This is a genomic window from Streptomyces rimosus subsp. rimosus, from assembly GCF_000720725.1.
GTDB lineage: Bacteria > Actinomycetota > Actinomycetes > Streptomycetales > Streptomycetaceae > Streptomyces > Streptomyces rimosus_A.
Genome location: NZ_JOCQ01000033.1, coordinates 1 through 56051, shown reverse-complemented (window position 1 = coordinate 56051; position 56051 = coordinate 1). Strand labels below are relative to the sequence as shown.

Here is a 56051-nt window from a genome sequence, read left to right as displayed (position 1 = left end):
CCCCCTTCGGGTACGGCGAAACCGTCGGCCCCCGCCAGGAACGCGCCCCGCCCGGGGCCCGGTACTCCCCGCGCAGCCCGCGCGCCCCGCCCTTCGTACGGAGCAGCTGACGCCCCAGGCGCTCGGCCGCCCGCAGCACCGGCATGCCCCCGCGACGCCCCGCGCGCCGCGGCCGGCCGGTGCGCGCCGCCGGCCGGCGCTCCGCCTCCGTATCCCCGAAGGGGTAACCCATGCCGTCCCGCGCTCCGTCGCGGCGTCACTGGCGTGCGCTGATCGCGCTCGCCGCCGTCGCCGTGTCGCTGTTCCTCGCCCTGACCACACCCGCCCGCCTCGGCCTCGACCTGCGCGGCGGCACCCAGATCGTCCTGGAGACCAAGGACTCGCCCACCGCCCGCGCCGACTCCGCCGCCACCGACCGGGCCCTGGAGGTGCTGCGGCAGCGGGTCGACGCGCTCGGCGTCGCCGAACCGTCGCTGTCCCGCTCCGGTGAGAAGCGCATCGTCGCCGAACTGCCCGGCGTACGGGACCCGAAGGAGGCCGTCGCGGTCATCGGCCGTACCGCGCAGCTCACGTTCCATCCCGTGCTCGGGACGACGCAGGATCCGAAGGGCACGCCGGAGGCGAAGGCCAAGGGAGACCGCACCCGTACCCTGCCCGACCCCGACGCTCCGGGGCAGGCGCTGCGGCTCGGTGCGGCTGCCCTGACCGGCGAGGGCGTCAAGGACGCGGAGGCCGTCTTCGACGCGCAGGGCGGGCGCGGCTGGACCGTCGACCTGGCCTTCCGCGGCGCCGCCGCCGACTCCTGGGCTCGGGTCACCGGCCAGGCGGCGTGCGCGGCGCCCGGTGACCCGGCCCGGCGGGTCGCCATCGTCCTGGACGACCGGATCATCTCCGCGCCCGGGATGCAGCAGAGCGTGTCCTGCAAGACCGGCATCTCCGGCGGCAGCGCGCAGATCACCGGCGGATTCGGCGACGCCGAGGCGCGCGACCTGGCGGCCCTGGTCAAGGGCGGCGCCCTGCCGGTGCCCGTCGAGGTCGTCGAACAGCGCACCGTCGGCCCGACGCTGGGCGCCGACGCGATCGAGGCCAGCGCCACCGCCGCGGTCATCGGGCTGCTGTGCACCGGCGCGTTCGTGATCATCGTCTACCGGCTGCTGGGCGCGCTGGCCACGGTCGCGCTCGCCGCGTACGGACTGCTCTCGTACGCCGTGCTGGTCGCCCTGGGCGCCACCCTCACCCTCCCCGGGCTCGCCGGTTTCGTGCTGGCGATCGGCATGGCGGTGGACGCCAACGTGCTGGTGTTCGAACGGGCCCGGGAGGAGTACGCACGTCGCGCGGCCCGCTCCGGCGGGGATCTTCGGCGCCCGCTGCGTGAGGGCTTCGGCAAGGCGTGGAGCGCGATCCTCGACTCGAACGTGACCACGCTGCTCGCCGCCGGCCTGCTGTTCTTCTTCGCCACCGGCCCGGTCAAGGGCTTCGGTGTGACCCTGTCCATCGGCGTGCTGGCCTCGATGGTGTCCGCGCTGGTCATCACCCGGGTGCTGGCGGAATGGGCGGTGCGCCGACGCTCCGTGCAGCGGCGGCCCGCGCTCACCGGGATGGCGTCCGAGGGGCGGGTACGGCGCTGGCTGGCCCGCCGCGAGCCCCGGCTGATGCGGCACCGCCGCACCTGGCTGGGCATCGGCGCCGGTCTGCTGCTGTTCGCCGTCGCCGGGATCGGCATCCGCGGCCTGGAGTTCGGCGTGGAGTTCACCGGCGGGCGGCTCGTGGAGTACAGCACCAGCCGCACCGTGGACGCCGGGACGGCGCGCGCCGCGGTCTCCGACGCGGGCTTTCCGCGCGCGGTCGTCCAGGAGTCGGGGGACGGCGGCATCACCGTACGGACCGAGCGGCTGACCGACGCCGAGCAGGACCGTATCCGCACCTCGCTCCAGAAGCCCGGCGGCACGGTCGAGGTCGAGCGGGACGAGAAGATCGGGCCCAGCATGGGCAGCGAACTGCGCGGCAAGGCGCTGATCGCGCTGGGCATCGCGGTCGCCGCCCAGCTGGTCTATCTGAGCGTCCGGTTCCGCTGGACGTTCGCGACGGCGGCGGTGCTCGCCATGGTGCAGGACGTCGTGCTGGTGGTGGGTCTGTTCGCCTGGCTGGGCAAGCCGGTGGACAGCGTCTTCCTGGCGGCGGTGCTGACCGTCGTCGGCTACTCCGTCAACGACACGGTGGTGCTCTTCGACCGCGTACGGGAACTGCGGCGCGGCGCCAAGGGCGACCGGGCCGCGCGCGGTGCGGAAGGGCTCGCCCGGCTCGCCGACCGGGCGATCGTGCAGACCGTGCCGCGCACGGTGAACACCGGCATGGGCGCCCTGTTCGTCCTCGCCGCCCTCGCGGTGCTGGGCGGCGACTCGCTCGCCGACTTCTCCGTGGCGCTGCTCGCGGGCGTCCTGTTCGGCATCGCCTCGACCGTCTTCACCGCCACCCCGGCCGCCGTCCTCCTGGAGGGCCGTCACCCGGCCCCGGAGGCGCCGGTGTCCCGGCCGCGCGACAAGGCGCGGGCCGGGAACGGCGCGGTGGTCTGACACAGCACCGGGGGCGGGGCCGCGCGCGGCCCCGCCCCCGGTACGTACTGTCCCTAGAACCCCGCGGGCTCCGTGTACACGCCCCACTCGTCGCGCAGCACATTGCAGATCTCGCCGAGCGTCGCCTCGGCCCGTACGGCCTCCAGCATCGGCTCGATCATGTTGCGGCCGTCGCGCGCGGCGGCGAGCATCGCGTCCAGCGAGGAGCGCACCCGGGCATCGTCGCGGGCCGCCTTGCGGTCCCCGAGCACCCGTACCTGCTCACGCTCGACCTCGTGGCTGACGCGCAGGATCTCCAGGTCGCCGGTGACCGAGCCGTGGTGGCAGTTGACGCCGACGACCTTCTTCTCGCCCTTCTCCAGCGCCTGCTGGTACTGGAAGGCGGACTCGGCGATCTCGCCGGTGAACCAGCCGTCCTCGATGCCGCGCAGGATGCCGGAGGTGATGGGACCGATCGGGTGCCGGCCGTCCGGGACGGCGCGGGTGCCGCGCTCCCTGATCTGCTCGAAGATCTTCTCGGCGTCGGCCTCGATCCGGTCGGTCAGCGCCTCGACGAACCACGAACCGCCCAGCGGGTCCGCGACATTGGCGACGCCGGTCTCCTCCATCAGCACCTGCTGCGTGCGCAGCGCGATCTCCGCGGCCTGCTCGCTGGGCAGCGCGAGGGTCTCGTCCAGGGCGTTGGTGTGCAGGGAGTTGGTGCCGCCGAGGACCGCGGCGAGCGCCTCCACGGCCGTACGGACGACGTTGTTGTACGGCTGCTGGGCGGTCAGCGAGACGCCGGCGGTCTGCGTGTGGAAGCGCAGCCACTGCGCCTTCTCGCTGGTGGCGCCGTACACGTCGCGCATCCAGCGGGCCCAGATGCGGCGGGCCGCCCGGAACTTCGCGATCTCCTCGAAGAAGTCCACATGGGCGTCGAAGAAGAAGGACAGGCCGGGCGCGAAGGTGTTCACGTCCAGGCCGCGGGAGAGGCCCAGCTCCACGTAGCCGAAGCCGTCGGCGAGGGTGTACGCCAGCTCCTGCGCGGCCGTCGCGCCGGCCTCGCGGATGTGGTAGCCGGAGACCGACAGGGGCTTGTAGGCGGGGATGGAGCGCGCGCAGTGCTCCATCAGGTCGCCGATCAGGCGCAGGTGGGGCTCGGGCGGGAAGAGCCACTCCTTCTGCGCGATGTACTCCTTGAAGATGTCCGTCTGGAGCGTGCCGTTCAGGACGCCCGGGTCGACGCCCTGGCGCTCGGCGGCGACCAGGTACATGCAGAAGACCGGGACGGCCGGGCCGGAGATCGTCATCGAGGTCGTCACGTCGCCCAGCGGGATGTCCTTGAACAGGACCTCCATGTCGGCGGCGGAGTCGATGGCAACGCCGCAGTGGCCGACCTCGCCGAGCGAGCGCGGGTCGTCGGAGTCGCGGCCCATCAGGGTCGGCATGTCGAACGCGACCGAGAGGCCGCCGCCGCCGGCCTTGAGGATCATCTTGTAGCGCTCGTTGGTCTGCTCGGCGTTGCCGAAGCCCGCGAACTGGCGGATGGTCCACGTACGGCCGCGGTAGCCGGTCGGGTACAGCCCGCGGGTGAACGGGTACTCGCCGGGCCAGCCGATGCGCTCGAAGCCGTCGACGGTGTCGCCCGGGCGGGGGCCGTACGCCGGCTCGACGGGATCGCCGGAGAGCGTGGTGAAGTCCGCGTCCCGCTTGCGGGCGGAGTCGTACCGGGCCTGCCAGCGGCGGCGGCCCTCTTCGATGGCTTCAGCGTCCATACCGACAAATTTACTTGGACGTCCTAGTAATTGTCGATGGCAAGCCGGGGGCGTCCTGCCGGCGACGCCGTGAAGATTGGGGAAAGCGCAGGTCGCGCGGGCAGCTGTGAAAAACAACGGCCGGCCGGGAAGGCTCCCGGCCGGCGCGCTGCGATGCGAGAGGTCTCAGACCTTGGCGGGCTGCGGCGTACCGTCCGCGACCAGCGGCTCGATCTCACGGACGACCTTGCGCTCGACGAAGAAGGCGGCGGTCGGGATGGTGCCGGAGATCAGCACCCACAGCAGCTTGCCGAACTTCCACTTCGCCTTGGAGCCCAGGTCGAAGGCGAAGACCAGGTAGATGATGTACAGCACACCGTGGATCTGGGAGACCACGAGGGTGAGGTCCTTGCCGGTGTCGAAGCCGTACTTGGCCACCATGCAGGCGCACAGCACGAGGAGCATCACGGCAGTGACGTAGGCCATCACCCGGTAGCGGGTCAGCACGCTTCGTTTCATGGTCCGAGCGTAACCGCCCGTTCCGGGGCGATCTTCGCCGCCCCTACCATGGATCAGTCGTCCTTGAAATCCCCGGCCGCCACGCGCAGCGGACGCAGCAGCGCGAAGATCTCCGCGCACTCCTCGGCGTCGTAGGCGCCCAGGCCGAAGTCCATCGCCATCAGGTCGCGGGTGGCCGCGTCGCAGACCTCGCGCCCCTTGGGGGTGATGGAGGCCAGCGTGCCGCGCCCGTCGTTGGGGTTCGGCCGCTTGTCGACCAGCAGGGCCTTGACCAGCCGGTCCACGGTGTTGGTCACCGAGGTCGGGTGGACCATCAGCCGCTCGCCGATCTTCGACATGGGCAGCTCGCCCGCCTTGGAGAAGGTGAGCAGCACCAGCGCCTCGTACCGCGCGAACGTCAGGCCGTACGGCTTGAGCACCGCGTCCACCTCGGACAGCAGGATCTGGTGGGCGCGCATGACCGAGGTGATGGCGGCCATGGACGGCACGGCGCCCCATCGCTGCTGCCACAGTTCATCGGCGCGGGCGATGGGGTCGAAGGCAAGGCTGAGCGGCTTCGGCACGCCTCCGACCCTACCGTTCGGTCATATCGTGGTCAGCCCTGTCTCAGTTTTCGGTACCCGGCCGGTTCACTCCGTGGCCCCGGCGGCCCCGGCGGCCCCGGCCGTACCCGACACCCCGGCGGGCACGGGCCCGTCGGCACGCGTCCGCCGTACCTCTGCCACCACCAGCAGCACGCACACCACCCCCACCACCCCGCCGGCCGGCATCGCCACCCACAGGGGCGCGTACTCGGCGGCGACGCCCGCCGCGCCCATCCCCAGGCCCATGATCGTCATACGGCCCGCCTGCATCACCGTCATGGCCTGTCCCAGCAGTTCGTCGGGGACGGCGGCGACGAACCAGCGGTCCACGCCGAAGTTGTACGCGATGCCGGTGCCGGTCAGGACGAGCAGCGCCACCGCCCAGCCGAGCGACGGCCGCGCGGCGAAGCCGAGGGACGGCAGGACGCAGAAGACGCCCAGCGGGAACGTCAGCCGGGCGCGGGCCCGCGGGCCGAGGAACGTGCCGACCAGGGTCTCGGCGGTGATGGCGCCGACCGGCATGGCGCACATCAGCAGCCCGGCGCCCGCCGGGCCGACGCCCAGCAGGTCCGCGTACGGGATGAGCAGCGCCTCGGGGACGACGACGAACGTCGGCGGCAGCCAGGTCAGCAGGAGGAGCGCCCGGATGCGGCGGTCGGACAGCAGGCGGCGGGTGCCGGACAGCGAGGTGCCCAGCAGCGCGCCACGGGCCGTGCGGCGCGCGGGCCGTGCGCGGGTGCCCAGGCGCAGCAGGAGCGCCGAGCCGAGGAACGTACCGGCGGTGACGGCCAGCACCGTGCCGGGCGTCACCGTGGCCAGCAGCAGCCCGCCGGCCGCGAAGCCGACGAGCTGCGCGCTCTGGTTGACGATGCGGATCAGCGAGCGGCCCAGGACGAAGAGATCGCCCTCCCCCAGGACGTCGCCGAGCGTCGCGGCGCGCGTGCCGGAGAAGACGGGCGCGATGGCGGCGGTCGCGCAGCGCAGCGCCAGCAGTACGGCGACCGGTGTGCCCGGGACGACCATTGCGGCGGCGCAGCCCGCGCACAGCAGATCGCAGACGACGAGGACGCGGCGGGCCGGGCAGCGGTCGGCGATCGCGGAGAGCAGGGTGCCGCCGATGACGTACGGCAGCAGGCCGAGTGCGAACGTCAGGGCGCTCAGCAGGGGTGATCCGGTGAGGCGGTAGACCAGCACGGACAGCGCGATTTCGCAGACGACGACGCCGAGGGCGGACAGGAGGTGTGCGGCGAAGACGTAGCGGAATTCGGGGACGGCGAAGACGAGGCGGTATCCGGTGCGGGGCGGCTCGGGCTTCGGGGGCGCGGCCGGGTCCGGGGGCTCGGGGGGCGCGGCCGGGTCCGGGCACGGTTCGGTGGGGCCCGTGGCGGCGGGCCCGGAAGGCGTCGGCATGACGGCAGCGTGCCGGGCCGGTCCGTACGGCCCCAGTTTTTCGTCCGCAGCCGAATCCATGACACGACCGGCCGTATGGCGGGAAGAGTGGGGGTGTGAGGAAAGGGGGGCCGCGGCCATGCCGTTGGACATGCGCTTCGGCGCGGAGGATCTGCTGCGCATCCGCTTCGCCATCTCGCCGCTGTGCGAGACGCACGAGGCCGTACGGACGCTGTTACGCACCGACCGGCACGGCTACCACCTGCCCTGGCTGCGGCGGATGCGCGCCGCGCTGGCGGGCCTGGACCTGTCCGCGCTGTGGCTGCTGATGCCGTCCCCGCACCCCGGCTACACCCCGGACTTCCTGGGGCCGCCGCCGCAGTCGTCGCTCGCGCCCTTCGAGGAGGAGCTGGCGCGGGTGCGGGCCACGGACCCGGCCATCGCCCACGCGGAGCTGGCGAAGTCGCTGGCCTGTACGCCGGGCGCCGCCGAGTCCCCGCGCGGCCGGGCGATGCTGGCGGACCCGGCCGCCGCCGTACAGGAACTGGCCGACGCCACCGAGCGGGCCTGGCGCGCGCTGCTGGAGGCGGACTGGCCACGGCTGCGCGCGCTGCTGGAGGCGGAGGTCGCCTACCGGTCGCGGCAGCTGGCGAGCGACGGGCTGGAGAAGCTGTTCGCGGACCTCAGCCCACGGATCACCTGGTCGGACGGCACCCTCACGGTCCGCACCCGCGCCCGGTTCCTCCAGATCCAGGACCTGGACGGCCGGGGCGTGCTGCTGATGCCCAGCGTCTTCGTGTGGCCGGACGTGGTGAGCGCGTACGAGCCGCACTGGCAGCCCACCGTGATCTACCCGGCGCGCGGCATCGGCGGACTGTGGCACGAACCGCGCACCGGGCGGGCGCTGGCCCGGCTGCTCGGCGTGAACCGGGCGGCGGTGCTCACCGCGCTGGACGAGCCGGCGTCCACCACGGCGCTGGCGCACCGCCTGGGCCTGGCGCCGTCGTCGGTGTCCGCGCAGCTGTCGGTGCTGCGGGACGCCGGACTGCTGACCTCGCGCCGGCACGGGCACCAGGTGCTGTACGAACGCACGCCGCTGGGTATCGCGCTCAGCGCGGGCTGAGCGCGATACCGGCGGTCAGTTCTCGCGGCCCGCCGCGAGGTGGCGCTCGACGGTCTCGACCTTCGAGGTCAGGCCGTCGGTGACGCCGGGCCGGATGTCGGCCTTCAGCACCAGCGAGACCCGTCCGGCGCGCGCCTCGACGGCGGCCACGGCGCGCCGGACGACGTCCATGACCTCGTCCCACTCGCCCTCGATGGACGTGAACATGGCGTCCGTACGGTTGGGCAGCCCGGACTCGCGGACCACCCGTACGGCGTCGGCGACGTACTCCCCGACGTCCTCACCCACCCCCAGCGGGCTGACCGAGAATGCGACGATCATGCGTTGACCACGCCTTCCCGGCGGGCGCGGGCGGCGATGACGCTCGCCTCCGCCTCCCGCTTGAGCTTGCGCTCGGCGAAGAAGCCGCCGGTGGGCAGGACGGAGAGCACAAAGTAGAGCGCGGCGGTCTTGAACTGCCACTTGGTGCGGTTCCAGGCGTCCAGCCAGAACACCACGTACAGGATGAACAGGATGCCGTGCACCATGCCCATCACCATCACGCCGTCGAAGCTGGTGGTCCGCTTGAGGACCGAGCAGACGAGCAGCAGCAGGAAGGACACCGCCTCGGGGGCGGAGACCAGGCGGAGCCGGCGCAGGGCGGAAGCGGTCTTGATGTCCACGGGAACCTCGTTCGGGTGGCAGGTGGCGGCACGGTGCGCTTGTGCGACATTTCACAAGGGCGTCACCATTGTTGCAGGCCCGCAAAGGATCACTGTTCAGGGGTCGGCGCGCCGGTTACCTTCGATCCCGTGGCTCAGTTTCGGCTCCAGGGGAGCAAAGTGCTCGCCGTCGACATGACCGGCGATGCCGTCAAGGCGAAGAACGGCTCGATGGTCGCCTACGACGGCCAGATGACGTTCAAGAAGATGACCGGCGGCGGTGACGGGCTGCGCGGCATGGTCACCCGCCGGCTGACCGGCGAACAGATGGAAGTGATGGAGGTGAAGGGCCACGGCACCTGCTACTTCGCCGACCGCGCGAGCGAGATCAACCTCGTGCAGCTGCACGGCGAGAAGCTGTACGTGGAAGCCAGCAACCTGCTGTGCACGGACGCGGCGCTGCGCACCGGCACCACCTTCACCGGGCTGCGCGGCGCCTCGCAGGGCAACGGCCTGTTCACCACCACCGTCGAGGGCAGTGGCCAGGCCGCGATCGTCTCGGACGGCCCGGCGGTGGTGCTGCGCGTCACCAAGCAATACCCGCTGCAGGTCGACCCGGGCGCGTATGTCGCGCACACCGGCGACCTCAAGCAGCACTTCCAGTCCGGGGTGAACTTCCGCACCTTCATGGGCGAGGGCTCCGGCGAGTCCTTCCAGATCCGTTTCGAGGGCGAGGGCCTGGTGTACGTACAGCCCAGCGAGCGCAACACGGTCGGCGGTGAGCTCTGATGCCGTTCACGCTCGTCAACTCGCGCATGGTGCGCGCCCAGGTCGGCCCCGGCCAGCGGATGTTCAGCCAGCGCGGCGCGATGCTCGCCTACCAGGGGGACGTCAGTTTCACCCCGAACATCCAGGGCGGCCAGGGCGGCATCGGCTCGATGATCGGGCGGCGGATCGCCAACGAGGCGACCCCGCTGATGACCGTGGAAGGGAGTGGCACCGTCCTGTTTGGGCACGGCGGCCACCACGTCCACGTCGTCGACCTGACCGGCGAGACCCTCTACGTCGAGGCGGACCGGCTGCTCGCCTTCGACGGGACGCTCCAGCAGGGCACGATGTTCATGGGCTCGCAGGGCGGCGTCATGGGCATGGTGCGCGGCCAGGTCACCGGCCAGGGGCTGTTCACCACGACCCTCAAGGGGCAGGGCGCGGTGGCCGTGATGGCGCACGGCGGCGTCATCGAACTGCCCATCACCCCGCAGCGGCCCGTCCACGTCGACCCGCAGGCGTACGTGGCGCACCGCGGCGAGGTCCGCAACAAGCTCTCCACGGCGCTGGGCTGGCGCGACATGGTCGGCCGCGGCTCGGGAGAGGCGTTCCAGCTGGAGCTGTCCGGCCAGGGCACCGTCTACGTACAGGCGTCGGAGGAGAAACTGTGACCGGTCCCGTCGTTTTCGACCCCCACACCCTCCCCTCGGACGACAACGTCAACGACTACACCTTCAGCGTCGACCTGAACGGGCAGTGGTTCCTCCAGAAGGGGAAGATGATCGCCTACTACGGGCGGATCGACTTCCAGGGCATCGGGCACGGCGCGCTGGACCGCCTGATCGCCCACAGCTTCCATTCGCCATTGCACGCGGCGGACTGGGTCGTGGCCGAGGGCCAGGGCAAGATGCTCCTCGCCGACCGGGCGTTCGACGTGAACTCCTACGACCTGGAAGACGGCAACCTGACCATTCGCTCGGGCAACTTGCTTGCCTTTCAGCCATCTCTGTCGCTGAAGCAGTCGATCATCCCGGGCTTTCTCACCCTCATCGGCACCGGCAAGTTCGTGGCCGCCTCCAACGGCCCGGTGGTCTTCATGGAACCGCCGATCCGGGTGGACCCGCAGGCCCTGGTGGGCTGGGCCGACTGCCCCTCGCCGTGCCACCACTACGACCACCAGTACCTGCGCGGATTCCTCGGCGGCATCCGGGCGCACACCGGGCTGGGCGGGGTCTCCGGCGAGGAGCACCAGTTCGAGTTCGTCGGGGCGGGCACGGTGCTGCTGCAGTCCACCGAGCAGCTGATGCCCGAGCTGGCCACGGGCGAGGTCGTTTCCGCGGCGGGGGTGCCGGGCGGAAACGGCGGGCAAAGCGAGGCAACTCGCCAAAGTGGCTCACAACTGCCGCAGCTGCCGGGCGGGCTGGGGGGCCTCCAGCGCCGCTTCGGGCTGTGAGCGGTAGTCTGCGGACGGTGACCTCGAACGTCTGAGCAAGCGCCCGGCCGAGCGCCTGAGCCATGTCACAGCCATGACTTAATTCGATATTCAACTTCCACGGGTAGAATTCATTCATGACGACCGACAGCGACACTCCCTGGCTGACCGACCAGGAGCAGCGTGCCTGGCGCACCCATCTGGACGTCAGCAGGCTGCTGATGCACCAGCTGGAGCGGGACCTGCAGCCGTTCGGACTGACCAACAACGACTACGAGATCCTGGTCAACCTCTCCGAGGCCGAGGACCGGCGGCTGCGCATGAGCGACCTGGCCGCCGCCACCCTGCAGTCCAAGAGCCGTCTGTCCCACCAGATCACCCGTATGGAGAACGCCGGCCTGGTGCGCCGCGAGAGCTGCGAGTCCGACCGCCGCGGGCTGTACGCGGTGCTCACGGACGAGGGCTGGGACACCATGCGCCGGGTCGCGCCGCACCACGTCGCGTCCGTGCGGCGGCACTTCATCGACCTGTTCGCCTCGGAGGACCTGGAAGCGCTGCGGACGTCGCTGACGCCCGTGGCGGAGCATCTTCGGGGGCGGCGGGGGAAGGTCTGACGGCTGCGCCGTCGGGGGGCCGTGCGTGATCGGGGTTGCGCCGTCGGGGGCCCGTGCGTGATCGGGGTTGCGCCGTCGGGGGCCCGTGCGTGGTCGGGCTGAGCCGTACGTGATCGGATAGCCCCCCTTACGTGATCGGGCGGCGCGTGGCCGGTTGCGGTGCCCGGGAGGCGGTCCGGTACGCCGTACGGCCGGGCCGCTACGCCACCGGCAGGCGTAGTTCGAAGACCGAGTCCGTGCGGACGGCCAGCGTGCCGCCGTGCCGCTCGGCTACGTCGCGGGCGATGGCGAGGCCCAGTCCGGCACCGCCGTCGTCACGGCTGCGGGCGTCGTCGAGCCGGACGAACCGCTCGAAGATCCGCTCCCGCTCCTCCGGCGGCACCCCGGGCCCGTCGTCCTCGACCCGCAGCACGGCCCACTCCCCCTCGCGCGCCACACTCGCCCGTACGGTCTCCCGCGCATGCCGCTGCGCGTTGTCCAGCAGGTTCCCCAGTACCCGCGCGAGCTGACCGCGCGACCCGGCGACCTCCACGCCCGCCGGTCCGCCCGTCTCCACGGCGATCCGGTCGCCCACCCGCTGCGAGACCTCCTCGCGCACCAGCGCCGCCAGGTCGATCCGCGCGTCCGCGGGCCGCTCCCCCGCGTCCAGCCGCGCCAGCAGCAACAGGTCCGCCGCCAGGTTCTGCAGCCGTACGGCGTCCTCCACGGCGCCCGGCGCGTCCAGCAGCTCCGGGTGGGCGATGCCCACCTCCAGCTGCGTCCGCAGGCTCGCGATCGGGCTGCGCAGCTCGTGCGAGGCGTCCGCGACGAACCGCCGCTGCCGCTCCACCGACTCCTGGAGCGCGCCCAGCGTCTCGTTGGTCGTACGGGCCAGCCGGTCGATCTCGTCCCGCGAGCCGGGCTCCGGCACCCGCCGCGACAGGTCCGTACTGGCCATGATCGCCGCCATCTCCCGGCGGATGCCCTCCACCGGGCGCAACGCCCGCCGGGTGACCAGCCAGGTCACGCCGGCCACGACCAGCAGCAGACAGGGCAGTCCGATGAGCATCGCGGTGCGCACCGAGCCCACCGCCTCCCGCTCGGCCGCCAGGGGCGCCCCGGCCCGTACGACGGCCTTGCCGCCCTGGGTGTCCTTGGCCTCGACGGTCGCGAAGCGGTAGTCCGCCGTGCGGTGGCCGATCGTCGCCGTACCGCCGGTGTGCCGCGCCTTGTCCTCGACCTCGCCCGGTTTGATCCCGTGGTCGTCGTCATCGTCGTCGGAGTCGTGCGGCTGCTGCGCGGTGGGCGGGTTCTGTTCCGATACGGCCTTGCCGTCCACCGCCCGTACGTCCTCGCCCGCCGCCAGCACCCGGCCGTCCTCGGACAGCACCACCACCGGGCGGTCGTCGCCGTCCGGGAGATCCAGCTTCCGGTACGGCTTGCCGGTGGCGATCTGCGTGGCGATCTCGCGGGCGGTGTTCTCCGCCTGGAGGTCGGCCTGGCCCACGAGGTTGTTCCTGAGGACCAGCAGCAGCGCGGTGCCCGCGGCGACCAGGGCCAGGGCCACCACGAGGGAGGCGCCTGCCGCGGCCCGGACGCGTACCTTCCCGAAGACCCTACGCATCGGATGCCAGCCGGTATCCGGCGCCGCGTACCGTCTGGATCGCCGCGGCGCCCAGCTTGCGGCGCAGCGCGCTCACGTACACCTCGACGATGTTGTTGTCGCCCTCGTACGCGAAGTCCCACACGTGCTCCAGGATCTCCGCCTTGGACACCACCTCTCCCGCGCGCAGCGCCAGTTGCTCCAGTACGGCGAACTCCTTGGCGGTCAGCGTCACCTCCGCGCCGTCGCGCTCCACCCGGTGCGCGCCCTGGTCGATGCTCAGCTCCCCCACGCGCAGTACGGGCAGTGCCGACCGCCCGCGCCGGCGCAGCAGCGCCTTCACGCGGGCCATCAGCACGACGTACGAGAACGGCTTCGTCAGGTAGTCGTCCGCGCCGGTGTCCAGCCCTTCGGCCTCGTCGTACTCGCCGTCCTTGGCCGTCAGCATCAGCACCGGTACGTCGTTGCCCGCCGCGCGCAGGGCGCCGCACACGCGGTAGCCGTTCATCCCCGGCAGCATGATGTCCAGGATCACCAGGTCGTACGTGCCCTCGCCCGCCCGGTGCAGGCCTTCCAGGCCGTCGTGCACCACGTCGACCGCGTATCCCTCGGCCCGCAGTCCCCCCGCCAGGGACCGGGCCAGTCGCTTCTCGTCCTCCACGATCAACAGGCGCATGCGCCCACGATGTCATTGCTCACCTGAAGGGGGCTTCAGGTGGCTTCAGGTTGGCTTCAGGTCGGCTGCGCGACGGTGGATCACGTCATCGAGCACGACCTCACCTCATGGATCGGGGAGACACCGATATGAAGCGCAACATCGTCATTGCCACCGTTGCCGCGGCCGCGCTGATCGGCGGGGGGACCGCTACCGCCGTCGCCTTCAGCGGCGGCTCCGGGGCGTCGGGACCGTCGTCCGCGTCGTCCGCGCCGCGGTCCAGTGTCAGCGTGCCGGACGACGGCGTGAACGAGGATGCGCGAGAGGCCAAGGCCGCCTCCGTCTCCGCTCCGCAGGCCGCGGCGGCCGCGCTGAAGGCCACCCCCGGCACGGTCACCGGCATCGACCTCGACCAGGACCGGCCCGGACTGGTCTGGGAGGTGGACGTGCTCGGCAAGGACGGCAAGTGGCACGAGGTGACGCTCGACGCGGGCAACGCGAAGGTGCTGGATCAGCACCTGGAGCACGAGGGTGACGACGATGGTGGTGCCACCCGTGCGCGTGCCGAGCTGAAGGGGGCCTCCGTGGGTGCGGTGGCGGCCGCTGAGAAGGCCGCCGCTTCGTACGGGACGGTGACCTCCGTGGATCTGGACGATGACCACCGGGCCTCTGCCGTCTGGGAGGTGGAGACCGTCACCAAGGACGGCAAGGAGCACAAGCTGGACGTCGACCCGCGTACGGGGAAGGTGTCGGTGGCGCCGCGGGACGGTGACGCCGATGGCGCCGACGACTGAGGGTTCGCGGTTCTCGTGATGTCGCGGCTTGAGCCTCACGCAGCGTGAGGCTCTACCGTCCCGCGTCATGAAGATTGTTGTGCATGACACGGCGTCCGCCATGGCCGAGCTCCTCCGGCGTCCGCTGGAGGAGCGGCCGGATGCTCTACGGGAAATGCTCGGTCCGCTGCGGGACGCGATGTCCGTCGCGGGCGTGGATCTGATGCAGATGCACGAGATGGGCTGCGGCTTCCGGATCGACCGGGAGGATCCGCGCTACCTGGCCGCTCTGGAGCGGATGCAGGGCGCGCGGGTGTGGGAACGGGTGGAGGAACAGCTCGGTGCGGCGTGGGAGCGGCTGCGGCCCGTCGTCGCGTCGGGGCTCCGGGCCGCCGACACGGTGCATGTGGTGCTGGTGCTCGGTGATCCGGACGACGACCTGCTGATACGCAATGCCGGGTACACCGGGCTGGGCGGGTTCCCGGGAGCGATCCATCTGACGATGTGGCCCACCGAGGTCAGCCTGGCGAAGATCGGACATTCCGCGGCGCACGAGCTGCACCACAACGTCCGCTACGCGAATGTGGTCTGGGACCCGGTGGCGGTCACGGTCGGTGAGCAGGTCGTGGCGGAGGGGCTGGCGGAGGCGTTCGTGCGGGAGCTGGCGGGAGCGGAGGCGATGGGGCCCTGGGCCACGGGGGTTTCCGGTGCGGAGCTGGATGCCGCGTACGAGAAGGTCGCCGGCGCGATTGATGTGGCCGGGATGCCGAATTTGCCGCCGTATGTGTATGGGGACGCCACTGCGCGACGCATGGGGCTCACGCCGGTCGGGCTGCCGGACAACGCCGGGTATGCGGTGGGGCTGCGCATCGCGGGTGCGCATCTGGCTGCTTCGGGGATGAGTGCGGCGGAGAGTGTGGGCTTGTCGGCTCGGGAGGTCTTGAGGAGTGCGGGGGTGGTTTCTGGGGCGTGAGCCCCAGTGGGGGTGCGCGTTCTGCGCGGTCGGTCCGGTGGGTGGGGCTCGGGGCCACACAGGGGTCACTCTCCCCCAGCCTCCGGCCGGGGGGACCCCCACGTTGCCGGGGACGCGACCTTATGGTCATTCGCGACCGGGGCCTCGGTCGCCTGCGGGGAGACCCCTGTATGTCCCCGAGCCGCTCCGTGGGCGACTATCCCGCCGCCGTGGCTGGGGTCTTTACAGGCCCCAGCTGGCCTCTAGCCCGCCGTCTCCTCCCCCGTGAGCCCCGCAACCAATTCGTCCGCCGCCGCGTACGGGTCCAGTTCGCCCGCCACGATGCGCTCCGCCAGTACGGACAGGCGGCGGTCGCCCCGTAGGTCGCCGATGCGTTCCCGTAGTTGGGTTACGGCGATGGTCTCGACCTCGCGTGCTGCTCGGGTGCGGCGGCGTTCTGCGAGGACGCCGTGCTCCTCGGTCCAGGCGCGGTGCTTTTCCAGGGCTTCTACGAGTTCGTCGGTGCCCTGGGCGCGGGCCGCGACCGTTTTGACGATCGGGGGGCGCCAGTCGCCGGGGGCTCGGGCCTCGCCCAGGCCGAGCATGTGGTTGAGCTCGCGGGCCGTGGCGTCGGCGCCGTCGCGGTCGGCCTTGTTGACCACGTAGACGTCGCCGATCTCCAGGATTCCGGCCTTGGCGGCCTGGATGCCGTCGCCCATGCCGGGGGCGAGGAGGACCACGGTGGTGTCGGCCTGGGAGGCGATGTCCACCTCGGACTGGCCGACGCCGACCGTCTCCACCAGGATCACGTCGCAGCCTGCCGCGTCCAGGACGCGGATCGCCTGGGGGGCGGCCCACGCCAGGCCGCCCAGGTGGCCTCGGGTGGCCATGGAGCGGATGTACACGCCGGGGTCGGAGGCGTGTTCCGACATGCGGACGCGGTCGCCGAGGAGGGCTCCGCCGGAGAAGGGGGAGGACGGGTCGACGGCGAGGACGCCGACCCGTTTGCCCGCTCGGCGGTAGGCGGTGACCAGGGCGGAGGTGGAGGTTGATTTGCCTACACCGGGGGAGCCGGTCAGGCCCACCACGTACGCCTGGCCGGCCAGGGGGGCCAGGGCCGCCATCACTTCGCGCAGTTGCGGGGACGCCCCCTCCACCAGCGAGATCAGCCGGGCCACGGCCCTTGGCCGGCCCTGTCGTGCCTGTTCCACCAGTTCGGGGACGTCCACCACTGCCCAGTTCCTCCCGGTTCGGTTGGCTTACTTGCCCGGTACGCGGATGATCAGCGCGTCGCCCTGGCCACCGCCGCCGCACAGGGCCGCCGCGCCCACGCCGCCGCCGCGCCGGCGCAGCTCCAGGGCGAGGTGGAGGACGATGCGGGCGCCGGACATGCCGATCGGGTGACCGAGCGCGATGGCGCCGCCGTTGACGTTCACCTTTTCCGGCGACACCCCGAGGTCCTTCATTGACTGCACGGCCACCGCGGCGAACGCCTCGTTGATCTCGATCAGGTCAAGATCCTCGACCGAGAGGCCGGACTTGCCCAGAGCGTGCCGGATCGCGTTGCTCGGCTGGGACTGGAGGGAGTTGTCCGGGCCCGCCACGTTGCCGTGGGCGCCGATCTCGGCGATCCAGTCCAGGCCCAGTTCCTCGGCCTTGGCCTTGCTCATGACGACCACCGCGGCGGCGCCGTCGGAGATCTGCGAGGACGTGCCGGCGGTGATGGTGCCGTCCTTGGCGAAGGCGGGGCGCAGCTTGGCCAGGGTCTCGGTGGTGGTCTCGCCGCGGATGCCCTCGTCCTTGCTGAAGACGACCGGCTCGCCCTTGCGCTGCGGGATCTCCACGGGGGTGATCTCCGCCTCGAAGAGGCCGTTCTTCTGGGCGGCGGCGGCGCGCTGGTGGGAGCGGGCGGCGATCTCGTCCTGCTCGGCGCGGCCGATGCCCAGGCGGGTGTTGTGCTTCTCGGTGGACGCGCCCATCGCGATGTTCTCGTACGCGTCGGTGAGGCCGTCGTGGGCCATCGAGTCGAGCATCTCGACGGCGCCGTACTTGAAGCCCTCGCGGGACTTGGGCAGCAGGTGGGGCGCGTTGGTCATGGACTCCTGGCCGCCGGCGACGACCACGTCGAACTCGCCGGCGCGGATCAGCTGGTCGGCGAGCGCGATGGCGTCCAGGCCGGAGAGGCAGACCTTGTTCACGGTCAGGGCCGGGACGCTCATCGGGATGCCGGCCTTGACGGCGGCCTGGCGGGCGGGGATCTGGCCCGCGCCGGCCTGGAGCACCTGGCCCATGATCACGTACTGCACCTGGTCGCCGCCGATGCCCGCCCGGTCCAGCGCGGCCTTGATGGCCACGCCCCCCAGGTCGGCGCCGGAGAAGCTGCGCAGGGATCCCAGCAGGCGGCCCATGGGGGTCCGGGCGCCCGCGACGATCACGGAGGTGGTGCTGGACGTACCGTTCGCTGTCGACATCAGCGCGGCCCTTCCTGTACAGGGAGGTTAACGAGGGTTCCCGTCAATGTACTGAGGGGTAGGCGCCGGGTCACCGGGCTGCGGGTGTGATCGCGCGCACGTTGCGTAACCACGCGTGCGGGCGGTGCACTGGAGGCATGCTGACGCGAATCGACCACATCGGGATCGCCTGCAAGGACCTCGACACGACCGTCGAGTTCTACCGTGCCACGTACGGCTTCGAGGTGTTCCACAGCGAGGTCAACGAGGAACAGGGCGTCCGCGAGGCCATGCTGAAGATCAACGATACGTCGGACGGCGGCGCCTCGTATCTTCAGCTCCTGGAACCGATCCGGGAGGACTCCGCGGTGGGCAAGTGGCTCGCCAAGAACGGCGAGGGGGTGCACCACATCGCCTTTGGTACGGCGGACGTGGACGGGGACTCCGAGGCCATCCGGGGCAAGGGCGTGCGGGTGCTCTACGAGGAGCCGCGGGTGGGCTCGATGGGGTCGCGGATCACCTTTCTGCACCCCAAGGACTGCCACGGCGTGCTGACCGAACTGGTCACCGCGGCGCCCCACGGAGGCCCCGGCGGAACTGCCGCCCCCTCCTCCACGTCTCCCTCCACGACAGAGCACTGACCTTTTCCCTTCCCCGGCCGGTAGAGTGCACCTTCGGCCGGGGGCCGGGTCGGGGCTCGGTCCACACTCCGCCGATGATCTGACACCATTTCTTCGGAAGGGTCAGCTCCAGTACGCGTCCCGCACGAGGCATTTCGGGCTGCGCACGAGCAGATGGGAGCCGGCCGCCACCATGACCAGGGGACGGATGGGACCGCGCAGTGCGGGGCAACGACCGCTACGAGGCTGACGACCACCTCTCGCAGTTCGAGGCCGAGATGGAGCGGCTGAAGACAGAGCGGGACAAGGCGGTCCAGCACGCCGACGACCTCGGCTACCAGGTCGAGGTGCTGCGAGCCAAGCTCCATGAGGCGCGGCGCACCATCGCGTCCCGCCCCGCTTACGACAACGTCAGCCATCAGGCCGAGCAGCTGCTGCGCAACGCCCAGATCCAGGCCGACCAGTTGCGTACGGACGCCGAGCGCGAGGTGCGCGAGGCGCGCGCCCAGACGCAGCGGCTGCTGCAGGAGCAGGCCGAGCGCCAGGCGCGCATGGAGGCCGACCTGCACACCGAGGCGGTCGAGCGGCGCCGCCGGCTGGACGAGGAGCTGAACGAGCGCCGCCAGACCGTCGAGTCGCACGTCAACGAGAACGTGGCGTGGGCGGAGCAGCTGCGCTCCCGTACGGAGGCGCAGGCGCGCCGCCTGATGGACGAGACCCGCGCCGAGTCCGAGCAGGCGCTGGCCGCCGCCCGCGCCGAGGCGCAGCGGCTGGCCGAGCAGACCCGCGCGCGGCTGGGCAGCGAGGCCGAGCAGGCCCGCGCCGAGGCCGAGGCGATCCTGCGGCGCGCCCGTACGGACGCCGAGCGGCTGCTGAACGCCGCCTCCACCCAGGCCCAGGAGGCCACGGACCAGGCCGAGCAGCTGCGTACCAGCGTCGGTTCGGAGACCGAGGAGGCGCGGCGGCAGGCCGCGGAGCTGACGCGCACCGCCGAGACCCGGATGCAGGAGGCCGACCGCGCGCTGCGCGAGGCCCGCGCCGAGGCCGAGAAGCTGGTCAGCGAGGCGCAGGAGAGCGCCACCAAGCGGCTGTCGGCCGCCGAGTCGGACCAGGAGCAGCGGCTGCGGACCGCCAAGGCGGAGATCGCCCGGCTGGTCGCCGAGGCCACGAAGGAGGCCGACGCGCTCAAGGCGGAGGCCGAGCAACTGCGCGCGGACGCCCGTACGGAGGCCGAGCGGCTGGTCGCCGAGGCGCAGGAGGCCGCCAGGTCCAAGGCGGCGGAGGACTCCGCCGCGCAGCTCGCGAAGGCCGCACGGACCGCCGAGGAGGTGCTGACCAAGGCGTCGGAGGACGCCAAGGCCACCACCAAGGCCGCCGCCGAGGAGGCCGAGCGGGTCCGCCGGGAGGCCGAGGCGGAGGCGGACCGGCTGCGCGGTGAGGCGCACGACACCGCCGAGCAGCTCAAGGGCGCCGCCAAGGACGACACGAAGGAGTACCGCGCCAAGACCGTCGAGCTCCAGGAGGAGGCGCGCCGGCTGCGCGGCGAGGCCGAGCAGCTGCGGGCCGAGGCGGTCGACGAGGGCGACCGGATCCGGGCCGAGGCGCGCCGCGAGGCGGTCCAGCAGATCGAGGATGCGGCCGCCACCGCCGAGGAGCTGCTGGCCAAGGCGAAGTCCGACGCCGAGGAGACGCGGTCGGGCGCCGGCGCGGAGAGCGAGCGGATCCGCACCGAGGCCATCGAGCGGGCCACGGCCCTGCGCAAGCAGGCCGAGGAGGTGCTGGAGCGCGCCCGCGAGGAGGCCGAGGAGCTGCGCGGCGAGAGCGAGGAGGCCGCCGCCGCGCTGAAGGCCGAGGCCGAGGAGGCCGCCCGGCAGCTGCGTGCGGAGGCCGAGGAGGCCGCCGCCGAGCGCCGCACCGAGGCGCAGGAGGAGCTGGACCGGCTCCAGGCGGAGGCCGCGGAGAAGGTCGCCGCCGCCGAGGAGGCGCTGCACGACGCCCGCGGCGAGGCCGAGAAGCTGCGCCGGGAGGCGCAGGAGGAGGCCGCCAAGCTCAAGGCCGAGTCGGCGGAGCGGCTGCGGACACTCCAGCAGCAGGCCGAGGAGGAGGCCGAGCGGCTGCGTTCGGAGGCGGCGACCGACGCGTCCGCCGCGCGCGCCGAGGGCGAGGCCGTCGCCGTACGGCTGCGCGGTGACGCCGCCGCCGAGGCGGAGCGGCTGAAGACCGAGGCCCAGGAGACCGCGGACCGGGTGCGCGCGGAGGCCGCGGCCGCCGCGGAGCGTACGGGCGCCGAGGCCGCCGAGGCGCTGGCCGCCGCCCAGGAGGAGGCGGCCCGCCGCCGCCGGGAGGCCGAGCAGCTGCTCGGCGAGGCCCGCGAGGAGTCCCACCAGGAGCGCACCGCCGCGCGCGAGCAGAGCGAGGAGCTGCTGGCCTCGGCCCGTACGCGGGTCGCCGAGGCGCAGGAGGAGGCGGAGCGGCTGGTCGAGGAGGCCGAGCGGCGCGCCGCCGAGCTGGTCGCCGCGGCCGAGCAGACCGCCCAGCAGGTGCGGGACGCGGTCGCCGGGCTGCACGAGCAGGCCGAGGAGGAGATCACCGGGCTGCGCTCGGCCGCCGAGCACGCCGCGGAGCGTACGCGTACCGAGGCGCAGGAGGAGGCCGACCGGGTACGGGCCGACGCCTACGCGGAGCGCGAGCGCGCCGCCGAGGACGCGTCCCGCACCCGCCACGAGGCGCAGGAGGAGGCCGAGGCCGCCAAGGCGCTCGCCGACCGCACGGTCGCCGAGGCCATCGCGGAGGCCGACCGGCTGCGCGCGGAGGCCGACAGCACGCTGGACGAGGCGCGCGAGGCGGCCGGCAAGGCCCGTACGGACGCCGCGGAGCAGGCCGACAGCCTGATCGCGGAGGCCACCGCGCAGGCCGAGAAGATGGTGGCGGACGCCTCCGCCAAGGCGCAGCAGCTGCGTACGGACGCGTCCGACGCGCTGGCCTCGGCCGAGCAGGACGCCAACCGGGCCCGCGCGGAGGCCCGCAACGACGCCAACCGGATGCGTTCGGACGCCGCCGAGCAGGTGGACCAGCTGCTCACCGAGGCCCGCGCGGAGGCCGAACGGATCGTCACCGAGGCGACCGAGCTGACCTCGTCGGCGCAGGACGACGCGGACCGCACGGTGCGCGAGGGCCGGGAGGCCGCCGAGCGGCTGCGCGCCGAGGGCGAGCAGCGGGCCGCGGAGCTGGTCGCGGAGGCGACCGCCGAGGCCGAGCGGCTGCGTACCGAGGCCGCCGAGGCGCTGGAGACCGCGCGCCGGGAGGCCGAGCGGACCGGCGACGAGGCGCGCGAGGCGGCGAACAAGACCCGTTCGGACGCCGCGGAGCAGGCCGACACGCTGATCTCCGAGGCGGGCAGCGAGGCCGAGCGGCTGCGCGCGGACGCCGCGGAGACCGTGGCGGGCGCCGAGCGGGACGCGGACCGTACCCGAGCCGACGCCCGCGAGCAGGCCGACCGGATGATCGCCGAGGCCACCGCGGAGGCGGACCGGCTGCGCGCGGAGGCGGCGGACACCGTCACCTCGGCGCAGGAGCACGCCACCCGTACGCGTGCCGAGTCCGAGCGGATCAAGGAGGACGCGGAGGCGGAGGCCGACCGGCTGCGTACCGAGGCGCTGGAGGAGTCGGAGCAGACCGTCGACGCGGCCCGCAAGGACGCGGCGCAGCGCCGCGCGGACGCCGCCGAGCAGGCCGACCAGCTGATCGCCAAGGCGCAGGAGGAGGCGCTGAAGGCGGCGACCGCCGCCGAGGAGCAGGCCGACACGATGGTCGGCGCGGCCCGCAAGGAGGCCGAGCGGATCGTCGCGGAGGCCACCGCCGAGGGCAACGGGTTCGTCGAGAAGGCCCGTACGGACGCGGACACGCTGCTGAGCGAGGCCCGCGGGGACGCCACCGCGATAAGGGAGCGCGCCGAGGAGCTGCGCACCCGTATCGAGGGCGAGGTCGAGGAGCTGCACGAGCGGGCCCGCCGCGAGTCCGCGGAGACGATGAAGAACGCCGGGGAGCGGGTCGACAAGCTGATCGCGCAGGCCACCCAGCAGCAGGCGGAGGCCGAGGAGAAGGCCAAGCGCATGGTGTCGGACGCCAGCAGCGAGGCCAGCAAGGTGCGCATCGCCGCGGTGAAGAAGGCGGAGGGGCTGCTCAAGGAGGCCGAGCAGAAGAAGGCCGAGGCCGTACGGGAGTCGGAGCGGATGCGCACCGAGGCCCGCGCGGAGGCGGAGCGGATCGTCGAGGAGGGCAAGCGCGAGCTGGAGGTGCTCGTGCGGCGCCGCAAGGACATCAACGCGGAGATCTCCCGTGTCCAGGACGTGCTGGAGGCGTTGGAATCTTTCGAGGCGCCGTCGAACGGTGGTGGCAAGGAAGGGGCGAAGGCTGCCGCGGGAGCGGGCGCAACTCGTTCGAGTGGCAAGCAGTCTGAGGGGTAGCCACCCAAATGAGGGGCCATTCTCCACTTCAAACGCGCAATGACTCGATGACACGCCGTTGCGGCCCCTAGGATTCCCTTTATCACCTCACCGGTCTCTTTCGACAGGAACCCCATGAGCGACACTTCCTCCCCCTACGGCTTCGAGCTCGTGCGGCGTGGGTACGACCGCGGTCAGGTGGACGACCGCATTTCGAAGCTGGTCGCCGACCGCGACAGCGCCCTGGCCCGCATCACCTCCCTGGAGAAGCGGATCGAGGAGCTGCACCTCGAAACGCAGAACGCCCAGGCCCAGGTCAACGACGCCGAACCGTCCTACGCGGGCCTCGGCGCGCGCGTGGAGAAGATCCTCCGGCTCGCGGAAGAAGAAGCGAAGGACCTGCGCGAGGAGGCCCGGCGGGCCGCCGAGCAGCACCGCGAACTGGCCGAGTCGGCCGCCCAGCAGGTCCGCAACGACGCCGAGCAGTTCGCGTCGGAGCGCAAGGCCAAGGCCGAGGACGAGGGCGCCCGTATCGTCGAGAAGGCGCAGGGCGAGGCGACCGCGCTGCGTGCCGAGGCGCAGAAGGACGCGCAGTCCAAGCGGGAGGAGGCGGACTCCCTCTTCGAGGAGACGCGCGCCAAGGCCGCGCAGGCCGCCGCGGACTTCGAGACCAATCTCGCCAAGCGCCGCGAGCAGTCCGAGCGGGACCTGGCCTCGCGTCAGGCCAAGGCCGAGAAGCGGCTCGCGGAGATCGAGCACCGGGCCGAGCAGCTGCGGCTGGAGGCCGAGAAGCTGCGCACGGACGCGGAGCGCCGGGCCCGCCAGACGGTGGAGACGGCGCAGCGCCAGGCCGAGGACATCGTGGCCGACGCGAACGCCAAGGCGGACCGGATCCGCAGCGAGTCCGAGCGGGAGCTGGCGGCGCTGACCAACCGCCGGGACTCCATCAACGCCCAGCTGACGAACGTCCGCGAGATGCTCGCCACGCTGACCGGAGCGGCGGTCGCCGCGGCCGGCACCCCGGCGGACGAGGAGCCCATCTCCCGCGGCGTCCCGGCGCAGCAGTCGCGCTGAGGCGCCGTTCGCCGTTGTGACGCCGGTGCGGCCGGTGGGCTCCCGCAGCCCGCACCCGTGACGGCCGGTACCGCGCCCGACGGCGGCAGCCGCGCTCCGCCCGCCCCGCCTCCGACCGGAGACCGGGCGGGCGGAATGCTTTTTTCAGCAGTCGTACGAGCTGCTCGACGCCGGGCGGACAGTGCCCGGTTCGTCCGAGATGCGGGGTTCCTGGGCCGCGCTTAGCGTGCTGTACATGATCGAAGTCGAGGGGCTGACCAAGCGTTACGGCGACAAGCTCGCCGTGGACGGGCTGACCTTCACCGTACGGCCCGGGGTGGTCACCGGATTCCTCGGCCCGAACGGCGCCGGCAAGTCCACGACCATGCGGATGATGCTCGATCTGGACCATCCGACGTCGGGACGGGTCCGTATCGACGGCCGCCGCTACCGTCAGCTGTCCGACCCCCTGGCCTCCCTCGGCGCCCTGCTGGACGCCAAGGCCGTGCACGGCGGCCGCAGCGCCTACCACCATCTGCTGTGCCTGGCGCAGAGCAACGGCATTCCGCTCGCCCGCGTCCACGAGGTGCTGGACACGGTGGGGCTGACCCCGGTGGCCAAGAAGCGTTCCAAGGGCTTCTCGCTGGGCATGGGCCAGCGCCTGGGCATCGCGGCGGCGCTGCTCGGCGATCCCCGCATCCTCATGTTCGACGAGCCGGTCAACGGTCTCGACCCCGAGGGCATCCACTGGATCCGCAACCTGATGAAGGGTCTGGCCGCCCAGGGCCGGACGGTGTTCGTCTCCTCGCACCTGATGAGCGAGATGGCGCTGACCGCCGAGCATCTGATCGTCATCGGCCAGGGCCGGCTGCTGGCGGACACCTCGATGGCCCGGTTCATCCAGGAGAACTCCCGCTCGTACGTCCGGATGCGGTCGCCGGAGCGCGAGCGGCTGCTCGACGTGCTCGGGGAGGCCGGGTACGCGGCGGTGCCGGCCGGCGACGCGGTGGAGGTCGACGGGGCGAGCGCCGCCGACCTCGGCGAGCTGGCCGCGCGGCACCGGCTCGTCCTGCACGAACTGAGCCCGCAGCAGGCGTCGCTGGAGGAGGCGTTCATGCAGCTGACCGCCGGGTCGGTGGAGTACCACGCGCATACGGCGGACGCGCCGCGGGCGGCGGACGGCGGTGTCCCGCCGGGCGCGGCGCCGCCTCCGGAAGCGCCGGGGGCGCCGGACGCGCAGCCGGGAGCGCCGGGCACGCCGGGAGGACCGGGCGCACCGGGAGGGCCGGACACGCCGGGCACACCGGGAGGCCCGGGCACACCAGGAGCGCAGCCCGGCGCCTGGGGCGCCGGCTGGCGGAACAAGAAGCGGGGGGAGTGACGATGGCAGCCGTCTCCCAGGTCCTGAAGTCGGAGTGGACCAAGATCCGGTCGGTGCGGTCCACGGTGTGGACGCTGGGCGTCGCCCTGGTGGTCACGGTCGCGCTGGGCGTGCTGATCTGCCTGCTCGCCTCGAACGACTTCGGCAGCACGGCGTCCCGCGACCGGGCCGGCTTCGACCCCGCCGGCACCAGCTTCGCCGGCATGGGCCTGGGCCAGCTGGCGATGATCGTCTTCGGGGTGCTGGTGGTCTCGAACGAGTACAGCACCGGCATGATCCGTACGTCGCTCGCCGCCGTACCGCAGCGCGGCACCTTCCTCTTCTGCAAGATCGCCGTCGCCGCCCTGCTCGCCCTTGTCGTCTCCTTCGTGACGGCCTTTCTGACCTTCTTCGCCGGACAGGCGATGCTGGGCACGCACGCGGCGTCGCTCGGTGATCCGGGCGTACTGCGCGCCGTGGTGGGCGCCGGGCTCTACATGACGGTGATCGGAGTGTTCGCGATGGGCGTGGCGGCGATGCTGCGCAGCCCGATGCTCGCGCTGGGCACCCTGATGCCGTTCTTCTTCCTGATCTCCAGCATCCTGGGGAACGTCTCGGCCACCAGGAAGATCGGCCGGTACCTCCCCGACCAGGCCGGCGCGCGGATCATGCAGGTGGTGCCGCCGTCCGGGGACGACGTGCCGTACGGGCCGTGGGGCGGGTTCGGCATCATGCTGGCGTGGACGGCCGCCGCACTGCTCGGCGGATATCTGCTGCTGAAGCGGCGCGACGCCTGAGGCCCGGTGCCGGGCCCGGGGCCCTGCCCCCGGCGTCCCGTGCGCCCCGCCCGCCCGCGTTTTGACGGGAACCGTCAGCCTCCCGATAACCTCCTAACGCTTACGGGGGTACGAGAGCGCCTCTGCCCCGAAACATCTTTCGAGGGGCGGAGAATGATCGAGGCAGTCGGCCTGACGAAGCGCTACGGCGCCAAGACGGCCGTGCACAACCTGTCGTTCCGAGTGCGGCCGGGCACGGTCACGGGCTTCCTGGGGCCCAACGGCTCCGGCAAGTCAACGACGATGCGCATGATCCTGGGGCTGGACACCCCGACCTCCGGGCGCGTCACGATCGGCGGCATCCCGTTCCGCAAGGTGCCCAACGCCCCGCGCCACGTCGGCGCGCTCCTCGACGCCAAGGCGGTGCACGGCGGCCGCAGCGCCCGCCAGCACCTGCTCTCGCTCGCCCAGCTCTCCGGCATCCCGGCGCGCCGGGTCGACGAGGTGCTCGGCGTGGTCGGGCTCCAGGAGGTGGCCCGCAAGCGCTCCAGCGGCTTCTCGCTCGGCATGGGCCAGCGCCTGGGCATCGCGGCGGCGCTGCTCGGCGACCCGCAGGTGCTGCTCTTCGACGAGCCGGTCAACGGCCTGGACCCGGAGGGCATCCTGTGGGTCCGCAACCTGATGAAGCAGCTGGCCGCCGAGGGCCGTACGGTCTTCGTCTCCTCGCACCTGATGAGCGAGATGGCGCTGACCGCCGAGCACCTGATCGTCATCGGACGCGGCCAGTTGCTCGCGGACATGTCGGTCAAGGACTTCATCTCGGCCAACTCCGCCGACTTCGCCCGGGTGCGCACCCCGGACACCGAGCCGGAGCTGCGCGAGAAGCTCGGAACGCTGCTCGGCGAGGCGGGCGCCCAGGTCGTGCCGGAGCCGGACGGCGCGCTGCGCGTCACCGGCCTGCCGCTGCCGCGCATCAGCGACCTCGCCCACGGCGCGGACATCCGCCTGTGGGAACTGTCGCCGCACCAGGCGTCCCTGGAAGAGGCGTACATGCAGCTGACGCAGGGTGTCGTGGACTACCGCTCGACGGCCGACCAGCGCGCCGGTCTCCAGCAGCAGGCGGCCGCCCCCGCGCCGCAGGGCCCCGGGGTGCCGGGACAGCAGCACCCGCAGGGGTACGCGCCGCAGCCGGGCCCGTACGGACAGCCCGCCCACCCGGGGCAGCCCGCGCACCCGGGGCAGCCGAACCCGTACGCGCAGGCGCCCGGCGGCGCTCCGGTCCAGGGCTACGGCTACCCGCCCGCGGCCGGCCCGGGCGCTCCGTACGGACAGCCGAACCCGTACGCGCAGCCGCAGCCGGGTCCGCAGGCCGGTGCCCCGGCGCCGATGCCGCCCGCCGCGCAGCCCGCCGCCCCCGCCGACATCTCCACGCCGCACCCCGAGGACGCCCGATGACCAGCCCTCAGCAGCCGCAGCCGCAGCCTGAGCCGCACGACACCGCCGCCCCCGGCGCCGCCGCCCCGATGCCCCCGGCCGGGGCCCCGGAGCCGCCCGCGCAGCACCCCGCCGAGCAGCCGGAGCCCCGGCCGCTGGCCGCGCACCCGCAGCCGGAGCAGCCTCCGGCCCAGGCTCCGGCACAGCAGGAGGGCGGTCCGGCGCGCGAGGCGGGCACGATGATGCTCCAGGCCCAGCAGCCGCCCGCCGCCGCGCCCGGCAAGGAGGCCGGGACGATGATGCTCCAGGCCCAGGCCGCACCGCAGGGGGCGCCGCTGCCCCCGCAGGGCGCGCCCAAGGACGCGGGCACCATGACGCTCCAGGCGCAGCAGCCGCCCGCCGCTCCCCAGCAACCGCCCGCCACTCCCCCGCAGCAGCAGCCGCACCAGCCCGCGCAGCAGCACGCCTCGCTGCCGCCCCACCAGCAGCAGATCCCGGCCGCCTGGCAGACCGCCGGCCCCGGCGGCACCGCCCCGGCCTACGTCTCGCCGATCCCGGTCCGCCGTACGAACCTGGGCCACGCCCTCGCCTCCGAGTGGACGAAGATCCGCTCGGTGCGCTCCACGATGTGGACGCTGGGCGTGATGATCCTGCTGAACGTCGGCATCGGGCTGGCGATCGCGCTGCCGCTGTCGGGCACGGACCGGGGGTCCGGTCCGGTGCTCGGCTACGCCTGGATCGGCCTGCTGCTCGGGATGCTGTGCGTGCTCCCGCTCGGCGTGCTGGTGATCTCCTCGGAGTACGGCACGGGCATGATCCGTACGACGTTCACGGCCTGCCCCAGCCGGAGCCGGGTGCTGACCGCCAAGGCGATCGTGCTGTTCGCGCTGACGTTCGTGATCACCACCGCCTCCACCACCCTGGTCGCGGTGGCGCACGCCGGGATGATCGACGGCTCGGCGCCGACCGTCGACCAGTGGCTGCGCGCCACGGTCGGTTCCGGCCTGTACGTGGCCGTGCTGAGCCTGCTGGCCCTGGGCGCCGGCACGCTGCTGCGGCACTCGGCCGGCGCGATCAGCGCGATGATGGGCCTGGTCCTGCTGCCCATGCTGCTGGCCGTCTTCATGCTGGCCTCGGAGAGCCTGCGGTCACTCGCGAAAGCCATGATCCAGTACTCGATCCCCAGCAGCCTCGGCGCGCTCTACGACCAGCCGTTCCTCGGCCTCGGCAGCGGACCGGAGGGCTGGCAGCCGCTGCTGGTCCTCGCGGGCGTCACCGCCGTCGTCCTCGCCGGCGCGTACGCCGCACTGGAGAAGCGCGACGTGTAGGTCAGTACCTCGGCGCGTTACGGGACCGCTGGAGCCGCGCGCTCCGGCGGTCCCGTGCGTTCCAGCACGCCTTGTGCCAGTGTCTGCGGTCGTCCACGTCGCCCTCCCGCGGCCAGGCGACGACGTGCGGCACCCCCGGCGGGATCTCCTGGTCGCATCCCGGGCAGCGGTAGTGCTTGGCCGCACCGCCGCCCCCCAGGTGCCGTACGACCCAGTCCTCACCGCGCCACTCCTCGGTACGTTCGAGTCCGTAGCGGCCTGCGCCCGAGTGGTCGGCTGGCTTCTCACCGCCGCGGGGGCGGTTTCGACGCGGGGACACTGGGCACCTCGGGAAATCTACGGGGTCACGGGCCGTCACCACCCTACGCGGATCGGTCATGGGGTCCGCCGCCTACCACAATCCTGCGATCATCGGGAAACTTCGCTCCAGGCCGTGCCCTTGGCACGTGTCACCCGTTGTTGCCTGTTAGGGGGATGTCGCGTCGGCTGCGAGGAGGCAGAAGAGCGATGCGCGTTGGGGCATTCATCCTGGCCGCTCAGTTTCCCGGCCAGGGACAGGGGGAGGCACTGCACCGCGCGGTGCGGTCCGCGGAGGTCGCCGAGGAGGCCGGACTCGACGCGGTCTGGCTGGCCGAGCACCACTTCATGCCGTACGGGGTCTGCCCGTCGGCGGCGACGCTGGCCGCGCTGCTGCTCGGGCGTACGGACAGAATCGGCGTCGGCACCTCCGTCAGCGTGCTGCCGACCCGGCACCCGGTCGCCCTCGGGGAGCAGGCGGCGCTGCTGCACCTGATCTCCGGCGGCCGGTTCACCCTCGGGGTGGGCCGCGGCGGCCCCTGGGTGGACCTGGAGGTCTTCGGCACCGGCCTGGACGCCTACGAGAAGCACTTCCCCGAGTCGCTGGACCTGCTGCTGCGCTGGCTGCGCGAGCCCCGGGTCGGCGCCGCGGGGGAACGTCACTCCTTCCGTGAGGTCGCGGTCGTGCCGCGGCCCGCCGAGTCGCTGGAGATGCCGGCCGGTCCGCCGGTCGTCCTGGCGTGCACCTCGCCCGGGTCGGTGCGGCTGGCCGCCGAGCGCGGGCTGCCCATGCTGCTGGGGATGCACTGCGGCGACGAGGACAAGGCGGAGATGGTCGCGCTGTGGCACCGTCTGTCGCTGGCGGCCGGACGGGACCCGGCCGAGATCGCGGCGGCGGAGCACGTCTCGGCGGGCGTGGTGCAGGTCGGCGACACCCGCCAGGGCGCCGCCGAGGTGCTCACCAAGGCCATGCCGGGCTGGCTGCGGCGCGGCCTCGCGGCCCATGAGACGGTCGACGGCCGCTACCGCGCCATGCGCGATCCGCTGGCGTACACGGAACTGCTCTGCGACCTGCACCCGGTGGGGCCGCCGCGGCTGTGTGCCGACCGGCTGGCGGCCTCGGCCGAGCGGACGGGCATCCGGCGCTTCGCGCTGCTCGTGGAGGGTTCCGGAGATCTGGCCGCCACGGAGGAGAACGTCCTGCGGCTGGGCGCCGAGGTGCTGCCGCTGCTCGGCTGAGCCGGGCGCCGGCAAGGGTACGGCGGCCCGCGCGGGCCCGTCCGGCGACGCCGGGCCGGGTGGCCGCGGGCCGCGCCCGACCGGCGCGATGGCGCCGGTCCCCGGTCCGGTGACCGGAGGGCGCCCGAAGAGGGCCGTCAACGCAGCATGACGGCCCGGGAGTTGGCGGATGCTGCCGCCGGCGCAACGGCTACGCACGGTGCCGCGTCCCGCGTGCGCAGCGGCAGCGTCACCCGGTCAGCAGTCGCGCAGCTCGGGCGACTGGTTCAGCAACTGGCCGCGTATGGAGGTGAACTTGGCCAGCCTGTCGTCCACCACCGGGTCGAGCGGGAAGACCGCGACCCGGTGGCAGTTCTGGAATGCCAGGCGCACACCGAAGTGGCGCTCCAGGGACCCGCGTATTGCGTCACTCGCCAGCGCACGCAGCAGCTGACCGCGCGCCTGCTCGTCCGGCGGCGGCGTCTGGTTGTCGGCGAACTGACCGCCGTCCACCTTCAGCCGGGCCACCAGCGAGCTGATCATCTCCCATGCGTACGGCAGGGAGGTCCGGACGCAGTCGACAAATTCCGCTTCGTCGACCTCGCCTCGCTCGGCCTGTTCGAGGAGGGCCGGTGAGACGTCGAGCGACATGAGGTTCTCCTCTCGCGGCCCCGCCGGAGCGGGGCCTCAGGGATCGGACGGGAGGCTCGCGACGGAGCGTGTCCGTATCACGACCCCCCGCTTCAACGTTAGGCCGGTCACCCGGCCCGCACCAGGAGATTGCTCAGACAACCGGCCACCGGCGAACTCGGTGGTTCAGGGGCGAATCGCGTCCGCGGCCCCCGGTCGAGTAGCGTGGCGCACCATGCGTCTCGTCATCGCCCGTTGCTCCGTGGACTACGCGGGCCGGCTCACCGCCCACCTCCCGTCGGCCCCCCGCCTCATCCTCGTGAAGGCGGACGGTTCGGTCTCCATCCATGCGGACGACCGCGCCTACAAACCCCTGAACTGGATGTCCCCGCCGTGCACCCTCAAGGAGGGCGACGGGGTGTGGACGGTGGAGAACAAGGGCGGCGAGAAGCTCATCATCACGCTGGAAGAGGTGATGCACGACTCGTCCCACGAGCTGGGCGTGGACCCGGGGCTCATCAAGGACGGGGTGGAGGCGCACCTCCAGGAGCTGCTCGCCGACCGGATCGAGACCCTCGGCGACGGCTACTCGCTCATCCGCCGCGAATACCCCACCGCCATCGGCCCGGTGGACATCCTGTGCCGGGACGCGGACGGCGCGACGGTCGCCGTGGAGATCAAGCGGCGCGGTGAGATCGACGGTGTCGAGCAGCTCACCCGCTATCTCGAACTGCTCAACCGCGACCCGCATCTGGCGCCGGTCAAGGGCGTGTTCGCGGCCCAGGAGATCAAGCCGCAGGCCCGGGTGCTGGCCACCGACCGCGGTATCGGCTGCGTCGTGCTGGACTACAACGCGCTGCGCGGCATCGAGGACGACAAGCTGCGGCTGTTCTGAGCGTTCGTTCCGAGCGCCGGTACGGATGACGACGGCCCGGTACGGAAACGCCCGCCACGGTGGCGGACGGCTCCGTACCGGGCCGTCGTGCTGCGCGCTCAGCCGCCCGTCGTACCGCCGGCCGTGCCCCCGCCGGCCGTCGGAGCGTCCCCGCCGGTCGTGCCGCCACCGGTCGTACCGGAGCCGGTGGAGGTCGCCGAGGCGCTGCCGGTGCCGCCGCTGCCGGTGCTGCCCGAGGTGCCCGTCGGCTCCTGGCTGGTCGGCTTGTCGGTGGGCTTGTCGGTCGGTTTGTCCGTCGGCTTGTCGGTGGGCTTGTCCGTGGGTTTGTCGGTCGGCTTGTCCGTGGGCTTGTGCGACGTGCTCGGGTCGGTGGGGCGGGAGCTGCCGTCCGTCGGCCGCGTGGTCGGGTCGGTCGGGCGGGTGCTGCCGGTCGGTCCGCCGGTCGTGGGGTCGGTGGCGCCACCGGTCGGTCCGGTGCTCGGCTGCGCGCTGGTGCCCGGTGTGCCGGGCGCCGTCGAGCGGTGGCCGGTGACCGTGCCGGGGCGGTTGCCCTGTCCGGTACGGGTGCCGTCGCTGCCCGGCTGGTCGGCGGGCAGGCCGTCGTCGCTCTGCCCCGGCTGGGCGGACTGCTCGGTCGTCACCTTGTTGCCCGTACCGCCGTCGGACCCGGAGACCGCGCCCAGCGTGACGACGGTGCCCAGGACGGCGACGAGCAGCGCTCCGGCGCCCGCGGCGACCAGGTTGCGCCGGGTGCCGAGCACCAGGGCCTTGCGGCCCTTGGCCGGGCCGCCGCCGCCCGCGCCCTTGCCGGAGGCCACGCCGCGGGTGACGACGGTGGGCGCCGTCGCGTCGACGGCCGGGGCCGCGGCGAGCGCGGCGGGCACCCCGCCGGGCGGTGAGGCCGACTCCTCCGTCCGCGCGTCCGGGATCTCCTCACCGGCCGGGGTGGCCGTGCCGGCGGGCGGGGTAAACGTACCCGAGCGGTCCGCGACCAGGGCCAGCGCGCGCCGTCCGGCGACCGCGCCGCGCCGGTCGGAGAGCACGCCGCGCAGCCCTATCGACGCCTCCAGCTCGGCCCGCGCCCGGTCCAGGTTGCCGGTGCACAGGGCGAGAACGCCCAGCTCGTGGTGGAAGTACGCCTCCTCGGCCACCTCCCCGGCGATCCGGGCGGCCTCGGCGCCGTGGCGCAGGCTGCGCTCCCAGGCGCTCCAGTGCAGGGCCGCGGCGAAGGCCGGGGCGGCCGTACGGGCCAGGAGCACGGCGGCGCTCGGGTGGCCGCCGTCCCGGCTGCCGGTCAGCACGCCCATCGCGGCCAGGATCGCGTCGGACTCGGCGGCGGCCCGCTCCGGGGTGACCGAGGGGTGCCCGGCCCACCAGGCGTAGTGCTGGGCGGCGGTCAGGGCCCGCTCCCCCGCGTCGTCCGCGTACCCGGCGTCCGTCAGCTGGTCCTGTACGGTCGCGGCGAGCCGGTAGTGGCCCCCGGTCGGGCTGATCAGCCCGCAGCCCAGCAGATCGCCGAGGGCGGCGTCCGCGTGGGTGTCCTGGGCGAGCGCGGGCAGGTGCGCCTGGTGGGGCAGCTCGCCGCCCAGCGCGACCGCGAAGCGCAGCGTCTCGCGTGCGGCCTCGCCCAGCCCGGCGGCGATCAGCGGCGCGGGCGAGGCGGCCTCGGCGACGGTCGGCAGGGACGGGCCGTCGCCCGCGGCGACGCCGTCGGACGTCTCCCCGTACGCGTCGGGGGCGCTCCGCCGCTGCCGCAGCAGCGCGCCGGCCTGTACGAAGCGCAGCGGCAGCCCCTCGGACTCGAACCACAGGTCGGAGGCCCACGCGGCCTCCTCGTCGGTGAGCGGCCGGCCGACGGCGCCCTCCAGCAGCTCCCGGCAGGCGTCGCGGCTGATGCCGCCGAGGAAGACCTCTTCGAGGTGGGAGCCGGGCGAGGGGGCGGCGACATCGGGGGTGGCGGCGAGCAGGAAGGCGCACTCGGGCGTGGCGCCCAGCAGCTCGTCCAGCGCGGCGCCGCCGAATTCGAGGTCGTCCAGGACGACGATGGCGCCGATCTCGCCGAGCAGGCGCAGCAGCTCGCCGCGGTCGGGGCGGTGCAGCGGGGCCCGGTGGACGGCGGCGAACAGCTCGTACATCACGTCGGTGGGCGTGCGGCGGTAGCCGGACAGGCGCACCACGCCGTCCGGCGCCACACCGTCGCAGGCGGTGGCGACGGCGTCCAGCAGCCGGGTGCGGCCCGAGCCCGAGGGGCCGGTGACGCGTACGGATCTGCCGCGGGACAGCAGCCGCGTCAGTCTGTCGGTCTCCTCGGCGCGCTCCAGCAGCGCGGCCGGGCGGCCCGCGGCGACCGGCACGGCGGGCGGCGCGGCGGCGCGCGCCAGCTCGGCGCGCTCCTCGGGGCCGTGCTTGCCGGGGACGGCGGGCTGCTCGCCGGGCGGGCAGGGCTCGATCTCGCTGCCGTCGACCGGGTTGACGGTGAGGAGGTAGGGGCCCGACACCAGCTGCACGGTGCGGGCGAGGCCGCCGGGGGCGGCGCCGGGGCCGCCGGGCGCGGACGCCGGTGTCGGCGCAGGGGCGTCCTGCTCGCCGTACTCCTCAGGTCCCCGGTTCGTGTTCGGGTCCATGGTGAAATGCCCCCCAGATGCGCTTGGCGTGCCGTCCGACCGATTGTGTCCCGGCCGTCCGCACTCCCCCAGCCTCCGGCCGGGGGACTCCCCCGGCCGCCGCTTCTGGTCCGGTGCCCGCCGCGCGGCGTACCGGACGGCGGAAAACCGAACCTTAGACCTTCGCCCAGTATCTACGAAGCGCCGGGGTCCGCTCCTGCCCGGAACGTCACAGTGTTGTGAGAATCCTTCGCGTATGCGGCTTTGATCTTCTGTTGCGCGGTGGTGCGCGCCCGCGTGCGCCGGCCGGGGCCCTCAGACCCGCGGCAGGCTCTCGGCCTCGATGCCGCCCTCGATGGCGAGGATGCGGTGCAGGCGGGTGGCGACCAGGAGCCGCTGCATCTGGGGCGGTACGCCGCGCAGCACCAGCCGGCGGTTGGCCCGCCCGGCGCGGCGGTGCGCGCCCATGATGACGCCGAGGCCGGTGGCGTCCCACGAATCCAGGCCGGTCAGGTCGAGCACCAGGTCGCCCTGGCCGGAGTCGACGGCGGTGTGCAGGACGGTACGGGCGTCCGCCGCGCTGCGGACGTCGAGGCGGCCCCCGACGACCAGCTCGGCGTGGTCGCCCCTGATGTGCATATCCGCTCCCCGGGTGATGAGTGCTCGATCGTTACGTCTACAGAACTGACTGCCTCTCATGCGGCGAAGTTGCCGCCTGTAAGCGAACCGATACCGAATTCACCCTGGGGGGTGAAGGGCGCCGGACCCGTGCGAGTGACGCGCCGGGTGCCGTGCCGGTGCCGCCGCGGCCGGCCGGCGGACCGGCCGTCGTGCCGCGGCGGTACCGGGCCCGGTGCCTGACGCGGCGTCAGCGCGGTGCCGCGGGCCCGGAACCGTCCGAGGCGGTATCAGTGCTCGTAGAAGCCTTGCCCGCTCTTGCGGCCGATATCGCCGGCATCCACCATCCGCCGCATGATCTCCGGCGGCGCGAACTTCTCGTCCTGCGACTCGGTGTAGATGTTGTCGGTGGCGTGCAGCAGGATGTCGACGCCGGTCAGGTCGGCGGTGGCCAGCGGCCCCATGGCGTGCCCGAAGCCCAGCTTGCAGGCGGTGTCGATGTCCTCGGCGGTGGCCACCCCGGACTCGTACAGCTTCGCCGCCTCGACGACCAGCGCCGAGATCAGCCGGGTGGTCACGAAGCCGGCCACGTCGCGGTTGACGACGATGCAGGTCTTGCCGACCGACTCGGCGAACGCGCGGGCGGTGGCGAGGGTTTCGTCACTGGTCTTGTAGCCGCGCACCAGCTCGCACAGTTGCATCATCGGCACCGGCGAGAAGAAGTGGGTGCCCACCACCCGCTCGGGGCGCCCGGTGGCCGCCGCGATCTTGGTGATCGGGATGGCCGAGGTGTTCGAGGCGAGCACCGCCTCGTCCTTGACCAGCTTGTCCAGGCTCTGGAAGATCTCCCGCTTGACCTCGATCCGTTCGAAGACGGCCTCGACGACGATGTCCGCGTCGGCGGCCGCGTCCAGGTCGGTCGTGGTGGTGATCCGGCCCAGCGCCCGCTCCGCGTCCTCCGCGGCCAGCTTGCCCTTGCCCACGAACTTCTCGTAGGACTTCTCGATACCGCTCCGGCCGCGGGCCAGCGCCCCGTCCGTCACATCGCGGAGGACGACCTCCCAGCCCGCCTGGGCCGAGACCTGCGCGATGCCGGACCCCATCAGTCCGGCCCCGATGACGGCGAGCTTCTTTGCCACTGGCTGTCCCCTAACACGCTGTGCATCCGACGGCTCTCGGCAGTGACGTTAGCGCCCGTCGGCGATCGATAGGAGGGTTAGAGATGCGCGTCACGTCTCGAATGACGGACATCACACCGCCCGTCCCGTCCGCCCTCACCCGTCCTCAGCCGCCCGCGCGTACGGCATAGTTGAATACTTTTCCGCCGAGCGCGTCCTGAAGGTCGTCCAGCAGGGCGAGCGCTTCCCGTGACACCTCGTCGGGTGCGCGGCCGGCCATCATCTCGCGGCCGATGTAGCCCATGAGCGTGCTGTGCACCCAGTTGAGCTGGCCCGCCACCATGAGCGGCAGCCAGTCGTCCGCCGCGGCGCCCGCCTCCTGGCGCAGGGTCTCCTCCAGGCGGGTGAGCTGTTCCTGCTGGAGGTGCCAGAGGCGGGCCTTGAGGGTGGCGGAGCCCTCGATGACGCGCATGAAGCGGTCGTAGCCCTGGACCAGGCCGACGGTGGGCGAGACCGCCTCGACCTGTTCGCGCAGTTCGCGCAGGACGGCGGCGGCGGCCGACTCCCCGGCGTCCCGGCCGCGCACGAAGCGCGCGAGGCGGTCCACCAGCCCGGCGCTGCGGTCCATGAAGAGGTCTTCCTTGGCCGGGAAGTAGTTGTAGACGGTGTTGACGGAGACGTCGCAGACCTCGGCGATCTCCGCGACGGTCACCGCGTCGAAGCCGCGCTCCAGGAACAGGCCGGTCGCCATGTCCGAGATGTGCTGGCGCGTCTGCCGCTTCTTCCGCTCCCTGAGTCCCTCTGCCATGTCCGCATCGTACGCCTCGTTGGGCTCCATTTATTTTTGGGGACGTTGCAATTTTTCAGTCTCTCTGTTTTTCTGGTCGGCATGGCAGTCATCACCGCGTCCGGACTGGCCCGGACCTTCACCACCAAGCGCGGCACCGTCGAAGCGGTGCGCGGCATCGACCTCACCGCCGAGCGCGGCGAGATCCTCGGCCTGCTCGGCCCGAACGGCGCCGGGAAGACGACCACCCTGCGGATGCTCACCACGCTCCTCGCGCCCACCGGCGGCAGCGCGACGGTGGCCGGCTGCGACCTCGCCCGCGACCCGGCCGGGGTGCGGCGCAGCACCGGTTACGTGGCCCAGTCCGGCGGCGTCGACCCGAACGTCTCCGTACGGGAGGAGCTGGTGACCCAGGGTCGGCTGTACCGCCTGCCGAAGGCCGAGGCGGCGGCCCGTGCCGAGGAACTGGCGGACGCGCTCGGCTTCGACGGGCTGCTGGACCGCAAGTGCGCGGCGATGTCCGGCGGGCAGCGACGGCGGCTGGACATCGCGATGGGGCTGGTGCACCGGCCGGCGGTGCTCTTCCTGGACGAGCCGACCACCGGCCTCGACCCCGGCAGCCGGGCCGGCCTGTGGGAGCTGGTCCGCCGGCTGCGTACGGACTTCGGCACCACGGTCGTCCTGACCACCCACTACCTCGACGAGGCGGACGCGCTGGCGGACCGCGTCGTGGTCGTGGACCAGGGCGTGGTGGCCGCCGAGGGCACCCCGCGCGCGCTCAAGACCGAGTACACCGGTTCGCCCGACGCGTCCCTCCAGGACGCCTTCCTGGCCATCACCGGGCGCGGCCCCGCCCCCGCGGACACCATCCCCGTCGCCGTCTGACCGCCCGCCCCGGTCCCCGTACCGTCCCCAGGAGTCCCCGTATGTCCTCCGTCCTGCCCTCCGTCCTGTCCGACACGGCCCTGATCTTCGGGCGCTACGCCCGGCAGACCCTGCGCTCCAAGCTCCAGATGTTCTTCGGCGTGCTGATGCCGCTGCTGTACCTGTTCTTCTTCGGTCCGCTGCTGACCGATGTGCCGCTGGCCTCCGAGGGCAGCTCCTGGCAGGTCCTGGTGCCCGGCCTGCTGCTCCAACTCGCGCTCTTCGGCGGGTCGTTCTGCGGTTTCGGCATCATCGTCGAGAAGCAGTACGGAGTGGTGGACCGCATGCGGGTGACGCCCGTCAGCCGGCTCGCGCTGCTGCTGGGACGGGTGCTGCGGGACGCGGCGCTGTTCACCTTCCAGGCGGTGCTGCTGGTGCTGGCGGCGGTGGTGATGGGGCTGCGGGCGCCGCTGGGCGGCATCCTCGTCGGGTTCGCGTTCGTCGCCGTGACGACCGTCGCCCTGTCCTCGTTCTCGTACGCGCTGGCCTTGAAGGTCGCCACGCCGCAGGAGTTCGGGCCGGTCGTGAACGCCGCCACCATGCCCACGATGCTGCTGTCCGGCCTGATGCTGCCGATGGCCCTGGCGCCCGGCTGGCTGGACGCGCTCTCGCACGTGATGCCGCTGCGCTACCTCGTGGACGGCGTCCGGGCGGCCTACGTGGGCGACTACACCGCGGCGAGCGTGCTGTACGGCGCGCTGGTCGCGGCCGGACTCGCCGTACTGGCCGCGACCGTGTGCGCCCGCGCCTTCCGCAGGGCGGCCGCGTAGGCTCGCCCGTATGGTCAATCTGACGCGCATCTACACCCGTACCGGCGACAAGGGCACCACCGCCCTCGGCGACATGAGCCGGACCGCCAAGACCGACACGCGGATCGCGGCCTACGCGGACGCCAACGAGGCCAACGCGGCGATCGGCGTGGCCATCGCGCTCGGCTCGCTGCCGGAGGACGTCGTCAAGGTGCTCGTCCGGGTGCAGAACGACCTCTTCGACGTGGGCGCGGACCTGTCGACGCCGGTGGTGGAGAACCCGGAGTTCCCGCCGCTGCGCGTCGAGCAGTCCTACGTCGACAAGCTGGAGGCCGACTGCGACCACTACCTGGAGGGCCTGGAGAAGCTGCGCAGCTTCATCCTGCCCGGCGGCACGGCCGGCGCCGCGCTGCTGCACCAGGCGTGCACGGTCGTACGCCGCGCCGAGCGCTCCACCTGGGCGGCGCTGGAGATGCACGGCGACACCATGAACCACCTCACCGCCACCTACCTCAACCGCCTCTCCGACCTGCTGTTCATCCTGGCCCGTACGGCCAACAAGGAGCTGGGCGACGTACTGTGGGTGCCGGGCGGCGAGCGGTAGGCCCGCCCGGGACAGTCGACCGGCCTACCGGCCGGGGGCAGGTCCGTCTTCGGCGCCTGCTTCGGCCAGATCGTGTAGCTCGTCGCGATCACCAGGTTGATGCCGATGACGAAGAGCATCTTGGTCTGCCAGCCGCGCAGCGAGGTGGTCTGCGCGGGATCGCCCACGTACCGGATCGCGGCCTCCAGGAGGCCCATCGCGATGAGCGCGGCGAGAATCCAGCGGGCCGCCGACTGCCATTCGAAGACGATGCGGGCCCGGCCGTACTTGGGCGCGGGCACCGGCGGCGGGCCGCCCGCGAAGCGGTGGGCGAAGCGGACGTCCACCCACTTGACGGTGCGGTGCCCCAGCGCGACCGAGAAGCCGATGTAGGCGGCGGCCAGTCCGTGCTTCCAGTCGGGCTCCGCGCCGTTCTTCAGGTCGACGGCCGTGACGATCAGCAGGACCAGCTCCAGCAGCGGTTCCAGCAGCAGCACGGCGACGCCGGTACGCGGCATCTTCGCCAGGTAGCGCAAGGCCAGTCCGACGGCCAGCAGCACCCAGAAGCCGACCTCGCAGACAACGATCAGCACAGCGATCACGGGGCTCCCCTTCTTCCTGTCCCTTCCAGGCTCGCCCCGGAATTCCCGCGTTCCCTCGTCGCCCGTGACGATCCGCCGCTGCGTCTTTCGATGTCCCGCGACGGCCCGGGACTGCATCTTTCGATGTCCCGCGACGGCCCGGAACTGCATCTTTCGATGGACCGCGCGGGGCACACGGTTCGGCCGGGGCGTGGAGGCGGCGGGCCGCGCGGCCGTGTTTGATGGTGGGGTGACCGCGCGACCCCGCACCGCCCTGCCCCGCCCGCACCGCGACGACCTGCGCATCGCCGTCTGCGGGCTGCTCGGCGGCCTGCTGGTGTGGGGGCTGGGGCTGCGCAACAACGGGCCGCTGGTGGACCTGCCGGACTGGCTGATCCTGCTGGCACTGGCCGCCATGTCCGGCGCCGAGCTGATGCGCCGCAGCGCGCCGCGCACCGCGCTGGCCACGGCGACCGCCGCGCTCGCGCTGGACGTGTGCACGGGCGGGCTGATCATCACGATCGTGATGTTCACCGACGTCGTCTACGCCGCGGTGCTGTACGGGTCGCCGGCCACCGCCCGGCGGCTGCCGGTCATCACCGTCCTGCTCACCGTCGCCGCCACCGTCGTCCCGGTCGCGGTGCTGCGCGACCCGCGGGCCCTGCTGCTCGGCATCGGCGTCGGGGTGCTCACGGCCGCGCCCGCCTTCACCGGCGTCATCATCCGCGAGCACCGCGACGCCGCGCGGGCCGCCCGGCTGGAGGCCGAACAGACCGCGCTGCTGGCCGAGATGGACCGTACGCAGGCGGTCGTCGCCGAACGCGCCCGGATGGCGCGCGAGTTGCACGACATGGTCGCCAACCACCTGTCGGCCATCGCGATCCACTCCACGGCCGCGCAGTCCATAGACGACCCGGCCGCCACCCGCGAGGCACTGGGCGTCATCCGCGAGAACAGCGTGCAGGGCCTGGCCGAGATGCGGCGCCTGATCGGGCTGCTGCGGGACGCGAAGGACCCCGGCGCGACGGCCGAGGCGCAGGCCACGCCGACCCTGGACGGGCTGGACGCGCTGCTGGCGCAGGCCCGCACCAACGGGGCGAGCAGCGGGCTGACGTTCACCCTCCGGGACGCCCGGCAGGACACCCGGGCGGACGGCGGCGGCACGCGGCTGCCCGCGCCGGTGGAGCTGGCCGCGTACCGCATCGTGCAGGAGTCGCTGACCAACGCCCTCAAGCACGCGGCGCCCGGCGAGGTGGTGGTCCGTATCGCGTACGCTCCCGGCAGCCCGCTCACCGTCAGCGTGACCAGCCCCTTCGGCGACCGTCCCGGCCCGCGCGCGCCCGGCTCCGGCGCGGGGCTGGTCGGCATGCGGGAGCGGATCGCGCTGCTCGACGGCGCGTTCGAGGCCGGTCCCGAGGACGCGGGAGACGGCAAGACATGGCGGGTACGGGCCACGCTCCCGGTCCGCGAGGAGGAAGAGGAACGATGACAGCTGCCACCGGGCGCCCAGTCCGGGTGCTGATCGCCGAGGACCAGTCCGCCGTACGGGCCGGGCTGGTGCTGATCCTGCGCTCGGCCCCCGACATCGAGGTGGCCGGGGAGGCCGCGGACGGCGAGGAGGCGGTGCGCCTGGCACGCGAACTGCGCCCCGACGTGGTCCTGATGGACGTACAGATGCCCAGGCTGGACGGGGTGTCGGCCACCCGCGCGATCGTCGCCGAGGGGCTGGCCGACGTCCTGGTGCTGACCACGTTCGACCTGGACGAGTACGTCTTCGGGGCGCTGCGCGCGGGCGCCGCCGGCTTCCTGCTCAAGGACACCGAGGCGGCGGCGCTGGTGGACGCGGTGCGCACGGTGGCCGCCGGGGAGGGGCTGATCGCCCCGGCCGTGACCCGGCGGCTGATCGCGGAGTTCGCCAGTCCCCGTACGGCACGCCGCCCCGCCGACGCGGAGGCGCCGGACCCGGCCGTCCTGGAGACCCTGACCCGCCGCGAACGCGAGGTGCTGGGCTGTCTGGGGCGAGGGATGTCGAACGCCGACATCGCGGTCCGGCTGGAGGTGGCGGAGGCCACCGTCAAGACGCACGTCAGCCGGCTGCTGGGGAAGCTGGAGCTGCGCAGCCGGGTGCAGGCGGCGGTGCTGGCGCAGGAGTTGGGGGTGGGCGGCGACTGACCGGGCCGGCCGCCGCCGGGCGGACGGGCGCGGCGGAGGCCGCCAACCACTTTGGTCCAGACCTCTTGACCGTAGGTCTGGACCTTTTTACGCTCCCTTCACATCTTTGCGGTGAGCGCGCCCCACAGCGCTCACCGGGCGGCGCAGGTTCCCCCACCTTCCCACCCCCTTACCTGGGAGCATCCGTGACACCCGGAACCCTGATACGCACCACCCACGCCCGTCGAAGAGCCCTCGCGGCCCTCACCGCACTCCTGCTGCCCGTCGCCGCGCTGATCGGCCTGGCCGGCGCCACCCCGGCGCACGCCGCCGAATCGGCGACCGCCACGTACACCAAGGTCTCCGACTGGGGTACCGGCTTCCAGGGGCAGTGGACGGTCAAGAACACCGGCGACACCACGATCCAGGGCTGGACCGTCGAGTGGGACTTCCCCGCCGGCACCTCGGTCGGCTCCGCCTGGGACGCCCGGGTCAGCGGCTCGGGCACCCACTGGACCGCCCAGAACGCCAACTGGAACGGGACCATCGCCCCCGGCGCCTCGGTCAGCTTCGGCTTCACCGGAGCCGGCAGCGGCGGCGGTGACGTGAGCGGCTGCAAGCTCAACGGCGGCTCCTGCGACGGCGCGCAGCCCGGCGACACCCCGCCGTCCGCGCCCGGCAAGCCGGTGGCCGGCAGCGTCACCGACACCTCCGTACGGCTGACCTGGACGGCCGCCACCGACGACAAGGGCGTCAAGAACTACGACATCCTGCGCGACGGCACCAAGGTCGCCACCGTCGAGAAGCTCGCCTACACCGACTCGGGCCTGACGAAGGACACCTCGTACACCTACACCGTCGTCGCCCGCGACACCGCCGACCAGACCGGCCCCGCCAGCGAGCCGACCACCGTGCGCACCACCGGCGGCGGCCAGCCCGGCGACAACCCGCCGTCCGCGCCCGGCAAGCCGGTGGCGAGCGACGTCACCGACACGTCCGTACGGCTGACGTGGACCGCGGCCACCGACGACAAGGGCGTCAAGAACTACGACATCCTGCGCGACGGCACCAAGGTCGCCACCGTCGAAAAGCTCGCCTACACCGACTCGGGCCTGACCAAGGGCACCGACTACACCTACACCGTGGTTGCCCGTGACACCGCGGACCAGACCGGCCCCGCCAGCGCCGCCACGACCGTACGCACCACCGGCGGCGGCCAGCAGCCCGTCGACGCGGTCAAGCTGGGCTACTTCACCGAGTGGGGCGTCTACGACCGCAACTACCACGTGAAGAACCTGGTCACCTCCGGCTCCGCGGGCAAGCTGACGCACATCAACTACGCGTTCGGCAACGTCCAGGGCGGCAAGTGCACCGTCGGTGACGCCTACGCGGCCACCGACAAGGCCTACACCGCCGACCAGAGCGTGGACGGCGTCGCCGACACCTGGGACCAGCCGCTGCGCGGCAACTTCAACCAGCTCAAGAAGCTCAAGGCGAAGTACCCGAACATCAAGATCCTGTGGTCGTTCGGCGGCTGGACCTGGTCCGGCGGCTTCACCGACGCGGTCAAGAACCCGGCCGCCTTCGCCGACTCCTGCTACCAGCTGGTCAACGACGCGCGCTGGGCCGGCCTCTTCGACGGCATCGACCTGGACTGGGAGTACCCCAACGCCTGCGGTCTGACCTGCGACACCAGCGGTCCGGCGGCGTTCGCCGAGATGATGAAGGCGATGCGCGCCAAGTTCGGCAAGCAGCTGGTCACCGCGGCGATCACCGCCGACGGCTCGGACGGCGGCAAGATCGATGCGGCCGACTACGGCGGCGGCTCGCAGTACGCCGACTGGTACAACGTCATGACGTACGACTTCTTCGGCGCCTGGGACAAGACCGGCCCCACCGCCCCCCACTCGCCCCTGACGTCCTACCCCGGCATCCCGAAGCAGGGCTTCAACACCGACGCGGCCCTGCAGAAGCTCAAGGCCAAGGGCGTGCCCGCGAAGAAGCTGCTGATCGGCATCGGCTTCTACGGGCGCGGCTGGACCGGCGTCACCCAGGACGCCCCCGGCGGCACCGCCACCGGCCCGGCCCCCGGCAAGTACGAGGCGGGCATCGAGGACTACAAGATCCTCAAGGCGAGCTGCCCGTCCACCGGAACCGTCGCCGGCACCGCCTATGCCCGTTGCGGCAGCAACTGGTGGAGCTACGACACACCCGCGACGATCACCGGAAAGATGAACTACGCCAAGCAGCAGGGTCTGGGCGGCGCGTTCTTCTGGGAATTCAGCGGTGACACGGCCGACGGCGAACTGATGACCGCGATCGACAGCGGCCTGAAGTAACCCCGGCCCTCCCCGGACCGGCCGGAAAGGCGGCGTCGCCCCCGCCTTTCCGGCCTTCGGCTCGGGATGAACAGGGATTACGCCACGTTGACTCTCTGCCCGGGAGGCGCCGCCTCCAGCCACGCCAGGAAGCCCGTCAGGGCGTCCTCGCTCATCGCCAGCTCCAGCCTCGTACCGCGGTGGCGGCAGGCGAGCACGACGGAGTCGGAGAGGAGGGCCAGCTCTTCCTCACCCTGGGGGGTGCGGCGCTGGAGGACCTCGATGGAGAAGCGTTCCAGGACGCGGCGGGGGCGGGGCGCGTACGAGAAGACGCGGAACCACTCGACCCGGTCGCCGTTGTAGCGGGCGACGCCGTAGATCCAGCCTTTGCCGCTGGGCTCGGCCTCTTCCTCGGGCACGTTCCAGCGCAGGCTGCAGTCGAACGTGCCGCCGGAGCGCTGGATGAGCCGTCGTCGTAGTCCGAAGACGAAGAGCCCCAGCAGCACCAGCACGACGACCGCGCCGCTCACAAGCAGAGCGAGGACCATCCGAACCGACCTCCTCGCCTCGATGGGTTACCCCCGGCGCCGGTCGGGCGCCGGGGAGCAAATCGCACCTGCATTGCCTCAGCCGCGGACCGCTCTGGAGAATTCCAGCGCGGCCCGCGGCTGAGGGACTTGCCTGTCGGTGGTGGGCCTCAGTGGACGCCCGCCACCGCACGCAGCCGGACATCGGCGCGGCGCTCGGCGGCCGCGTCGGCCTCCGACTTCGCCCGCTCCAAGGCCCGCTCCGCGCGCTGGACATCGATCTCGTCCGACAGCTCCGCGATCTCCGCGAGCAGAGACAGCTTGTTGTCGGCGAACGAGATGAAGCCGCCGTGCACGGCGGCGACGACGGTGCCGTCCCCGTCCTCGCCGGTCGTACGAATCGTCACCGGGCCGGACTCCAGCACGCCGAGCAGCGGCTGGTGCCCCGGCATGACGCCGATGTCGCCCGACGAGGTGCGCGCGACGACCAGGCTGGCCTCGCCCGACCAGACCTGACGGTCGGCGGCGACCAACTCGACGTGCAGCTCAGCCACGATGGCTCCTCGGGTCTCCACCTGCCGGGTGCGGCAGATGTTGGGTCAAATACTAGTGGTCGTGACGGCCGGGGGCGGCCAGGGCCGCCCCCGGAACGCGGCCGGGCCTCAGGAGACGCCCAGCTCCTTGGCGTTCGCCTTCAGGTCCTCAAGGCCACCGCACATGAAGAACGCCTGCTCGGGGAAGTGGTCGTACTCACCGTCGGCGATCGCGTTGAACGCCGCGATGGACTCGTCCAGCGACACGTCCGAGCCGTCGACACCGGTGAACTGCTTCGCCACGTGGGTGTTCTGCGACAGGAAGCGCTCGATGCGGCGGGCGCGGTGGACGGTGAGCTTGTCCTCCTCGCCCAGCTCGTCGATACCGAGGATCGCGATGATGTCCTGGAGGTCCTTGTACTTCTGCAGGATCGTCTTGACGCGCGAGGCGCAGTCGTAGTGGTCCTGCGAGATGTAGCGCGGGTCCAGGATGCGGGACGTCGAGTCCAGCGGGTCCACCGCCGGGTAGATGCCCTTCTCCGAGATCGGACGCGACAGAACGGTCGTGGCGTCCAGGTGGGCGAAGGTGGTGGCCGGCGCCGGGTCGGTCAGGTCGTCCGCGGGGACGTAGATCGCCTGCATCGAGGTGATCGAGTGACCACGGGTCGAGGTGATGCGCTCCTGGAGGAGGCCCATCTCGTCCGCCAGGTTCGGCTGGTAACCCACCGCGGAGGGCATGCGGCCCAGCAGGGTGGACACCTCGGAACCCGCCTGGGTGTACCGGAAGATGTTGTCGATGAAGAAGAGGACGTCCTGCTTCTGGACGTCACGGAAGTACTCCGCCATCGTCAGACCGGCCAGCGCGACCCGCAGACGGGTGCCCGGGGGCTCGTCCATCTGGCCGAAGACCAGCGCGGTCTTGTCGATGACGCCGGAGTCCGTCATCTCCTCGATCAGGTCGTTGCCCTCACGGGTGCGCTCACCGACACCGGCGAACACCGACACACCGTCGTGGTTGTTGGCCACGCGGTAGATCATTTCCTGGATGAGGACGGTCTTGCCGACGCCCGCGCCGCCGAACAGACCGATCTTGCCGCCCTTGACGTACGGGGTCAGCAGGTCGATGACCTTGACGCCGGTCTCGAACATCTCGGTCTTCGACTCAAGCTGGTCGAAGTTGGGGGCCTTGCGGTGGATCGGCCAGCGCTCGTTGACCTCGACCGTGGACGGGTCCACGTTCAGGATCTCGCCGAGGGTGTTGAACACCTTGCCCTTGGTGACGTCACCGACCGGGACGGTGATGCCCGCGCCGGTGTCGGTCACCGCGGCCTGGCGGATCAGGCCGTCGGTGGGCTGCATGGAGATGGCGCGCACCATGCCGTCACCGAGGTGCTGCGCGACCTCCAGCGTCAGCATCTTGGTCTTGCCGTCCTCGGCCGGGTCGGCCACGTCGACGGTCAGCGCGTTGTAGATGTCCGGCATCGCGTCGACGGGGAACTCCACGTCGACGACCGGGCCGATGACCCGCGCGACGCGGCCCGTCGCCGTGGCCGTCTCAACAGTGGTGGTCATAGTTGTCAGTCACTCCCCGCGGTCGCGTCGGCCAGTGCGCTCGCGCCACCGACGATCTCGCTGATTTCCTGGGTGATTTCGGCCTGGCGGGCCGCGTTGGCAAGCCGCGAGAGCGACTTGATGAGTTCTTCCGCGTTGTCGGTCGCCGACTTCATCGCGCGCCGGGTGGCGGCGTGCTTGGAGGCGGCGGCCTGCAGCAGCGCGTTGTAGATGCGCGACTCGACGTACCGCGGCAGCAGCGCGTCCAGCACGTCCTCGGCCGACGGCTCGAAGTCGAACAGCGGCAGGATCTCGCCCTTGGACGAGGCCTGGGCCTCCTCGGCCGTCTTTTCGAGGCTGAGCGGCAGCAGCCGGTCGTCGACCGGCGTCTGCGTCATCATCGAGACGAACTCGGTGTAGACGATGTGCAGCTCGTCCACGCCGCCCTCGGCGGTGTCCTGCTGGACAGCGGCGATCAGCGGCCCGGCGACGGCCTTGGCGTCCGCGTACGTCGGGCTGTCGGTGAAGCCGGTCCACGACTCCGTGACCTTGCGCTCACGGAACCCGTAGTACGAGACACCCTTACGGCCGACGATGTAGCTGTCGACCTCCTTGCCCTCGGCCTTGAGCCGCTCGGTGAGCTGCTCGGCGGCCTTGATGGCGTTGGAGGAGTAGCCGCCGGCCAGACCGCGGTCGCTCGTGATGAGCAGCACCGCGGCCCGCGTGGGGTTCTCCGCCTCGGTCGTCAGGGCGTGCTTGGTGTTCGAACCGGTGGCAACCGCCGTCACCGCGCGGGTCAGCTCACTCGCGTACGGCGTCGATGCCGCCACCTGGCGCTGCGCCTTGACGATGCGCGAGGCGGCGATCATCTCCATCGCCTTGGTGATCTTCTTGGTCGCGGTGACGGAGCGGATGCGACGCTTGTAGACCCGGAGCTTGGCTCCCATGGATCAGGTCCCTTCCGTCGTCACTTGGTCGTGCTGACCGGTGCGTCCTCACCGAGAAGCTTGCCGTCCGAGGTCTCGAACTGCTGCTTGAAGGCGGTGACGGTGTCGGCGAGCGCCTGGAGGGTGTCGTCGGACATCTTGGCGCCCTCGGCGATGGAGGTGAGCAGCTCCTTCTTCTCGCGGCCCATCCAGTCCAGGAGCTCGCGCTCGAAGCGGCGGATGTCCGCGACCGGGACGTCGTCCATGTGGCCGTTGGTGCCGGCCCAGATGGAGACGACCTGCTCCTCGACCGGGTACGGCGCGTACTGGCCCTGCTTGAGCAGCTCGGTCATGCGCTGACCGCGGGCGAGCTGGGCCTTGGACGCCGCGTCCAGGTCGGAACCGAAGGCGGCGAACGCCTCCAGCTCACGGAACTGGGCGAGGTCCACGCGGAGGCGGCCGGACACCTGGCGCATGGCCTTGTGCTGGGCGGAGCCACCGACGCGGGAGACGGAGATACCGACGTTCAGCGCCGGGCGCTGGCCCGCGTTGAACAGGTCCGACTCCAGGAAGCACTGGCCGTCGGTGATGGAGATGACGTTGGTCGGGATGAACGCCGACACGTCGTTCGCCTTGGTCTCGACGATCGGCAGACCCGTCATCGAGCCGGCACCGAGGTCGTCGGAGAGCTTCGCGCAGCGCTCCAGCAGGCGGGAGTGCAGGTAGAAGACGTCACCCGGGTAGGCCTCACGGCCCGGCGGGCGGCGCAGCAGCAGGGACACGGCGCGGTAGGCGTCGGCCTGCTTCGAGAGGTCGTCGAAGATGATCAGGACGTGCTTGCCCTGGTACATCCAGTGCTGGCCGATGGCCGAGCCGGTGTAGGGCGCCAGGTACTTGAAGCCCGCCGGGTCGGACGCCGGGGCGGCGACGATGGTCGTGTACTCCAGGGCACCGGCCTCCTCCAGCGCGCCGCGCACGGACGCGATGGTGGAACCCTTCTGGCCGATGGCGACGTAGATGCAGCGGACCTGCTTCTTCGGGTCGCCGGAGCGCCAGTTGTCGCGCTGGTTGATGATCGTGTCGACGGCCAGGGCGGACTTGCCGGTCTGACGGTCACCGATGATCAGCTGACGCTGGCCGCGGCCGATCGGCACCATCGAGTCGACGGCCTTGTAGCCGGTCTGCATCGGCTCGTGCACCGACTTGCGGACCATGACGCCCGGAGCCTGCAGCTCCAGGGCGCGGCGGCCCTCGGACTCGATCTCGCCGAGGCCGTCGACCGGGTTGCCCAGCGGGTCGACGACGCGGCCGAGGTAGCCCTCGCCCACGGGGACGGAGAGCACCTCACCGGTGCGGCGCACCGGCTGGCCCTCCTCGATACCGCTGAACTCACCGAGGACGACCGCACCGATCTCGCGCTCTTCCAGGTTCAGCGCGAGACCGAGGGTGCCGTCCTCGAACTTCAGCAGCTCGTTCGCCATCGCCGAGGGAAGGCCCTCGACCTTCGCGATGCCGTCACCGGCCTCGCTGACCGTACCGACCTCCTCGCGCGAGGCCGCGTCCGGCTTGTACGCCTGGACGAAGTTCTCCAGCGCGTCCCGGATCTCCTCCGGCCGGATCGTGAGCTCCGCCATCTGGGTTCCCTGCTCTCCTTGTTGGGCCCGTCGTCGTTTACGGGGGTCATGCACGTCCCCCGCCGCAGGCAGGGGCGGTTGCCCCCGTGATGTCACTGCGTCCACGGCCCAACTCGGGCCGCCGTACTACTTCTTGAGTTGGTGGGTGGGTCAGCCGGCCATCCGCCGGGACGCCTCTTCGAGGCGTGCCGCGATGCTGCCGTTGATGACCTCGTCGCCGATCCGGACCTGGACGCCGCCGAGGACCTCGGGGTCCACGTCGAGGTTCAGGTGGACCTGCCGTCCGTACACCGACGCCAGTGCCGCGCCGAGGCGCTGCCGCTGGGTGTCGCTGAGCGGGACCGCGGAGGTGACCACCGCGACCATCCGGTCCCGGCGCGCCGCGGCCAGCTTGGACAGGGCGTCCAGCCCCGCCTCCAGGCTACGGCCCCGCGGCTGTGCGACAAGCCGGACCACGATCCGCTCGGTGACCGGGTTCACCCGGCCGCCCAGCAGCGAGCGCAGCAGCTCGGCCTTGGCCGGGCCCTGTGCGGTGCGGTCGGTCAGCGCCGCGCGCAGGTCGTGCGACGAGGCGACGATCCGGCCGAACCGGAACAGCTCGTCCTCGACGTCGTCGAGGGCGCCCGCCCGCTGCGCCGCGACGAGGTCGGCGCCGTACGCCAGCTCCTCGGCCGCGTCCGCCAGGTCGCGCGAGCGCGACCAGCGGGAGCGGACCATGCCGGAGAGCAGGTCGACGGTCTCGCCGCCGACCTGGCCACCCAGCAGGCGCCCGGCCAGCTCGGCCTTGGCCTCGCCGGCCTGCGCCGGGTCGGTGAGGACCCGACGCAGCGACACCTCGCGGTCGAGCAGAGCGGTGACGGCAGCCAGCTCCTCGGCGAGCTTCGCCGCGTCGACGACCGTGTTGTCGGTCAGCGCGTCGAGCTGCTCGCGTGCGGAGGCCAGTGCCTCGCGGCTCGCTCCGTTCATCGGCCGGCCTCTGCCTTCGTCGGGTCCGACGCCGCCTTGGCCTCGAGCTCGTCGAGGAAGCGGTCGATGGTCCGGCTCTGGCGGGCGTGGTCCTCCAGGGACTCACCGACCAGCTTGCCCGCCAGCTCCGTGGCCAGCTTGCCCACGTCCTGGCGCAGCGACTGCGCGGCCTGCTTGCGGTCCGCCTCGATCTGGGCGTGGCCGGCCGCGATGATCTCCTCGCGCTGCCGCTGACCCTCGGCACGCATCTCGGCGATCAGGGTCGCCCCCTGCTCCTGCGCCTCCTGGCGCAGCCGGGCGGCCTCGTGGCGCGCGTCGGCGAGCTGGGACCGGTAGTCCTCGAGGACCTGCTGGGCTTCGGCCTGTGCGGCCTCCGCCTTCTCGATACCGCCTTCGATCTTCTCGCGGCGCTCGTCCAGAACCTTGTTGACGTTCGGGAGGAGCTTCTTCGCGAGGAAGCCGAAGACGATGAAGAAAGCGACCAGGCCGATGACCAGCTCTGGAATCGGCGGGACGAGGGGGTTCTCAGGAACCTCCGCCGCCATGTTCACCAGGGCGCTCACATCAATGCCTTCCGTCTAAGTGGCGTCGTCGGTGCGTTCCGTGATCAGGCCGACGGGTACGCGTAACCCATGACGATGCCGATGAGGGCGAGCGCCTCACAGAAGGCGAAGCCCATGATCTGGTTGGTGCGGATCAGGCCGGCGGCCTCGGGCTGACGGGCCAGGGCCTGGGTGCCGTTACCGAAGATGATGCCGACGCCGACGCCGGGGCCGATGGCGGCGAGGCCGTAGCCGATCGAAGCGACGTTGCCAGTGAGGCCGGCGGCGAGTTCGAGAGTCGCGGACATGCCGTGTCTTCCTTCTCTTTCATGGACCGGTGGGGGTTGGCCACCGGACGTCTGGTGGGGACTGCTGGGGTACCTGGGGGCTCAGTGGTGCTCGGCGAGCGCGCCCTGGATGTAGTTGCAGGCCAGGAGTACGAAGATGTACGCCTGGATGGCCTGGATGAAGAGCTCGAAGGCCGTCATCACGATGGTCATGACGAACGAGACGCCCGCGTAGGCGATGCCGATGCCGTTCAGCAGGTACCAGCTGGCGACCGTGAACATCAGGATGAGCATGTGGCCCGCGAACATGTTCGCGAACAGCCGGACCGCGTGCGTGAAGGGCCGGATGATCAGGTGCTGCAGCAGTTCCAGGAACATGATCAGCGGGAGAACCCAGCCGAGCGACTTGTCGTAGCCGGTGAGGTTCTTCAGACCGCCGACGAAGCCCTGCCTCTTGAACGTCAGCACGAGCCAGGTGATGTAGACCACCAGGGCCAGACCCATGGGGAACGCGATGACCGAGGTCACCGGGAACTGGGCGACCGGAATGATCGACCACAGGTTCATGATCCACACGAAGAAGAACAGCGCGACCATGAAGGGGACGAACTTCTCGCCCTCCTTCTTGCCGAGCGCGTCGTAGACGAGCCCGCGGCGCACGAAGTCGTAACCCGCCTCACCGATCATCTGCAGCTTGCCGGGCACCACCTTGGCGCGGCCGAAGGCGGCCCAGAAGAACGCCACGATGATCACCGTGCTGACCAGAGCCAGCAGCATCGGCTTGTTGAACTCGTAGCCACCGATGGTGAAAAGGGGCTCGAAGACGAACGAATGAAGGCCCGGGGCCTCGAAGCCACACCCCGGGATGAAGAGGTGGCACTCCGTGTCGAGGGCGAGCATCGTTTCAGCACTCACCGCGAGCTCCTTCAGCGTGGCGCATGGGTACGGCAACCTCGTTGTGTCGGCGCGGCATTGAGCCACGGTGCGGCACTGGACTGGTCTTACGGATTGGGGGGCGGCTGATCGGCGCGGGGCCGGTCCGGATCACAGGCGTGGGCCGTGCACGCAACCGGTCCCCTGACTCGGGACCTGGAAGCTCGGCCGCCTGCGCCGACTGCGCCGCAGTTGGCACCGGACGATAGCAGGCTCTCGCATGGGCTTTTATTCCGGCCCTACGGGTCACGTCCGCGACCCCGCGGTTTCCGCCTTCTTGGACTCGGCGGATTCGGGATTCACGTAGAGAATCCTTGCCTTCATATAGCTGCGGGCCTGGAAGGCGATCCACACCAGAACCGTCGCGAGCAAGGTGAAGGCGAACGCCCTGACGTTGAAGAGCGTGGTGTCCTTGAACGCGATCATGAAGATCGCGACCGCCAGGATCTGCACGGCGTACAGCAGCAGTCCCATCATCTGGAACAGATCCGGCAGCCGCTTGGCGGTCTGCTGGAGGATCACCAGACCGGACCCCATGAGCAGCAGCACCAGCACCGTGCCGATGGCAGCACCGATCGCGCCCTGCCCGCCCGCGACCACAGCGCTGATCACGACACCGACGGCGCCGGTGGCAAGCGAGGGCACGGAGACATTGGCAAGTAGGCGGGCGTCAGTGGACTGCATGGCGGCGCTCCGTCAGGAAAATGGGGGTGTTGTCGTCAGGGACGAGCGTAGACCCGGCCTGAGGGAGAACCTGAGGCCGAAAGACCGTCGCACTCCGGTCCTTCGGCTCTGTTGCCGGGTTTCGTGAACGGTATCACAAACTATTTGATGAGGTCTTTACCTGCTCGGTGTGCTACCCGTCACACGTGAGCGGTAATCCGCGCGTTGGAGCGAGACACGGTGCCGTTCTGTCTGCTATGGAACCCATTTGGGGTAATTTTCGAACGTCGCTCGTAGGAGCGAAAACGCGTCTCAGCGATGACTTCCGGCCTTGCGGCGGTCCGTGAAGCGCGAACGGTCACCGATCGCGGTGGCCCCGTTGACGCCCGCCGGCACCGGCTGCCGCTCCCGTCCCGGCGCCCCCTCGGCCGACCGGTCCCCGTCCAGGTGCCCGGCCTCGCCGACCGCCGCGCTCTCCTCGGCGGCGGCCGCCACGGCCGCCGCCTGCACGCTGCGCCGGTACCGCGGCGGCACCATCCACTCCATCCAGCGCGGCGCCCGCGGCGTGAACCGCGGCAGCAGCAGGAGCACCAGCCCGATCGCGCTCAGCAGCACGATGCCCATCACGACCCACACGCTCGCGTTGTTGACCGAATACGCCACCGCGCCGAAGGCGATCAGCGCCGACCAGAAGTACATGATCAGGACGGCCCGGCTGTGCGAGTGGCCGATCTCCAGCAGGCGGTGGTGGAGGTGGCCGCGGTCCGCGGCGAACGGGGACTGGCCCTTCCACGTACGGCGCACGATCGCCAGCACCAGGTCGGCGACCGGCACCGCGATGACCGTCAGCGGCAGCAGCAGCGGGATGTAGACCGGCACCATCGCGTGGGTGGCCTCGCGGACACCGCCCGCCTTCAGGTTGAGCAGGTCCGGGTCCACCTGGCCGGTCACCGAGACCGCGCCGGCCGCCATGACCAGGCCGATCAGCATCGACCCGGAGTCGCCCATGAAGATCCGGGCCGGGTGCATGTTGTGCGGCAGGAAGCCCAGGCACATGCCCATCAGGACGACCGAGAACAGCGTCGCGGGCGCGGCGGCCTCGATGCCGTACCCGAACCACATCCGGTACGCGTACATGAAGAAGGCCGCGGCGGCGATGCACACCATGCCGGAGGCCAGGCCGTCCAGGCCGTCCACGAAATTGACGGCGTTGATGGTGATGACGACCAGAGCGACCGTCAGCAGCGTGCCCTGCCAAGGGCTCAGCGAGACCGTGCCGATGCCCGGCACCGGAATCCACAGGATCGTCAGGCCCTGAAGGACCATCACACCGGCGGCGATCATCTGGCCGCCCAGCTTGACGAGCGCGTCCACGCCCCACTTGTCGTCCAGCACGCCCAGCACCCAGATCAGCGCGGCGCCCGACAGCAGCGCGCGCGGCTCGTTGGAGTGCTCGAAGACGGACTTGAGGTTGGTGAGGTGGGCGGCGACCAGCAGACCCGCGCACAGCCCGCCGAACATGGCGATGCCGCCGAGCCGCGGGGTGGGTTCGCGGTGCACGTCACGCGCACGGATCTCCGGCATCGCACCGGCGGCGATGGCGAATTTCCGTACCGGCCCGGTCAGCAGGTAAGTGACCGCGGCCGTGACGCACAGCGTCAGCAGGTATTCACGCACGGGCTGCCCCATTGGTATCGCTGGCCATCACAGCCACACACCATATGCGTGTCCGCCCCCTCTCCGTGCACGTAGGGGAAGACATACCCGTCCCCCGAATGGTTGCAGGAGCTCAGGTCTGATCGGGATAAGGAGGAAAGCGCCGGACCAATGCCGCGGTCCTCGCGCGGGCCGCCGGGTTCTCCCGGACGGCCGCCGCGATCAGCGCGCCGACGCCCGCGGCTTCCTCCTCGCCCATGCCCTGGGTGGTCAGCGCGGCGGCGCCGAGCCGCAGGCCGGGGCGGCGGCCGGACGGGTCGTCGGGGCACGGCAGGGCGCAGGTGTCCAGCACGATGCCCGCCGCCGCGCAACGCCCCCTGGCCGTACGGGCGTCCACGCCCAGCGGCGCCGGGTCCGCGGTGATCAGGTGGGTGTCCGTACCGCCGGTGGTGACCGGCAGCCCCTCCTCGGCCAGCGAGGCGGCCAGCGCCCGCGCGTTGGCCACGACCTGCCGGGTGTAGCCGGCGAAGGCGTCGGTGGCGGCCTCGCCGAAGGCGACGGCCTTGGCGGCGACCGCGTTCATCTGGGCGCCGCCCTGCGTGAAGGGGAACACGGCCCGGTCGATGCGCTCGGCCAGCTCCGCGCCGCACAGGATCATGCCGCCGCGGGGGCCGCGCAGCACCTTGTGGGTGGTCGCGCACACCACGTCCGCGTACGGGACCGGGCTCGGCGCCGAGCCCCCCGCGACCAGCCCGATGGGATGCGCGGCGTCCGCGATCAGGTACGCGCCCACCTCGTCGGCGATGTCCCGGAAGGCGGCGTAGTCCAGGTGGCGCGGATAGCAGATCGAGCCGCAGACGATGGCCTTCGGGCGGTGGCTGCGGGCCAGCGCCCGTACTTCGTCGTAGTCCACCAGCCCGGTGTGCGGATCGACACCGTAGCCCGCGAAGTCGAACCAGCGGCCGGAGAAGTTGGCCGGCGAGCCGTGGGTGAGGTGACCGCCGTGCGGCAGCGCCATGGCCAGGACGGCGTCACCGGGGCGCAGCAGGGCGGCGTAGGCGGCCAGCACGGCGGACGAGCCGGAGTGGGACTGCACATTGGCGTGCTCGGCGCCGAAGAGGGCCTTGGCGCGCTCCACGGCGAGCCGCTCGGCGAGGTCCACGACCTCGCAGCCGCCGTGGTGCCGGGCGCCCGGGTACCCCTCGGCGTACTTGTTCGCGAGCGGGGAACCGAGGGCGGCCAGCACGGCCCGGGAGGCGAAGTTCTCGGCGGCGACGAGCTGCAGCCCGTCGTCCTGCCGGGCCACCTCGGCCAGCAGCACCCCCGCGATCTCGGGGTCCTGGTCCAGCAGCCCGGCGAAGTCGGGGGTCCAGGGCGGCGGCGAGTCGCCGCCCTCCCCCGCCCCGGGCCCGGCGGCCGTCCGCCGGGCAGCCGTGGTCTCGCTCCGGGATGACGCGGTGGTGGCGGGCATGGCGTGCTCCGGGCCTCGTACGGGAACGTGCTCCCAATGTAGGCGCGGGGCGGCGGATGAGCGCGGTGGAGGGGGCGGGGGGGGGG

Annotated in this window: 52 protein-coding genes and 1 pseudogene (1 of these 53 running past the window's edge); 24 read left to right on the top strand and 29 right to left on the bottom strand. The window is 72.0% G+C overall.

The genetic code is table 11. The annotated features are described in order from the left end of the window. Window positions 1-110 carry the final stretch of a hypothetical protein gene (locus IH45_RS1000000148765; protein ID WP_158813137.1) on the top strand. Its footprint begins 367 nt before the window's first position, so 110 of the gene's 477 nt are visible here — the last part of the coding sequence; its start codon lies off the left edge, out of view; its stop codon occupies window positions 108-110. A gap of 120 nt (window positions 111-230) precedes the next feature. Further along, window positions 231-2573, top strand: coding sequence for a protein translocase subunit SecD (gene secD, locus IH45_RS0118735; RefSeq protein WP_030669177.1), 2343 nt, complete (start codon window positions 231-233; stop codon window positions 2571-2573). Between the two features lie 53 nt (window positions 2574-2626). Here the strand turns inward: secD and IH45_RS0118730 are convergent, their stop codons facing one another. The 4 genes from IH45_RS0118730 to IH45_RS0118715 all read right to left on the bottom strand — a co-directional run bounded on the left by IH45_RS0118730 (window position 2627) and on the right by IH45_RS0118715 (window position 6819). After that, window positions 2627-4327 carry an acyl-CoA mutase large subunit family protein gene (locus tag IH45_RS0118730; RefSeq protein WP_030669174.1) on the bottom strand — a complete coding sequence of 567 codons (1701 nt, stop codon included), beginning with the start codon at window positions 4325-4327 and terminating at the stop codon, window positions 2627-2629. Between the two features lie 165 nt (window positions 4328-4492). Further along, complete coding sequence (locus IH45_RS0118725) at window positions 4493-4825, bottom strand: DUF3817 domain-containing protein (protein ID WP_030023405.1); 333 nt, start codon at window positions 4823-4825, stop codon at window positions 4493-4495. A 53-nt stretch (window positions 4826-4878) separates the two neighbouring features. After that, window positions 4879-5388, bottom strand: coding sequence for a MarR family winged helix-turn-helix transcriptional regulator (locus tag IH45_RS0118720; RefSeq protein ID WP_030669171.1), 510 nt, complete (start codon window positions 5386-5388; stop codon window positions 4879-4881). Window positions 5389-5454: 66 nt separating this feature from the next. Continuing rightward, window positions 5455-6819, bottom strand: coding sequence for an MFS transporter (locus tag IH45_RS0118715; protein WP_030669168.1), 1365 nt, complete (start codon window positions 6817-6819; stop codon window positions 5455-5457). Between the two features lie 118 nt (window positions 6820-6937). On the opposite strand from IH45_RS0118715, the gene IH45_RS0118710 reads away from it, so the two are divergent. Then, complete coding sequence (locus IH45_RS0118710; protein WP_030669164.1) at window positions 6938-7921, top strand: ArsR/SmtB family transcription factor; 984 nt, start codon at window positions 6938-6940, stop codon at window positions 7919-7921. Window positions 7922-7936: 15 nt separating this feature from the next. Here the strand turns inward: IH45_RS0118710 and IH45_RS0118705 are convergent, their stop codons facing one another. Both IH45_RS0118705 and IH45_RS0118700 read right to left on the bottom strand, forming a co-directional pair. Beyond that, the gene (locus tag IH45_RS0118705; protein ID WP_030669161.1) at window positions 7937-8242 is read right to left on the bottom strand and encodes an MTH1187 family thiamine-binding protein; all 306 of its coding nucleotides are present in this window, start codon (window positions 8240-8242) and stop codon (window positions 7937-7939) included. Beyond that, complete coding sequence (locus IH45_RS0118700) at window positions 8239-8583, bottom strand: DUF3817 domain-containing protein (protein ID WP_030636119.1); 345 nt, start codon at window positions 8581-8583, stop codon at window positions 8239-8241. The genes IH45_RS0118705 and IH45_RS0118700 overlap by 4 nt, the downstream gene beginning before the upstream one ends. Before the next feature lie 129 nt (window positions 8584-8712). Between IH45_RS0118700 and IH45_RS0118695 the strand changes: the two genes are divergently transcribed. The 4 genes from IH45_RS0118695 to IH45_RS0118680 all read left to right on the top strand — a co-directional run bounded on the left by IH45_RS0118695 (window position 8713) and on the right by IH45_RS0118680 (window position 11376). Then, window positions 8713-9351, top strand: coding sequence for an AIM24 family protein (locus tag IH45_RS0118695; RefSeq protein ID WP_078897647.1), 639 nt, complete (start codon window positions 8713-8715; stop codon window positions 9349-9351). After that, a complete protein-coding gene (locus IH45_RS0118690; RefSeq protein ID WP_030669143.1) occupies window positions 9351-10001 on the top strand; it encodes an AIM24 family protein in 651 nt (216 codons plus the stop codon). The genes IH45_RS0118695 and IH45_RS0118690 overlap by 1 nt, the downstream gene beginning before the upstream one ends. After that, window positions 9998-10783 (top strand): AIM24 family protein, encoded by a 786-nt coding sequence (locus IH45_RS0118685; RefSeq protein WP_030669140.1) that lies wholly within the window; start codon window positions 9998-10000, stop codon window positions 10781-10783. The genes IH45_RS0118690 and IH45_RS0118685 overlap by 4 nt, the downstream gene beginning before the upstream one ends. Window positions 10784-10899: 116 nt before the next feature. Beyond that, window positions 10900-11376, top strand: a complete 477-nt coding sequence (locus tag IH45_RS0118680; RefSeq protein WP_030669139.1) for a MarR family winged helix-turn-helix transcriptional regulator — start codon at window positions 10900-10902, stop codon at window positions 11374-11376. 199 nt (window positions 11377-11575) lie between these two features. Here the strand turns inward: IH45_RS0118680 and IH45_RS0118675 are convergent, their stop codons facing one another. After that, a complete protein-coding gene (locus IH45_RS0118675; RefSeq protein ID WP_030669136.1) occupies window positions 11576-12979 on the bottom strand; it encodes a sensor histidine kinase in 1404 nt (467 codons plus the stop codon). Then, a complete protein-coding gene (locus IH45_RS0118670; protein WP_030669133.1) occupies window positions 12972-13634 on the bottom strand; it encodes a response regulator transcription factor in 663 nt (220 codons plus the stop codon). The genes IH45_RS0118675 and IH45_RS0118670 overlap by 8 nt, the downstream gene beginning before the upstream one ends. A gap of 128 nt (window positions 13635-13762) precedes the next feature. Between IH45_RS0118670 and IH45_RS0118665 the strand changes: the two genes are divergently transcribed. Both IH45_RS0118665 and IH45_RS0118660 read left to right on the top strand, forming a co-directional pair. After that, entirely contained in the window at window positions 13763-14407 is a 645-nt protein-coding gene (locus IH45_RS0118665; protein ID WP_030669128.1) for a PepSY domain-containing protein, read from the top strand. 67 nt (window positions 14408-14474) lie between these two features. Further along, window positions 14475-15359 (top strand): DUF2268 domain-containing putative Zn-dependent protease, encoded by an 885-nt coding sequence (locus IH45_RS0118660; RefSeq protein ID WP_030669126.1) that lies wholly within the window; start codon window positions 14475-14477, stop codon window positions 15357-15359. A gap of 242 nt (window positions 15360-15601) precedes the next feature. Here the strand turns inward: IH45_RS0118660 and meaB are convergent, their stop codons facing one another. Together meaB and IH45_RS0118650 are read right to left on the bottom strand one after the other, a co-directional pair. Beyond that, window positions 15602-16570 carry a methylmalonyl Co-A mutase-associated GTPase MeaB gene (meaB, locus tag IH45_RS0118655; RefSeq protein ID WP_030669122.1) on the bottom strand — a complete coding sequence of 323 codons (969 nt, stop codon included), beginning with the start codon at window positions 16568-16570 and terminating at the stop codon, window positions 15602-15604. Between the two features lie 27 nt (window positions 16571-16597). Next, on the bottom strand, window positions 16598-17773 hold the full coding sequence (locus IH45_RS0118650; protein WP_030669119.1) for an acetyl-CoA C-acetyltransferase: 1176 nt from the start codon (window positions 17771-17773) through the stop codon (window positions 16598-16600). Window positions 17774-17946: 173 nt separating this feature from the next. On the opposite strand from IH45_RS0118650, the gene mce reads away from it, so the two are divergent. The 7 genes from mce to IH45_RS1000000146610 all read left to right on the top strand — a co-directional run bounded on the left by mce (window position 17947) and on the right by IH45_RS1000000146610 (window position 28804). Further along, entirely contained in the window at window positions 17947-18429 is a 483-nt protein-coding gene (gene mce, locus IH45_RS0118645) for a methylmalonyl-CoA epimerase (protein ID WP_030669117.1), read from the top strand. Window positions 18430-18629: 200 nt separating this feature from the next. Further along, complete coding sequence (gene scy / locus IH45_RS0118640; protein ID WP_030669114.1) at window positions 18630-22874, top strand: polarized growth protein Scy; 4245 nt, start codon at window positions 18630-18632, stop codon at window positions 22872-22874. 114 nt (window positions 22875-22988) lie between these two features. Further along, complete coding sequence (locus IH45_RS0118635; RefSeq protein ID WP_030374566.1) at window positions 22989-23927, top strand: coiled-coil domain-containing protein; 939 nt, start codon at window positions 22989-22991, stop codon at window positions 23925-23927. 235 nt (window positions 23928-24162) lie between these two features. Beyond that, window positions 24163-25287: an ATP-binding cassette domain-containing protein gene (locus IH45_RS0118630; RefSeq protein ID WP_030669112.1), complete on the top strand. Its 1125-nt coding sequence runs from the start codon at window positions 24163-24165 to the stop codon at window positions 25285-25287. A 2-nt stretch (window positions 25288-25289) separates the two neighbouring features. Continuing rightward, window positions 25290-26063, top strand: coding sequence for an ABC transporter permease (locus IH45_RS0118625; protein ID WP_030669108.1), 774 nt, complete (start codon window positions 25290-25292; stop codon window positions 26061-26063). Between the two features lie 153 nt (window positions 26064-26216). Beyond that, window positions 26217-27497 (top strand): ABC transporter ATP-binding protein, encoded by a 1281-nt coding sequence (locus tag IH45_RS0118620; protein WP_030669105.1) that lies wholly within the window; start codon window positions 26217-26219, stop codon window positions 27495-27497. Then, a complete protein-coding gene (locus tag IH45_RS1000000146610; protein ID WP_030669094.1) occupies window positions 27494-28804 on the top strand; it encodes an ABC transporter permease subunit in 1311 nt (436 codons plus the stop codon). Before IH45_RS0118620 ends, IH45_RS1000000146610 begins: the two co-directional genes overlap by 4 nt. A gap of 1 nt (window position 28805) precedes the next feature. Here IH45_RS1000000146610 and IH45_RS0118610 read toward each other — a convergent pair whose 3' ends face one another. Then, on the bottom strand, window positions 28806-29123 hold the full coding sequence (locus tag IH45_RS0118610) for a hypothetical protein (RefSeq protein ID WP_030374571.1): 318 nt from the start codon (window positions 29121-29123) through the stop codon (window positions 28806-28808). A gap of 188 nt (window positions 29124-29311) precedes the next feature. Here IH45_RS0118610 and IH45_RS0118605 point away from each other — a divergent pair, with 188 nt between their 5' ends. Continuing rightward, complete coding sequence (locus IH45_RS0118605) at window positions 29312-30340, top strand: LLM class flavin-dependent oxidoreductase (RefSeq protein WP_030669091.1); 1029 nt, start codon at window positions 29312-29314, stop codon at window positions 30338-30340. Between the two features lie 237 nt (window positions 30341-30577). On the opposite strand, the gene IH45_RS0118600 is transcribed toward IH45_RS0118605, so the two are convergent. Beyond that, window positions 30578-30970 (bottom strand): SCO5389 family protein, encoded by a 393-nt coding sequence (locus tag IH45_RS0118600; protein WP_030669088.1) that lies wholly within the window; start codon window positions 30968-30970, stop codon window positions 30578-30580. Between the two features lie 214 nt (window positions 30971-31184). Here IH45_RS0118600 and nucS point away from each other — a divergent pair, with 214 nt between their 5' ends. After that, window positions 31185-31844: an endonuclease NucS gene (gene nucS, locus IH45_RS0118595; RefSeq protein ID WP_030669085.1), complete on the top strand. Its 660-nt coding sequence runs from the start codon at window positions 31185-31187 to the stop codon at window positions 31842-31844. A gap of 98 nt (window positions 31845-31942) precedes the next feature. On the opposite strand, the gene IH45_RS0118590 is transcribed toward nucS, so the two are convergent. The 4 genes from IH45_RS0118590 to IH45_RS0118575 form a co-directional block, all read right to left on the bottom strand. Continuing rightward, entirely contained in the window at window positions 31943-34468 is a 2526-nt protein-coding gene (locus IH45_RS0118590) for a PT domain-containing protein (protein ID WP_030669081.1), read from the bottom strand. Between the two features lie 294 nt (window positions 34469-34762). Then, on the bottom strand, window positions 34763-35086 hold the full coding sequence (locus IH45_RS0118585) for an STAS domain-containing protein (protein WP_003981297.1): 324 nt from the start codon (window positions 35084-35086) through the stop codon (window positions 34763-34765). Between the two features lie 269 nt (window positions 35087-35355). Continuing rightward, entirely contained in the window at window positions 35356-36204 is an 849-nt protein-coding gene (locus IH45_RS0118580) for a 3-hydroxyacyl-CoA dehydrogenase family protein (RefSeq protein WP_030669078.1), read from the bottom strand. Window positions 36205-36349: 145 nt separating this feature from the next. Then, complete coding sequence (locus tag IH45_RS0118575; protein ID WP_030669075.1) at window positions 36350-36991, bottom strand: TetR/AcrR family transcriptional regulator; 642 nt, start codon at window positions 36989-36991, stop codon at window positions 36350-36352. 81 nt (window positions 36992-37072) lie between these two features. On the opposite strand from IH45_RS0118575, the gene IH45_RS0118570 reads away from it, so the two are divergent. From IH45_RS0118570 to IH45_RS0118560, 3 genes are read left to right on the top strand one after another with little or no spacing between them, the layout of a single operon-like run. Then, on the top strand, window positions 37073-37855 hold the full coding sequence (locus IH45_RS0118570) for an ABC transporter ATP-binding protein (protein ID WP_030669072.1): 783 nt from the start codon (window positions 37073-37075) through the stop codon (window positions 37853-37855). Window positions 37856-37896: 41 nt separating this feature from the next. After that, a complete protein-coding gene (locus IH45_RS0118565) occupies window positions 37897-38664 on the top strand; it encodes an ABC transporter permease (RefSeq protein WP_030669069.1) in 768 nt (255 codons plus the stop codon). Between the two features lie 10 nt (window positions 38665-38674). After that, the gene (locus IH45_RS0118560; protein WP_030374579.1) at window positions 38675-39247 is read left to right on the top strand and encodes a cob(I)yrinic acid a,c-diamide adenosyltransferase; all 573 of its coding nucleotides are present in this window, start codon (window positions 38675-38677) and stop codon (window positions 39245-39247) included. 23 nt (window positions 39248-39270) lie between these two features. Here the strand turns inward: IH45_RS0118560 and IH45_RS0118555 are convergent. Continuing rightward, window positions 39271-39828, bottom strand: a pseudogene (locus tag IH45_RS0118555) (hypothetical protein); the annotation flags it as partial. 229 nt (window positions 39829-40057) lie between these two features. Between IH45_RS0118555 and IH45_RS0118550 the strand changes: the two are divergent. The 3 genes from IH45_RS0118550 to IH45_RS0118540 all read left to right on the top strand — a co-directional run bounded on the left by IH45_RS0118550 (window position 40058) and on the right by IH45_RS0118540 (window position 44297). After that, window positions 40058-41296, top strand: a complete 1239-nt coding sequence (locus tag IH45_RS0118550) for a sensor histidine kinase (RefSeq protein ID WP_030669062.1) — start codon at window positions 40058-40060, stop codon at window positions 41294-41296. Next, window positions 41293-41979, top strand: coding sequence for a response regulator (locus IH45_RS0118545; protein WP_030669060.1), 687 nt, complete (start codon window positions 41293-41295; stop codon window positions 41977-41979). Before IH45_RS0118550 ends, IH45_RS0118545 begins: the two co-directional genes overlap by 4 nt. A 185-nt stretch (window positions 41980-42164) precedes the next feature. Next, window positions 42165-44297 (top strand): glycoside hydrolase family 18 chitinase, encoded by a 2133-nt coding sequence (locus IH45_RS0118540; protein ID WP_063763021.1) that lies wholly within the window; start codon window positions 42165-42167, stop codon window positions 44295-44297. 77 nt (window positions 44298-44374) lie between these two features. Here IH45_RS0118540 and IH45_RS0118535 read toward each other — a convergent pair whose 3' ends face one another. The 12 genes from IH45_RS0118535 to IH45_RS0118480 form a co-directional block, all read right to left on the bottom strand. After that, window positions 44375-44824 (bottom strand): DUF2550 domain-containing protein, encoded by a 450-nt coding sequence (locus tag IH45_RS0118535; RefSeq protein WP_003981307.1) that lies wholly within the window; start codon window positions 44822-44824, stop codon window positions 44375-44377. A 149-nt stretch (window positions 44825-44973) separates the two neighbouring features. Next, window positions 44974-45357 (bottom strand): F0F1 ATP synthase subunit epsilon, encoded by a 384-nt coding sequence (locus IH45_RS0118530; RefSeq protein ID WP_003981308.1) that lies wholly within the window; start codon window positions 45355-45357, stop codon window positions 44974-44976. Between the two features lie 108 nt (window positions 45358-45465). Continuing rightward, a complete protein-coding gene (gene atpD, locus IH45_RS0118525) occupies window positions 45466-46908 on the bottom strand; it encodes a F0F1 ATP synthase subunit beta (RefSeq protein ID WP_030669053.1) in 1443 nt (480 codons plus the stop codon). Between the two features lie 5 nt (window positions 46909-46913). Continuing rightward, entirely contained in the window at window positions 46914-47834 is a 921-nt protein-coding gene (locus IH45_RS0118520; RefSeq protein WP_030669050.1) for a F0F1 ATP synthase subunit gamma, read from the bottom strand. A 20-nt stretch (window positions 47835-47854) separates the two neighbouring features. Further along, a complete protein-coding gene (gene atpA / locus IH45_RS0118515; protein ID WP_030669048.1) occupies window positions 47855-49447 on the bottom strand; it encodes a F0F1 ATP synthase subunit alpha in 1593 nt (530 codons plus the stop codon). 150 nt (window positions 49448-49597) lie between these two features. Beyond that, entirely contained in the window at window positions 49598-50413 is an 816-nt protein-coding gene (locus IH45_RS0118510; protein ID WP_030669045.1) for a F0F1 ATP synthase subunit delta, read from the bottom strand. Further along, window positions 50410-50958, bottom strand: coding sequence for a F0F1 ATP synthase subunit B (locus IH45_RS0118505; RefSeq protein WP_394298684.1), 549 nt, complete (start codon window positions 50956-50958; stop codon window positions 50410-50412). The genes IH45_RS0118510 and IH45_RS0118505 overlap by 4 nt, the downstream gene beginning before the upstream one ends. Window positions 50959-51020: 62 nt before the next feature. Further along, on the bottom strand, window positions 51021-51263 hold the full coding sequence (gene atpE, locus IH45_RS0118500; RefSeq protein WP_030595669.1) for an ATP synthase F0 subunit C: 243 nt from the start codon (window positions 51261-51263) through the stop codon (window positions 51021-51023). An 81-nt stretch (window positions 51264-51344) separates the two neighbouring features. After that, the gene (atpB, locus tag IH45_RS0118495; protein ID WP_030022193.1) at window positions 51345-52142 is read right to left on the bottom strand and encodes a F0F1 ATP synthase subunit A; all 798 of its coding nucleotides are present in this window, start codon (window positions 52140-52142) and stop codon (window positions 51345-51347) included. A 279-nt stretch (window positions 52143-52421) separates the two neighbouring features. Beyond that, complete coding sequence (locus IH45_RS0118490; protein ID WP_003981316.1) at window positions 52422-52859, bottom strand: hypothetical protein; 438 nt, start codon at window positions 52857-52859, stop codon at window positions 52422-52424. Window positions 52860-53150: 291 nt separating this feature from the next. Further along, a complete protein-coding gene (locus IH45_RS0118485) occupies window positions 53151-54527 on the bottom strand; it encodes an MraY family glycosyltransferase (RefSeq protein WP_030669035.1) in 1377 nt (458 codons plus the stop codon). Window positions 54528-54627: 100 nt separating this feature from the next. Then, window positions 54628-55965, bottom strand: a complete 1338-nt coding sequence (locus IH45_RS0118480; RefSeq protein WP_030669032.1) for a serine hydroxymethyltransferase — start codon at window positions 55963-55965, stop codon at window positions 54628-54630. Between the last annotated feature and the right edge of the window lie 86 nt (window positions 55966-56051).

What these genes read in the sequence shown, in the direction of transcription:
- IH45_RS0118625 (WP_030669108.1), top strand. Translation starts at nt 25,290, where the DNA reads ATGGCAGCCGTCTCCCAGGTCCTGAAGTCGGAGTGGACCAAGATCCGG.
- IH45_RS0118605 (WP_030669091.1), top strand. Translation starts at nt 29,312, where the DNA reads ATGCGCGTTGGGGCATTCATCCTGGCCGCTCAGTTTCCCGGCCAGGGA.
- IH45_RS0118485 (WP_030669035.1), bottom strand. Translation starts at nt 54,527, where the DNA reads ATGGGGCAGCCCGTGCGTGAATACCTGCTGACGCTGTGCGTCACGGCC.
- IH45_RS0118480 (WP_030669032.1), bottom strand. Translation starts at nt 55,965, where the DNA reads ATGCCCGCCACCACCGCGTCATCCCGGAGCGAGACCACGGCTGCCCGG.
- nucS (WP_030669085.1), top strand. Translation starts at nt 31,185, where the DNA reads ATGCGTCTCGTCATCGCCCGTTGCTCCGTGGACTACGCGGGCCGGCTC.
- IH45_RS0118665 (WP_030669128.1), top strand. Translation starts at nt 13,763, where the DNA reads ATGAAGCGCAACATCGTCATTGCCACCGTTGCCGCGGCCGCGCTGATC.
- IH45_RS0118710 (WP_030669164.1), top strand. Translation starts at nt 6,938, where the DNA reads ATGCCGTTGGACATGCGCTTCGGCGCGGAGGATCTGCTGCGCATCCGC.
- IH45_RS0118630 (WP_030669112.1), top strand. Translation starts at nt 24,163, where the DNA reads ATGATCGAAGTCGAGGGGCTGACCAAGCGTTACGGCGACAAGCTCGCC.
- IH45_RS0118660 (WP_030669126.1), top strand. Translation starts at nt 14,475, where the DNA reads ATGAAGATTGTTGTGCATGACACGGCGTCCGCCATGGCCGAGCTCCTC.
- IH45_RS0118520 (WP_030669050.1), bottom strand. Translation starts at nt 47,834, where the DNA reads ATGGGAGCCAAGCTCCGGGTCTACAAGCGTCGCATCCGCTCCGTCACC.
- IH45_RS0118505 (WP_394298684.1), bottom strand. Translation starts at nt 50,958, where the DNA reads ATGGCGGCGGAGGTTCCTGAGAACCCCCTCGTCCCGCCGATTCCAGAG.
- IH45_RS1000000146610 (WP_030669094.1), top strand. Translation starts at nt 27,494, where the DNA reads ATGACCAGCCCTCAGCAGCCGCAGCCGCAGCCTGAGCCGCACGACACC.
- IH45_RS0118565 (WP_030669069.1), top strand. Translation starts at nt 37,897, where the DNA reads ATGTCCTCCGTCCTGCCCTCCGTCCTGTCCGACACGGCCCTGATCTTC.
- IH45_RS0118725 (WP_030023405.1), bottom strand. Translation starts at nt 4,825, where the DNA reads ATGAAACGAAGCGTGCTGACCCGCTACCGGGTGATGGCCTACGTCACT.
- IH45_RS0118510 (WP_030669045.1), bottom strand. Translation starts at nt 50,413, where the DNA reads ATGAACGGAGCGAGCCGCGAGGCACTGGCCTCCGCACGCGAGCAGCTC.
- IH45_RS0118670 (WP_030669133.1), bottom strand. Translation starts at nt 13,634, where the DNA reads ATGCGCCTGTTGATCGTGGAGGACGAGAAGCGACTGGCCCGGTCCCTG.
- IH45_RS0118600 (WP_030669088.1), bottom strand. Translation starts at nt 30,970, where the DNA reads ATGTCGCTCGACGTCTCACCGGCCCTCCTCGAACAGGCCGAGCGAGGC.
- IH45_RS0118620 (WP_030669105.1), top strand. Translation starts at nt 26,217, where the DNA reads ATGATCGAGGCAGTCGGCCTGACGAAGCGCTACGGCGCCAAGACGGCC.
- atpD (WP_030669053.1), bottom strand. Translation starts at nt 46,908, where the DNA reads ATGACCACCACTGTTGAGACGGCCACGGCGACGGGCCGCGTCGCGCGG.
- IH45_RS0118490 (WP_003981316.1), bottom strand. Translation starts at nt 52,859, where the DNA reads ATGCAGTCCACTGACGCCCGCCTACTTGCCAATGTCTCCGTGCCCTCG.
- IH45_RS0118635 (WP_030374566.1), top strand. Translation starts at nt 22,989, where the DNA reads ATGAGCGACACTTCCTCCCCCTACGGCTTCGAGCTCGTGCGGCGTGGG.
- IH45_RS0118560 (WP_030374579.1), top strand. Translation starts at nt 38,675, where the DNA reads ATGGTCAATCTGACGCGCATCTACACCCGTACCGGCGACAAGGGCACC.
- secD (WP_030669177.1), top strand. Translation starts at nt 231, where the DNA reads ATGCCGTCCCGCGCTCCGTCGCGGCGTCACTGGCGTGCGCTGATCGCG.
- IH45_RS0118545 (WP_030669060.1), top strand. Translation starts at nt 41,293, where the DNA reads ATGACAGCTGCCACCGGGCGCCCAGTCCGGGTGCTGATCGCCGAGGAC.
- IH45_RS0118730 (WP_030669174.1), bottom strand. Translation starts at nt 4,327, where the DNA reads ATGGACGCTGAAGCCATCGAAGAGGGCCGCCGCCGCTGGCAGGCCCGG.
- IH45_RS0118715 (WP_030669168.1), bottom strand. Translation starts at nt 6,819, where the DNA reads ATGCCGACGCCTTCCGGGCCCGCCGCCACGGGCCCCACCGAACCGTGC.
- IH45_RS0118680 (WP_030669139.1), top strand. Translation starts at nt 10,900, where the DNA reads ATGACGACCGACAGCGACACTCCCTGGCTGACCGACCAGGAGCAGCGT.
- atpA (WP_030669048.1), bottom strand. Translation starts at nt 49,447, where the DNA reads ATGGCGGAGCTCACGATCCGGCCGGAGGAGATCCGGGACGCGCTGGAG.
- atpE (WP_030595669.1), bottom strand. Translation starts at nt 51,263, where the DNA reads ATGTCCGCGACTCTCGAACTCGCCGCCGGCCTCACTGGCAACGTCGCT.
- IH45_RS0118705 (WP_030669161.1), bottom strand. Translation starts at nt 8,242, where the DNA reads ATGATCGTCGCATTCTCGGTCAGCCCGCTGGGGGTGGGTGAGGACGTC.
- mce (WP_030669117.1), top strand. Translation starts at nt 17,947, where the DNA reads ATGCTGACGCGAATCGACCACATCGGGATCGCCTGCAAGGACCTCGAC.
- IH45_RS0118570 (WP_030669072.1), top strand. Translation starts at nt 37,073, where the DNA reads ATGGCAGTCATCACCGCGTCCGGACTGGCCCGGACCTTCACCACCAAG.
- IH45_RS0118690 (WP_030669143.1), top strand. Translation starts at nt 9,351, where the DNA reads ATGCCGTTCACGCTCGTCAACTCGCGCATGGTGCGCGCCCAGGTCGGC.
- IH45_RS0118590 (WP_030669081.1), bottom strand. Translation starts at nt 34,468, where the DNA reads ATGGACCCGAACACGAACCGGGGACCTGAGGAGTACGGCGAGCAGGAC.
- atpB (WP_030022193.1), bottom strand. Translation starts at nt 52,142, where the DNA reads ATGCTCGCCCTCGACACGGAGTGCCACCTCTTCATCCCGGGGTGTGGC.
- IH45_RS0118585 (WP_003981297.1), bottom strand. Translation starts at nt 35,086, where the DNA reads ATGCACATCAGGGGCGACCACGCCGAGCTGGTCGTCGGGGGCCGCCTC.
- IH45_RS0118675 (WP_030669136.1), bottom strand. Translation starts at nt 12,979, where the DNA reads ATGCGTAGGGTCTTCGGGAAGGTACGCGTCCGGGCCGCGGCAGGCGCC.
- IH45_RS0118535 (WP_003981307.1), bottom strand. Translation starts at nt 44,824, where the DNA reads ATGGTCCTCGCTCTGCTTGTGAGCGGCGCGGTCGTCGTGCTGGTGCTG.
- IH45_RS0118575 (WP_030669075.1), bottom strand. Translation starts at nt 36,991, where the DNA reads ATGGCAGAGGGACTCAGGGAGCGGAAGAAGCGGCAGACGCGCCAGCAC.